Origin of the sequence: Rahnella sp. BIGb0236 (assembly GCF_004364755.1) — a bacterium.
GTDB lineage: Bacteria > Pseudomonadota > Gammaproteobacteria > Enterobacterales > Enterobacteriaceae > Rahnella > Rahnella victoriana.
In genome coordinates this window covers 57,672-115,342 of sequence record NZ_SOAO01000014.1, presented here as the reverse complement: position 1 = coordinate 115,342, position 57,671 = coordinate 57,672, and the positions used below count along the sequence as shown (strand labels likewise).

Below are 57,671 nucleotides of genomic sequence, written 5' to 3'. Positions count from 1 at the left end.
CGCTGACTTCATACACCGCATCAGCAAACAAAAAACCGCGATCAAATACCGACACCTTCGCGTCATGCTCGGCAACAAACTCCCCGTTGAGGTATACCGTTCTGGTCATGTTATTTTTCCTGGCCGACGTTGATTAGGATTTTTATTAGCTGTATTCAATACCAGAAAATAAATTGCGTGAAAACTGAGCGCCGGATGTTGATGCAACGCAGGTTTCGGCGATTCAGGGCGTAAAAAAAGCGCCCGGTTGAGCGCTGTTTCAGGGGAAGACCAAAGATCAGAGTTCGCCTTTTTTCTTTTTGTTGCGGATCACTAACCAGCTGATCAGCGCCATCACGCAGCCGATGAAGATAAACCAGATACCCAGCATCAGTTGCGGAGCCATTTCTCCCGGCGGGGTTTCCGGGCTGCCGACCACTAAACCGTGGATCGCGGCAACAATGCCGATAACCAGTAAAATCAGGCTGTTGCGTAATAAACGGCGGGCTACGGTCATGGGTTGTCTTGGGGTGGCCATCAGAAGCGTCCTTGAGCAATAAAATAAAGATAAGGGCGCATAATAGCGCCCTTCTTTTTTATGTCAAAATCGTCAGTTCACAATCGTGAAGGTCAATCAGCGACGATTACGCACCAGCTGATAGCGGCGGGTGAGATATTCCACCGGCGCGCTCCAGATATGCACCAGACGGCAGAACGGGAACAGCAGGAATAAGGTCATCCCCAGCACCAGATGCACGCGGAAAATAAACGCCACGCCATCAAGATGCGCCGCTGCGCCGCCACGGAAGGTCACCACCGATTGCGCCCAGCCGACCAGTTTCATCATTTCGCTGCCGTCCATATGCTGCGCGGAGAACGGAATGGTGCTCAGCCCCAGCGCACATTGTACCACCAGCAGAATGATGATCATGATGTCACCAAAACTGGAGGTTGCCCGCACGCGTTCGTTGCTCAGACGACGCCACACCAGCATACCGCCGCCGATCAGGGTCATCACGCCGCAGGCACCGCCCGCCCACATTGCCATTTGCTGTTTCACCGGCACCGGCAGGAAGGATTCGTACATCCAGTGCGGCGTCAGCATCCCGAAGGCGTGACCGGCAATGATGCCGAGTATGCCGACGTGGAACAGTGGCGACGCGATGCGCAGCGTTTTTTTCTCCAGTAACTGACTGGAGCCAGCACGCCAGCTGTACTGACCGTAGTCATACCGCAGCCAGCTGCCGACCAGAAATACCGTGCCGCACAGGTACGGATAGATATTAAAGAAGAAGTTGTTGAGGAAGTCGGTCATTTGCGTGGTTCCCCCGCAGGCGTTTCATCAAGGTTCAGATACTGTGGTGCGACCGCACCGGCGAAGCGTTTCTGGTGCGCGGCTTCCTCGCCTGACGCACAGCTTTGCTCGCCGAGGAACGTGATTTGTTCCTCTTCCCAGACCGCATCCAGCGCGGCGGGCGTGTCGTCACGGGCTTCCTGTTTGATCCCTTCGCGCACCGTTTCGGTGGCGATATCACTGCCGGACAGCGCCAGCAGCAGATCGAACAGTTCGGCATACTGGCTGTCGCGTTCCTGCATACGGGCGCTGAGTAACGCCAGTATCGGCGCGATATCACGCAGCCCTTCCCGCGCCTGATTTTCATCACGCGTGGTCAGGTATTCCAGATACAGCGGCAGGTAATCCGGCAGCTCGCGGCTGTCGATTTCCAGCCCGGCGTCGCGGTATTGCCCCATCAGATCCACCATCGCCTGACCACGGTCACGGGATTCACCGTGGACGTGTTCGAACAACAGCAATGACGTCGCACGGCCACGGTCGAACAAACCGGTGTAGGCCGACTGCACATCCAGCAGATCCTGTTTGCAGAAATCGGTGATGTACAGCGCCAGATCAAGGCGCTGCTCCTCAGTCAGTTCCGGGGATTCTGTTACCGCTTCCAGCAGTTCCAGCTTGTGTTCCCACAGTTCGTCGGACGGATAATCCAGCAGCAAACCTATCAGTCGTAAACTGTTCATCAGCTGTTCCTTTCGGTTTTCGCGCCGATGTCGATGGCATCGATGCGTTTACTGTTGAACAGGTTGAATTTGCTGTCGCTGCCATGACAACCGTCACCGAAGCTGAAACCACAGCCTTTGGCTTCCGGGAAGGCTTCACGCGCCTGTTCACGATGGCTTGATGGCACCACGAAACGGTCTTCGTAGTTGGCAATCGCCAGATAACGGTACATTTCTTCCGCCTGCGCCGCAGACAATCCGACCTGTTCCAGCGCGCTGGTGTCCGTGACACCTTCGACCGTTTCAGCACGTTTGAAATGACGCATCGCCAGCATGCGTTTCAGCGCACGCAGCACCGGCGCGGTGTCGCCCGCCGTCAGCAGGTTCGCCAGATATTCCACCGGAATACGCAGGCTTTCGACGTCCGGCAGCACGCCGCTGTGCGGCAACGCACCGGCATCGGCGGCAGACTGAATCGGAGACAGCGGCGGCACGTACCAGACCATCGGCAGCGTGCGGTATTCAGGATGCAGCGGCAGCGCCAGCTTCCATTCAATCGCCATTTTGTAGACCGGCGACTGACGTGCGGCGTCCATTACCGACAGCGGAATGCCGTCTTTTTCGGCCTGCGCGATCACTTCAGGATCGTTCGGATCGAGGAAGATGCTCATCTGGCTTTCGTACAGATCTTTCTCGTTCTCCACTGACGCGGCTTCGGCGATACGGTCGGCGTCATACAACACCACGCCAAGGTAACGGATACGGCCGACGCAGGTTTCGGAACAGACCGTTGGCTGGCCGGCTTCGATGCGCGGATAACAGAAAATACATTTTTCTGATTTGCCGCTTTTCCAGTTGAAGTAGATTTTTTTGTACGGGCAACCGGTCAGGCACATGCGCCAGCCACGACATTTGTCCTGGTCGATCAGCACGATACCGTCTTCGCCACGTTTGTAGATCGCCCCGCTCGGACAGGTCGCCACACACGCCGGATTCAGACAGTGTTCGCACAGACGCGGCAGGTAGGCCATAAAGGTATTTTCGAACTCGCCGTACATTTCTTTCTGCATGTTGGCAAAGTTCTGATCGGCAGAACGTTTGCTGAACTCAGTGCCCAGATCGTCTTCCCAGTTCGGGCCGCCGGTAATTTTCTTCATGCGTTTGCCGGTCAGCAGCGAGCGCGGACGCGCCACCGGCTGATGTTTACCGTCTTTCGCGGTGTGCAGATGCTGATAATCAAAATCAAACGGTTCGTAGTAATCATCGATTTCCGGCATATGCGGGTTGGCGAAGATTTTATGCAGCAGGTTGGCTTTGTTGCCCATACGCGGCTGCAGTTTGCCGTTGATTTTGCGGATCCAGCCGCCCTTCCATTTTTGCTGATTTTCCCAGTCATGCGGATAACCCAGACCCGGTTTGGTTTCCACGTTATTGAACCACGCGTATTCCATCCCTTCGCGGCTGGTCCAGACGTTTTTACAGGTCACGGAACAGGTGTGGCAGCCAATGCATTTGTCGAGATTCAGCACCATGCCGACTTGTGAACGAATTTTCATTTGGCTTTCTCCTGTTGCACGGCGTCCTGCACGTAGTCATTGCCTTCATCGTCTAACCAGTCGATGCGGTTCATTTTGCGCACAATCACGAATTCATCGCGGTTAGAACCGACCGTGCCGTAGTAGTTGAAACCGTATGCCAGCTGCGCATAGCCGCCGATCATATGAGTCGGTTTCGGGCAAACGCGGGTAACGGAGTTGTGGATCCCGCCGCGCTGCTGGCTGATTTCCGAACCCGGAATATTCACGATGCGTTCCTGCGCGTGATACATCATGGTCATCCCCGCCGGTACGCGCTGGCTGACCACCGCACGGGCGCTCAGCGAGCCGTTGGCGTTGAACGCTTCGATCCAGTCGTTATCCTCGATACCCAGTTTTGTCGCATCGTCTTCACTCAGCCAGACAATCGGGCCGCCGCGACCTAAGGTCAGCATCAGCAGGTTGTCGCTGTAGGTGGAGTGAATGCCCCATTTCTGGTGCGGCGTCAGGAAGTTCAGCGCCATTTCCGGGTTACCGTTCGGTTTCGCGTTCAGCAACGGCTGCGCCGCGCGGGTGTCGATTGGCGGACGGTATACCAGCAGGCTTTCACCGAACGCACGCATCCACGCGTGATCCTGATAAATCTGCTGACGGCCGGACAGCGTGCGCCACGGGATCAGCTCATGCACGTTGGTGTAACAGGCGTTGTAAGAAACGTGTTCATCTTCCAGGCCAGACCACGTCGGGCTGGAGATGATTTTGCGCGGCTGCGCCTGAATATCGCGGAAGCGGATTTTCTCGTCTTCTTTATTCAGCGCCAGATGCGTGTGGTCGCGGCCGGTATTCTGGCTCAGCGCCGCCCAGGCTTTCACCGCCACCTGACCGTTGGTTTCCGGTGCCAGCGTCAAGATGACTTCTGCCGCATCAATGGCGGTGTTGATCATCGGCTGGCCTTTCGCCGTACCGTCCGGTTTGGTGTAGTTGAGTTTTTTCAGCAAACCGACTTCGCTGTCGGTATTCCAGCTGATGCCTTTGCCGCCGTTACCGAGTTTTTCCAGCAACGGACCGACTGAGGTGAAACGTTCGTAAGTATTCGGATAATCGCGTTCAACCGCCATCAGATGCGGTGCGGTACGCCCCGGGATCAGCTCGCATTCGCCTTTTTTCCAGTCTTCCACGCCAAACGGCTGTGCCAGTTCAGCGGCGGAATCGTGCTGGATCGGCAAGGTCACCATGTCGGTTTCCACACCCAGATGGCCGACGCAGACACGGGAGAATTCTTTGGCGATGCCTTTGTAGATTTCCCAGTCGCTTTTCGAATCCCAGGCCGGATCAACGGCCGCTGACAGCGGATGAATAAACGGATGCATGTCCGAGGTATTCATGTCGTCTTTTTCGTACCAGGTCGCGGTCGGCAGAACGATGTCGGAATACAGACAGGTGCTGGACATACGGAAATCCAGCGTGACCACCAGATCCAGTTTGCCTTCGCCGCCCTGCGCCTGCCATTCGACTTCTTCCGGCATCACGCCGCCCTGAATGCCTAAATCCTCTCCCTGAATACCGTGTTCGGTACCCAGCAGATATTTCAGCATGTACTCGTGGCCTTTACCGGAAGAACCCAGCAGGTTAGAGCGCCAGACAAACAGGTTACGCGGGAAGTTCTGCGGATTATCCGGCTGTTCAGCGGCGAACCGCACACTGCCGTCTTTCAGGGCAGCGACGGTGAAATCTGCCGGAGAAACACCGGCGGCTTTCGCCTGTTGCGCGATATGCAGCGGGTTCACGTTGAGCTGCGGCGCAGACGGCAGCCAGCCCATACGCTCGGCGCGCACGTTGTAGTCAATCATGCTGCCGGTGAATTTGGATTTATCCGCCAGCGGCGACAACAGTTCCTGCGGTGCGACGGTTTCGTAACGCCACTGGCTGGAATGGTTGTAGAAGAACGAGGTGCTGTTCATCTGGCGCGGCGGACGCTGCCAGTCAAGACCAAAGGCCAGCGGCTGCCAGCCGGTTTGCGGACGCAGTTTTTCCTGCCCGACGTAGTGTGCCCAGCCGCCACCGCTCTGACCCACGCAACCGCAGAAGATCAGCATGTTGATCAGACCCCGGTAGTTCATGTCGAGGTGATACCAGTGGTTCATCCCGGCACCGACGATGATCATCGAACGGCCATGGGTTTTGTTGGCGTTATCGGCAAATTCATGAGCGATACGCACGATGTTCTGCTGAGACACGCCGGTGATTTTTTCGGCCCAGGCTGGCGTATAGGCTTTGATTTCGTCATAGCGTTGCGCGCAGTTTTCATCATTCAGACCGCGCTCAATGCCGTAGTTTGCCAGCGTCAGGTCGTACACGCTGGCGACCAGACCGGTGCTGCCATCCGCCAGTTGCAGGCGTTTGACCGGCAGTTTGTGCATCAGGATTTCATCCAGCGCGACGCTGTTGAAATGCTCGCTGACCGCGCCGCCAAAGTACGGATAACCGACGTTCACCACTTCATCGTGATTATCCAGCAGGCTCAGTTGCAGGCTGACGTCTTTGTGGTCTTTGCCCTCGCGGGATTCCAGATTCCACTGGCCTTTTTCACCCCAGCGGTAACCAATCGAGCCTAACGGCGACACCAGTTCTCCGGTATTTTCGTCAAAGGCGATGGTTTTCCACTGCGGGTTATTTTCCTGACCAAGATTGTCCACCAGATCAGACGCACGCAGCATACGGCCTGCGGCATATGAACCGTCTTCGCGTGGTTCGAGCATCACCAGCATCGGCATGTCGGTATAGCGACGCACGTAATCGGTAAAGTACTGGCTCGGATTATCGATATGGAAGGATTTGAGGATCACATGGCCCATGGCCAGCGCCAGCGCGCTGTCGGTGCCTTGTTTCGGCGCCAGCCACTGATCGCAAATCTTGGCGATTTCGGCGTAATCCGGCGTAATGGCGACGGTTTTGGTGCCTTTGTAACGCACTTCAGTGAAGAAGTGGGCGTCCGGCGTACGGGTCTGCGGAACGTTGGAACCCCAGGCGATAATATAAGAAGAGTTGTACCAGTCAGCCGATTCCGGCACGTCGGTCTGCTCGCCCCAGGTTTGCGGAGAAGCCGGTGGCAAATCGCAATACCAGTCGTAGAAGCTCAGACACACACCGCCGATCAGCGACAGATAACGTGCGCCGGAGGCATAAGACACCATCGACATGGCCGGGATCGGCGAGAAGCCGATAATGCGATCCGGGCCGAAGGTTTTGGCGGTATAGACGTTGGATGCCGCAATCAGCTCATTCACTTCCTGCCAGCTTGAACGCACAAAACCACCGCGACCGCGTGCCGCTTTGTATTCTTTGGCTTTTTCCGGCTGGCTGACAATCGAGCCCCAGGCATCGACCGGATCGCTGTGTTTCAGTTTGGCCTCGCGCCATAACTGGATCAGCTTTTTGCGCATCAGCGGATATTTCAGGCGGTTTGCACTGTAGAGATACCAGGAATAGCTGGCACCCCGCGGGCAGCCGCGCGGCTCGTGGTTCGGCAAATCCGGACGGGTGCGCGGATAATCAGTCTGCTGGGTTTCCCAGGTGACCAGACCGTTTTTGACATAAATCTTCCAGCTACAGGAACCGGTGCAGTTCACACCGTGCGTGGAACGGACCACTTTGTCGTGCTGCCAGCGGCTGCGATAGCCGTCTTCCCAGTCACGATTGGTATTCAGCGTCTGGCCATGGCCGTCAGCGAAGGGTTCAGCTAGCTGTTTGAAATAGCGAAACCGGTCAAGAAACTTGCTCATCCGGGACTCTCCTGTGCAAAGGCTTATTTGCGCTTTGTCATTATGTGAATGGCGGGGAATACAACTTCATTGCTCGTACCCGAAGTAATTGGAATTGCAGCAAGGCAGCAAACGAAGGAATCCCGATGAGCTGACACAAGTCAGTGATTCGGGTGACTGAGTGCTGCTAACGCTGCTGCTATTTCAAGTACAAAGGGGAAATTGGCCTCAGGGTATGCACGCGCGGGACCGCCCTACTTGATTGCGATCAAGGCCGCCTCGTCGTGTATTTATTTACATAACGCCAGATACCCCCAAAGAGGTATCCGCAGGGGAGTCGTCATCTTATTGATTTACAGGATGTAATTTAAAAACAGGCAAGCCCTTTGATGCAGGACGGAAGGATATGGAAAATGAGGGGTATTTCAGAAAGCAGCCGGTTTCCATTGAGCAAACCGGCGATTAATCAGAGGAAGTCTTTGGCTTTGTTCAGCAGCGCCGCTTTGGTGATCACACCCAGTAACCGGCGTGATTCAGCGTTTTCCAGCACCGGCAAACGTTCGAGCGGGGAATGACTGAACATTGCCCACGCCTGCTCATAACTGGCCTGCTGGAAAATGGTGGTGAATTCCTGCTCGATAAACGGGTCGATCGGGCTGTCTGATTTCACGCTGCCATCAATAAGACCGGCAGCCACCACGTTGGTCGGCACCACGCCGAGAAAACGTTCTTCCCGGTCGACCACATAGACATAACGCGTGCGTTGTTTCAGCCCTTCGCTGACCACTTCCGACAGCGAAGCATCGACATACATTTTCGAACAGGGCGAAATCAGCGACGCCACCGTGCTGTATTCAAAGGCATTTTTCGCCGCAAACCGCGCGTTATGCCGCGTCAGTACCGGATAGGTGCCGCCGACTTTCAGCCGTGATGCCACGACGTAAGAAATTGCCGTCGCCAGCATCAGCGGGAACAACAGCGAACTGTTGAGGGTCATTTCGAACGCCATCATGATCGACATCAGCGGCGCATGGCTGGTCGCCGCCAGCAGCGCACTCATGCCGATCGCCGCGTATAAACCGACCGGACCGGGATCGAACCCCAGCCATTGCAGGAAAGTACACACCAGCGCCCCGCCCGCCGCACCAATCAGTAACGAAGGCGTAAACAGCCCGCCGACGGCACCCGAACCGATGGTGATCGCCGTGGCGACAATTTTCAGGATCAGCAGCACCAGCAGTGACGTCTGTAAATTGCCGTTGTTGAGGATTAAATCGATCACTTCAAAACCGTTACCCAGCACCAGCGGCGAAATCATCGCCACCAGCCCGACACCCAGCCCGCCGAGACCAAGACGCAGCGCCGGGTGCGAAATGGGTTTCATCCACTGACGGACTTTATCGATAGACGAAATGAATAATGGCCCGAGGATCCCCGTCGCCACACCGATAATCAGCACGGTTAATATCGCGCCGGGAGACGGACTGAAAGACACCGAAGAATAAAGATATAGCGGCGCGTAATCGGTCAGCGACCGGACGGTCAGCACCGCCACCGATGCGGAGATAAACAGCGGGATCAGTCGCTGAACGGCGGTCACGCCGAAGGCGATTTCCGCCACAAACAGCGCACCGGCAAACGGGGCGTGATACACCGCCGCCAGCCCGCCCGCCGCCGCCATCGCGATAATATCGGACTGATGAACGCCCTTAAACCGCGAAAACCGCCCGAGCAGACTGCCGCTCAGCGCCGAAAGCTGCACCATCGCCCCTTCCCGACCAATTGAACCGCCGCTGGCAATACTGGCCAGCGAGGACAATCCGCGCAACACGGTGCTCACCACCGGAATGCCCGGCAAACGCTGATCGATAACATCGAGGTAATCCGGCATCTTGCCGTATTTGCTTTCGTGGCGCAGCGCCCACAGCAGAATGAAACCGGCAATCACCCCGCCTGTCGTGGTGATCAGCGGCCAGACAATTTTGGGATATTCATTGAAAGCGTTGGTGATGTCACTGCCGTCCGCGAACATCAGGCCGTTGACACCCGAAATCGCGCCGCGAAAAGCAATCGTCACCAGCGCGGCGACAATCCCCGCTGGAATGGCAATCAGCAGGTTAATCAGATCGCTCTTTTGCAGGGATTCAGTATTGAGGGCTTTCAGCGTCATAAGATCTCAGTAATGGAAACGGATTCGCAAAGGCAACAGTATCATTTTTCTAAATAATAAATGCAGTCGTCGTGATGTTCTCCGTTCAGCAGGTAGCCGCCTTTCAGCGTTTCGTGCAGGATGAAACCGTTCTTTTCCAGCAACCGGGCAGAACTGACATTCCCCGCCAGCACAGCGGCTTTAAGCCGGTGAATAACGCCGCTGCTTAATGCGAAATCACATAAGGCTTGCAGCGCTTCACCCGCGTAGCCTTTTCCTTGCGCGTAGGGTGCCAGCGTGTAGCCAATTTCCACTTTCGCCATATCGTCATCTTCGGCACGAAAACCGATATTTCCCTGTGGCTTGCCGGTTTCGCGGTCTCTGATAATGAACTCAGCCTGATGGCGGACGCCGGGAACAAAGCCCTGAAGACGTCGCGCAAATACCGCCCGGTTTTCTTCTTCCGTCATCATCGCTGACATGAATTTCATCAGTGTCTCATCCTGACGAAGCTGGAGAAAAAACGGCCAGTCATCTGACGTCACCGGCGTCAGGGTTAAGCGCGGCGTATTGAGTTCCATCATCAAATCCTTTCTTAAAATCAATGTTATATCGGTTATCACCTGCCCAAAACTCATCCTATTAAGGATTGAATGTAAAATCCAAAAATTTTCACTCTCCGCGCCGGCTGCGGTCAGCGCCATTACTGCGCGCCTTCCCGCATTTTTCTTACCTTTCACTGCCACATAAGCAGATTCTCTGGACAGCACCTCGTAACAACCAATGTCGATATCTGGGAAGTACGCAATAACCCGCGCCTGATGGATGACATCAGCAAAGTCGTCCATCTGAAAGATTTTCTGAAAAAGTCATGAAACAACAGGGGTCGCCTCGTCAATGGCGCGCTCAACATCTGGCTGAACGGTGAAACCCCGGGACCTGTGCCCCGGGGTCATTACCTGAGAACAACGGATGATAAGGCTTCCCTTATTCCTTACTCACCGTATCCAGATACAGCTGGCTGCCTGCCACATTCTGACTTGCGCCTTTCACGTTATCGCGGATTGCCACCAGCAACTTACTTTGCAGCGCCACCACGAACGGCGAGTTTTTCTGCAGTTCGCGCTGTAAATCAGCATACAGCGCCTTGCGTTTGGTTGGATCTGATTCTGCCGCCGCCGCACGGGTTTGCTTACTGATTTCCGGGATCACCCACTGAATACGCTGCGCCAGTGTTTTCGGGCCGTTCGGCACGTTATAGGCAAAGGTGCTGGCGTTCGTGTTTGGATCCAGATAATCCGCGCCCCAGTACGTGAAAATCGACTGGAATTTATGTGCACGCATACGGGTCAGCACGTCGCTTTCGACCAGCGGATGCACCACTAAATTGATATCGGCTTTAGCGAAACTGGCCTGCAATGCCTGCGCGATATCTGAATAAGGCGGCTGGTTAATCACAATCAAATCGATTTTGGTGCCCGGTGCGATGCCGCCTTTGCTGAGAATGGCTTTGGCTTTCGCGACGTCATATTTGAACGGCTGATCATCGATGGCTCCGGCTAATCCGTCGGGCAGGAAAGTCTGATGAATGCCGTACTGGCCTTTTAGCAGATCGGTAGAAATGCCCTGATAATCCACCAGCCAGCGGGCGGCTTCCCAGAGAGCCGGATTGGCCAGCGCCGGTTGGGTGGTGTCGCCGACGTTAAACGCCAGATAGAAGACTTTCGCGGCCGGGAATTGGGCGACGTGCACCCCCTTCTCTTTTTCCAGCGAACTGAACTGGTCTGCCCCTAAATCGTAGGCCACATCCGCATCACCGTTGAGTACCAGCAGACGGCGGGTGGACGGATCGCCGACATTCTTAAACAGCACATTTTCGAGTTTCGCCAGCGGCGTCGCATTCGGGTTACGCTTGAAAATCAACGCTTCATGAGGCACATAGTTACGGACTTCAAATGCGCCGCTGCCCGCCGAGCGCGAACGCAGCCAGCTGTTGCCGAAATCGTTCTGATCGACGTGTTCTTTCAGCAACTTGCTGTCGACAATGCCCGCCACCGGCGCGGATAAAATGCTCAGCACCAGACCGCTGCCGATGTCCGCAGGCCAGCTCAGCTGGACTTTATCATCCGCCAGTTTTTTCAGATTGCCGTCGACGTTTTCCGGCGTCCAGCCCAGTTCACCCAAAATAAACGACGGGCTTTTATTGAGTTTGACCACACGGGTAAAGGAGTAGATGACATCGTCGGCAGTCAGCGGATTGCCGCTGGCAAATTTCTGCCCCGGCTTGAGGGTGAAGATCAGGCTGTGCGCGTCCGGCCCCGGCTGCCAGCTGGCGGCAGCGTCCGGGTCGAGTTGATCAGGATGCTGGCGGTCAGAAACAACAAGCTGCTGATACAGGTTAACCAGATTACCGGAACTGACGGTTTCAAAGCTTTCAGCCGGATCCAGGCTGATAATGCCTTCAAGCGAACCGGCAACGACCAGCGTATCGGCCGGTGTCGCCGCATCCACACGGGTTGCCGCCATCATAAGCAGGAATAACAGGGAAGGAACACGTACTTTCATTGAGGTCGATCTCCACAGGTGAAAAGACAGTTTTTCCGAGTGTAGAGGTGCAGCGGCAAGGCCAGAACAATGAAATAAAGCTTTGTTATTTAATAAATTAGATTAAGGATTTTCCGGCTCCCTCCCCTGCGAAGGGCAGGGTTGGGGTGGGGTATTAAGGCAAAAACTGAAATCCTGGTGACCCTAGATTCAGCGTGGTCTGCTAAACCCCCTCCCCGCCTCCCCCTTCGCAGGGGGAGGAGCTAAAAGCAAAACCTACGAACATCACGGACAGCTCCCTCCCCTGCGAAGGAGCTAAGTCAGCACGTAACCCTTCGCCATATGCACTGCACGATCACACATATGATCGATCACATCGGCATCGTGACTGACCAGTATCATGGTCAGGTCGCTGCTGGCTTTCAGGTCGTTGAGAAGATTGAGAATTTCCGCCTGTACGGACATGTCGAGGGCCGACGTCGGCTCATCGAGCAACAGCAGTTTCGGTTTGAGCAATAACGCGCGGACGATCGCCACGCGCTGACGCTGTCCGCCGGAAAGCTGATGTGGATAGCGGTTCATCAGCGCCGGATCCAGCCCGACCTGACGGAACCCCTCTGCAATCTTCTGTTCGATGTCCTGCTCTTTGAGGATTTTCAGCGGCTCTGCCAGCGTGCGCACCAGCTTGTGTTTCGGATGCAGCGAGGCATACGGATCCTGAAAAACCATCTGCACATCGCGGCGCAGGCTGCCGGTAAAAGGCTTGCCGGGTTTCACCTGATGGTCGAGCAGTGTCAGGCTGCCGTCCCAGTGACCGTTCAGACCCGCCAGCACCCACAGCAGGGACGATTTTCCGCAACCGGACGGCCCGACCAGACCGAAGCATTCGCCTTTGTTGATGGTCAGATTGACGTTGTGCACCACCGTGCGGGTTTCATAGCCCTGACGGTGCGACACACTCAGTTGGTGCAGTTCAGCGACAATGTCACTCATGGCGCGGCTCCTGTGTTAAAGAGGCCAGCAGCGCGCGATCCAGCACCGGCAGACGTTCACCGTGGGTAAATTTACTCGGACGGCACGACCACAGCGTGTGGGTGTACGGATGTGTGGCGTTCGCCAGCTGATCGGCCGGCAGTTCATCCAGCAGTTCGCCTTTGTACATCACCAGCACCCGCTCGCAATAATGTGCGACCTGTTGCAGGTCATGGCTGATCAGGATCAGCCCCATATTGCGCTGCTCAACCAAACGCTCAATCAGCCCCAGCACCTGCTCGCGCATGTCGAAATCCAGTGCTGAAGTCGGTTCATCGGCAATCAGCCATTGCGGATCGTTAATCAGCGCAATCGCCAGCATCACGCGCTGCCCCATCCCGCCGGAAAGCTGGTGCGGATATTGCTGTTGCAGGAAAGCCGGATTCGGCAGGCCGACCGCATTCAGCATGTCGGTCACCTTTTCCTGACGCTCTTTGCGGCCAAGACGGGTGTGCAGACGCAGCGGCTCTTCCACCTGTTTGCCGATTTTTTGCGTCGGATTGAGCGCGTGTTTCGGATCCTGCATCACCATTGATACGCGGTTACCGCGCAGCTGGCTCCATTCGCGCTCTTTAAGCCGGGTCAGATCGTGATCGCCGAGTGTGAGCTGCGAAGCACGCAATTTGCACGGATGCGGTAGCAAGCCCATCAGCGCACGGGCGGTCAGGGATTTTCCGGAACCGGATTCACCGACCAGCGCCACGCGTTCCTGCCCGACGCTGAAGGAGAGGGATTTCACCAGCTCCAGCGGACGCTCGCCCGGCAGATAAATGGTCAGATCGTCTGCGACCAGTTTGTCGTGATGTGAAAAGTCAGTTGCCATGTCGTGGATCCATTTTGTCACGCAGGCCATCGCCCAGCAGGTTGAAAGCCAGGCTGGCGAAAAGGATCGCCCCGCCCGGTGCAGCGGCGACCCACCACTGATCGAAAATAACTTTGCTGCCTTCGGCAACCATCGAGCCCCATTCGGCGGTCGGTGGCTGGATCCCCATACCAAGGAAGCCGAGACCGGCAGAAGCCAGAATGATGCCACCGAGGCTGAGTGCCGCACGCACCACGGCGCTCGGCAGACACAACGGCAGAATATGGCCGAACATCAGACGCAATCCGCCAATGCCCTGCATCCGTGCCGCAGCCAGATAATCACTGCGGCGCAGCGCCAGCGTTTCCGCCCTCGCCTGTCGCGCAAACGGCGGCCAGCTGGTGAAAGCCAGCGCCAGTGCGCCGTTCATCAGGCCGGGGCCGAGAATAGCCACCAGCGCCAGCGCCATCACCAGACTCGGCAACGACATCACAATATCGGTCAGACGCATCACAATGCGCTCGTACCAGCCACCAATGTAACCGGCGCTGATGCCAATCAGCAGGCCAACCGGAATGGTCAGCACCAGGATCAGCGAGACCAGCAGCAGCGTCGGGCGCGCACCGTACACCACGCGCGAAAGCAAATCACGGCCAAAACCGTCAGTGCCCAGCCAGTGGGTGTCGGACGGCGGCAACAGACGCAGTTCGATATGCTGGATGTTCGGATCGAAAGGCGCCAGCCACGGCGCGAGCAGCGCGGTCAGCACCAGAATGGCGACCAGCACCAGCCCGACAGAAAACGCGGTGATGCGCCGGGTCGGTTTCCAGACGGAGGTTTCGGCTTCCGCTTCCACCTGCGTCGGTTGTTCAGGGATCATTTGTGTCATAAAAACTACCGGGTTCGCGGATCGAGCAGGTAAGTAAGCGCGTCAGCCAGCGCATTAAGCAGCACAAAACAGGTGCCGATCAGCAGCGTAGCGCCAAGAATTGCCGGGGTATCCGCGGCGAACAGCGCAGTGGTCAGGTAACGTCCGACGCCCGGCCAGGCAAAGACGGTTTCCGTCAGTACCGCGCCTTCCAGCAGGCTGGCGTAGGAAAGCGTCAGCACGGTGATCAATGTGCCGAGCACATTCGGGAACACGTGGCACAGCAATACCCGCACCCTGCCCGCGCCTTTGGAGCGCGCCAGAATCACATATTCTTTATTCATTTCGCCGAGCATGGATGCCCGCAGCAGGCGCGTGATGCCCGCCATCGACAGCATCGCCAGCACCGTCACCGGTAGCCATAAATGGCTGATGGCGTTGTAGAACATTTCGCGGTCACCAGACAGCCAGGTATCAATCAGCACAAAACCGGTGCGCGGCGTCATGGTGTACATATACAGGTCGTCAAGCCGCCCCGGGCCGCCCGCCCAGTGCAGCACGGCGTAAAACAGCAACAGGCCGAGCAGACTCAGCCAGAAAATCGGCACGGAGTAGCCGAGCAGCGACACCAGCCGCGCGACGTTATCCAGCCAGCTTCCCGGTTTCCACACCGCCAGCAATGCCAGCAGGATGCCGAGCGACCCGCCAAGCAGGATCGCACAGGTTGCCAGTTCGACCGTCGCCGGGAAGGTGCGCATTAAGTCACTGGCGACCGGCTGCGCAGTGATGCGCGAGATCCCCATATCGCCGTGCGCCAGATGATCCAGATAACGGACGAACTGCACCGGCACCGACTGATCCAGCCCTAAATCGCGACGCACCTGCGCATAGGTGGCTTCACTGGCGTGATCGCCCGCCACCTGAAGTGTCGGGTCAATCGGTGCGAGATGGGAAAGTGTAAAGGTGAACGCCAGCAGACCGAGCAATGTCAGCGCCAGCGAAATCACGCCGGTCAGCAAACGGCCTGACCAGCGCCAACCCTGCCGGACGAATCCGGCGGGCGTTGAACTGTCTGTCATTACTTGGTGACCTTGCTGTAGAAGACCATGTCAGGGTTGATGCCCTGCACGTAACCTTTGATGTTGTCGCGAACGGCAATCAGGCTTTTCGCTTGCAGGCCGATCACGAACGGCGAGTTTTTCTGCACTTCCAGTTGCAGCTGACGGTAATCCGCCACGCGTTTAGCCTGATCCGGCTCCGCAATCGCGGCCAGTGTCAGTTTGTTGAGCGCCGGAATGGACCAGTTAGCACGCCATGCCAGCGTTTTGCTGCCGTCTTCCGGGTTGAAGGCAAACGCCGAGGCGTTGGTGTTCGGGTCAAAGTAATCCGGGCCCCATGAAGACATGTAAGCATCGTATTCATGCGCCTTCACTTTGGTGGAAATCTGCGAGCTTAAACCCGGATCAAGTTTCACGGTCACGCCGCCCTGCGCGAAGCTGGCCTGCAATGCCTGCGCGATGTCCAGATACGGCGGCTGGTTAGCCGTGGACAGCGTGAAGCTGACGTTGGTCAGTCCGGCTTTCGCCAGAATCGCTTTAGCCTTGGCCGGATCGTAGGTGTAAGGCGTGTCATTCAGCGCGCCGAGGTAACCTTCAGGCAGGAAAGCCTGATGCACCTGGAACTGATTTTTCATCAGGTCGTGCGCGATGTGGTTGTAATCAAACAGGTAACGCGCGGCTTCCCAGAAGGCCGGATTTCCCAGCGCCGGAGAGGCTTTGGCGTTGAACTGCATGAAGTAAAGGGACGCATACGGCACCGCCAGCGGTTTCACACCTTTCTTGCCTTCGAGCGCCGCCATCTGGTCGGAACCGAGGTTACGCGCCATGTCGGCATCGCCCTGCTCGATCAGCAAACGGCGTGCCGCAGGATCCGGTACGTTTTTGATCAGAATGGTTTTCAGTTTCGGTGCGCCTTCCGGTGAGGTCGGATTGGCGGACAGGATCACCACTTCATGGGGAATGTAGTTACGGATCTGGTACGGACCGGAACCGGCAGAATGGTTGCTCAGCCACTGATGCCCCAAATCGTCAGCGGTGGCATTAGCTTTCACCAGTTTGCTGTCGACAATCGAGGATACCGGCGCAGACAGCAGGCTCAGCACGAATGACGGGCTGACATCGGCGGTCCAGCTGATTTTCACATGCTGGTCATCGACTTTGGTCAGGAATGTATCGACGTTTTTATCGGTCCAGCCCAGCTGCGTCAGAATGAAGGAAGGCTCAAGATTCAGCTTCACCACGCGCGACAGTGAGAAAATCACGTCATCGGCGGTCAGCGGATTGCCGCTGGCAAAAGTGGCTTTCGGCGACAGCGCAAACGTCAGGCTGCGGTTATCTTTACCCGCTTCCCAGGAGGCGGCCAGTGTCGGTTTTAAATCGATCGGATTATTCGGGTCAGACTGCACCAGACGCTGATAAATGTTATTGAAAGCCTGAACCGTGGTCAGTTCGAAGCCCTGCGCCGGGTCAAAACTGGAGGTGTCATCGATGGATTGCGCGATAACCAGGGTATCCGGCGGCGTGGCAGCCTGCACAGAGAAAGTAGCCGCAATAGCCGTGAACAGGACGGACGGTAATAAAGCTTTCATCAAGACAGACTCTCCAGGGTAGCGAAATTGCTATTCAAGTTAGCCCACATAATTCGAGTTGCAGTAACGCGGCAAACGAAGGGATCCCGATGAGCTTACATGAGTAAGTGATTCGGGTGACTGAGCGCAGCCAACGCATCTGCGGCTCGAAGTATGTCGGGTGAGTGAGTGTAAAGTTTCTTCAACCTACCAGAAAGTCTGATAAATACTATCGTTATGCAAATTTTGCATAACGTTATCTGATTGGTTATTAAAGCGTCGGAATGCGGGCTGGCGGGGAATTGTTACTGTACAAATGCGAACGCCTCCCCGGTGAGGAGGAGGCGTAAATCATCAGAAATCGTAGGTGGCGGAAAGTTTAAATTCGCGCGGATCGCCCTGGGTCAGATAACCCCCTGTGGCCGATGCCCAGTATTTCTCGTTGGTGACGTTTTCCAGATTTGCACGCCAGGTCAGGGTGTTCTGCCCTACCGGCATCGCGTAGCGCAGGCCGAGATCCAGACGTGTCCAGCCGTCCACTTTCAGCTTGTTCGCTTCGTCAGCATACTGCGAGCCGGAGCGGATCACTTTACCGGTGGCGGTGACACCGCTGCCACCGGGAATATCCCATTCGCCGCCCACTACCCACTGGTAATCCGGCACGCCAACGGCGTCGTTGCCGTCATAGGCTCCGCCCTGCGTTTTGGTCATTTCCGGGTTCATCCAGGTGATGCTGCTGTTAAGGCGCACGCCGGTGACCGGTTCGCCGAAGACATTCAGCTCAATCCCGCGGTTACGCACTTCGCCATAGTTACCGTAGGTATAACCGTCGCCTGTGGCACGGTACATGCCGATCGGCTTTTTGATCTCATACAGCGCCAGTGAACCGGCAACGCGACCGAAATCCGCTTTAACGCCCACTTCGTTTTGTTTGGAGGTTTCGATACCGGTGACCTGTCCGCCGTTACTGACCACCAGACCGTTGTAAGTCGTACCGGCCGTTTCACCTGCCTGCAACGCTTCAATGTGGTTGGCGTAGAAGGAGTAGTGTTCCCACGGTTTCACCACCAGACCAAACGCCGGAGTAACTTTCATTTCGTCGAACGAGGTGTTTTCAGAGCCGTCGTAGTTGTAGTTTTTGACCACAACATTCTGACGACGCAGACCGGCGATAAATTGCAGACGGTCGTCGAGCACGGACATGGTGTCGGAAAGTGAAACGCCATAGCTACGGGTACGGTTGCGCACCGCAGGATCGCTCATATCGCCGCCGCTGTAGAGATTGGTCAGCGGTTCATCCACATGGGAAGGATCGTAAATATTGGTATTAATGGAAGCCGCGGTCATGGTGTACGCGGTTTTGTATTTACGGTAAAGCGTCGACATGCCGAGGTTGATACTGTGGTTAACAAAACCGGTATCAAATTTGCCGCGTACGCCCGCCTGAGAGGAGAAGCTGTCCGCAAAATAAGGCACGGTCATGCGGCTCATTGTGGCGTTACCGTCGTTGTCCTGCAGGGTCGGCGAGCTGTATTTACCAAATTCATGCGTATGGTTAGCACCGGCGGCGGCATATACCGTCCAGTTGTCGGCCACATCGTATTCGCCTTTCAGCATGCCGAACTCGTTTTCCATATCGGTCGATGCGTATTTCTGACCGTAGTTGCCGGTCGCAGAAGGCACATCAGGAATTTTGCTCGCGTTACCCAGATACACCACCGGACGGCCACCGTGCACCGTCGTTTTGCTCATCCCGAAATCCAGAGATGAACGGAAGCGATCGCCACGGTAGTCAAGGCCGATGGATCCCAGCGTCAGACGGCGTTTTTCATCATCAATCGCCGTTTCACCTTCGCGGTGAACAGCATTGACGCGCACGCCCCACTGGTTGTTGTCACCAAAACGACGCCCCACATCCACCGCGCCGCCGACCTGCGAAGAAGAGGTGTAATCCACGCTCACGCGGTTAATCGGGGTATCGGTGGCACGTTTTGGCTCGATATTGACGTTGCCGCCCACGCCGGTGCCGCCTGGCGGTACACCGTTGAGGAAGGCGCTTGAACCTTTCAGTAATTCAACACGATCAGCGAATTCGGTCGGTAACAGCTGACGCGGCAGCACACCGTACAATCCGCCGTAAGAGATATCGTCGCCGGAAAGCTCAAAGCCGCGCACCACGAACGTTTCTGAATAGTTGCCGTAGCCGTAACCGGTCTGCACCGAGGCGTCATTATTCAGCACGTCGCCCAGCGTACGGGTTTGCTGATCCTGCATCAGTTTGTCGGTGAAGCTCACGACGCTGAACGGCACATTCATCGCGTCCTGTTCACCGAGGATCCCCAGACGTCCGCCGTTGGCGATTTGTCCGTCCAGATACGCCGGTACCGTGTCGTTGCCGCCAGATTTAAAAGTCTGTGGCGCGGCTTCAATGGTGATGGTGTCGCCGGTTTTAGCAGTGGACGCGGTGGTTTGTGGTGTGGGGGTTGCCGCGATGGCCGGTAACGCTAACCCGCTCAGCGCGGCAGAAATCACCACCGGCAAGACTTTACGGGCAAAGGCTGGAGTGTGAAGGATTTCACTTTTGGTGCGCATGGTAATTCCCTGAAAAAGTTCAATCGTGAATGGTAATAATTATCATAACGATTCGAATTATGCTGATTGACAGAGCAAATGCAATCAACTTTTCAGGGATAACGTCAGGGTAAACAGGATGTTAATGCGGATATTTTATAAGGATTAGGAATTTTATTATTGGAAGGGATTCTAATTAATTGAATTCAGAGAAATATCACGCGGGAGGATGAATCAGCAGGCTGCCCGCCAGTGACGCTCAGCCTGAAATAGCGGTTCAGATTTTTTAACTCAGGCCCGGCACATCAAAGCCCGGAGAAACAGAAAGCAGCATTCTCACCTGCTTGACCAGCTCACTCATGCAGTCGTCACGCATGCCGTAGCTGTTCAGCTCTTTTTCCAGCGCAAACAGGTACTGCGCGTTGGTGCCAAGCGGGCCGCTGGCCTGCGCAATCAGAGGCGCAATGACCTGATAATCGGTATCCGCCTCATACTGCGGATGGGACGCATCCATGATAAATACCAGCGCCGTGACTTTGCGGCCATCATCAAGATCCAGTTCGCACCAGGTCGGCCGGTAACAGCCGGTCAGCATTTCGCGCTTCCACAGCAGTTCGAGTTCTTCGAGGAGTTTGTCTTCCGGCAGGCGGAATGCCAGCCCGGTGGTCTGTCCGCCATCGCGCAGCGCCAGCATACGCCCCGGTTGCGCGTGGGTACCGCGCCCGGACGTCAGACGTAAACAGAAAGCACGGTGATAACCATGAAGCGTGGCGGGACGCGCCTCTTCAGAATCAAAAACCGGGTTCCACATCAGTGAACCGTAACCAAAAATCCACACCGGACTGTTATCCGGGCGACGCGCCAGCGTACAACCTAATGAAGCCGCGCGTTGTTCAGGGGTCAGTAGCATCGATTCATCAATGCTGCCGAATGCTGTTTTGCAATCTGCGTTACGCAGGAAATCTCGAGTTAACATTCATTCCCCCTTCGGTACGACGTACTTTTGAACATGCCATGCTGTTAACGCTGTGTTCTCCGTTATCGTGGGTCGTGGTTTTGAGATATATCGGACAATTTTCGCCTCTGCTTGAGGGGGCGCGCAGGTTTATTAAGAAATTTAGTATCACCCTGCTTGCTGAAACCTTATTCGTTTCTTACGTTGCAATCAAGGTTGAGAGGGATCACAAAACGAAAATAAAGTGATTATTTTATGAACATTGTATGAATGTTGACATTTTGAGGGGGATAAGACAAAAAACAGGAAACCAAAGCGTGCGGCGTGAGAAAGATCGGCAGGCCGGGATTTCCCCTCACCTGCCGTCAACATCAGGATTTTTTAGGATGCCACTTGTCATCATCCCCTTTTTTGTACCCATGCTTCACCGCCGCCCAGGCCACTTTGTGGGCGGTTTCTTCACGGGAACTGTCACCCTGACGGTCTTTGGATTTAGCGTATTCATCCCACGCACTGTTGAACGCTTCCTTATAGATGTCCTGCGCATGGGCGGGCAGCACATTGCGGACGGAATCAGGCAACGCTGAGCGATTCTGATAAGGCATAGTGATCTCCTTTTTCATGACGTTCATGATCGTTACATTCTTTATGTGCTGAGTCTGAGCACAACATTAAGTCTAGCTGCTACCCTCAGAGGATCCTGCCAGATTATTCTTGTTATCAGGTACCTGAACGCCCTTTTTCGCCCTGAGATTGTGCGGGTATAGGGGGTATTTACATAAATTGACGCATAGCCGCCATAAACTCATCATGAATGATCAGTGCATTGTTTTTAAATGACTTATTTTCTTAACATGAAAAATTAGCACGCCACTTATCATGGTTTAAAGCAAATTATGCATCATTAAATGATGGCTATGTGGCGATTTTGTTCCTAACCCTGATTTTATTCTGTTAATAGATTAATTTATCTACTATACTTAACGGGTTAGACTTTTATGCTGCTATGCATTTTGCTGACAACTGACAGACAGGCGGTTGTTATTACGTGAGCGTTTATAAGGAGAATAATCATCATGGTGTCTTCACAGGAACATCCAAAAATCAAAACCCGCCATCAGGAATATTCCCTGATTTTTCCCATTGCAGCACTTATCGTTCTCGTCCTCTGGGGCAACAGCAGTAATTTTGGCGCTGTTGTCGGCATCAATTTAATCGCGCTGGTCGGTATCCTCGCCAGCGCGTTCAGCGTAGTCCGTCATGCAGACGTACTGGCACACCGTTTGGGCGAACCCTACGGGTCACTTATTCTCAGCCTTTCCGTGGTAATCCTCGAAGTCAGCCTGATTTCCGCCCTGATGGCGACGGGTGATGCCGCACCGGCGCTGATGCGTGACACATTATTTTCGATCATTATGATTGTGACGGCCGGTCTGGTGGGCGTCGCCCTGCTGCTTGGCGGGCGCAAATTTGCGACGCAGTATGTCAATCTCGGCGGCATCAAACAGTATCTGATGGCGATTTTCCCGCTGGCGGTGATCGTGCTGGTACTGCCTGCCGCATTGCCTGCCGGTAATTTCTCGACGACGCAGGCGCTGTTTGTCGCAATGATTTCAGCCGCCATGTACGGCGTATTCCTGCTGATCCAGACCAAAACCCATCAGAGCCTGTTTATCTACGAGCATGAAGATGAAGGCGAAGAAGACGGCCACGGTAAGCCCTCGTCCAAAAGCAATCTGACACATACCTTGTGGCTGATCGTCCACCTGGTGCTGGTGATCGCGGTGACCAAGTTCAACGCCAATCCGCTGGAAAGCCTGCTGACGGAACTGAACGCGCCTGCACAATTCACCGGCTTCCTGGTCGCGTTACTTATTCTTTCACCGGAAGGTCTGGGCGCCCTGAAAGCAGTACTGAAGAATCAGGTACAGCGTGCGATGAATTTATTCTTCGGCTCCGTGCTGGCGACTATTTCACTGACCGTTCCGGCCGTGACCGTGATCGCCACCCTGACCGGTCAGAACCTGATTTTCAGCCTGGATCCGGCAAACATTGTGGTGATGCTCGCGGTACTGATTTTGTGTCAGATTTCGTTCTCGACCGGCCGTACCAATGTACTGAACGGGACTGCGCATCTGGCGTTGTTCTGCGCGTATATGATGTTAATTATGTTGTAACGCCCTCGCCTTCCCCGTGAGGGGCACAAACAATAAAGGCCGCTCATTTGAGCGGCCTTTTGCATTGTGATGACGGTTTATGAATACGCGTTCAACGTTCTCTGGCACAGCTCGGAACGGACGCAATCCTGCTTATCAAACTTAATGATGCCGACCATCTCGTCTTCTTCGAAGCGGGAAAGTGCATCGCTGAGCCCCGATACTACGCCGCGTGGTAAATCGCACTGGGTAATATCACCGTTAACAATGACCGTCACATTTTCACCGAGACGGGTCAGGAACATTTTCATCTGGCTGGCCGTGACGTTCTGGGCTTCGTCCAGAATCACCACCGCATTTTCGAAAGTGCGTCCGCGCATATAGGCGAATGGCGCAATTTCTACTTTCCCTATTTCCGGTCGTAAGCAATATTGCAGGAATGATGAACCCAGACGACGTAATAAAATGTCGTAGACCGGTCGGAAATAAGGCGCGAACTTCTCAGAAATATCACCGGGCAGGAAACCGAGATCTTCATCGGCTTGCAATACCGGGCGTGTCACAATAATTCTGTCGATTTCTTTGTGAATTAATGCCTCTGCCGCTTTCGCAGCGCTGATAAATGTTTTGCCGCAGCCTGCTTCGCCGGTAGCAAAAATTAACTGCTTATTCTCTATGGCTGATAAGTAATGACCTTGAGCTTCAGTACGCGCTTCGATGACGGACGTATCGCGACTGTCGCGAGCCATGCCGATCGATTCCAAACCGCCCATCTGTACTAATGACGTCACAGATTCTTCCTCACGCTGGCGGTGACTGCGTGAATCATTACGAATAACACGTTTTGCTTCACGACGAGCTTTGATCACTGCTTTCTGTCTTCCCATAGTGGCACCTTACAGTTTGATTCACTTAACGCTAAGGCATAATGCCCGCACGGTTATGTTTCACTCACAAATGAGGTTTTGGTCTCCTTTTAGACCAAGTGAAGCCAATGAATAACGTGAAGAGGAAAAGAAACCAAAAAGATTAACCGGTAATTTTTTGGCTGTTTTCTGTTCACGAGGAGGCATTGCCAATATCGTCAATAATGACAAACCGCTGACCCATATAATGAAATTTCCAGAATAAAAGCCAATGATATTCACATCATTTTCATAAACATTTAAGGGGTCAGTTAAAGAACAGGGTAGAGGTTGTGTGGATGAGAAATGTTGTAAAAAGCGGCAGGGAAATGCTGAAAGTAAAAGTGGATATAACAGAGAGTCGGAGGCCTTATCCTCGTTTGCATTTAAGCGACGACAACGAGTAAATGCGTGAAGCATGTTATTTTCTGTCAACAGCCCAAACAAGGACTTTACCATTCGCGCTCCCCGCAGTGTTATTAACGGCACCTGCCGTACACCTCGTGAAAACTACCGCTTATAAATGTCAGTATAATGACAGCTGAAACATTTGCGTTACCAAAATGTAAAAAAGTTTGTAGCCGTCGTCAACCGGATCGTGAAGATCTTTTTCAGATCCTCTTAAATCGCGCTGAATTTCTCTCAGCTCAGCAGATTGTTTTTCTTTTCATTGATGAAGTAACTGTTAATCCCTTCCGCCAGCGCGCGTGCCATTTTCTCCTGAAAAACAGGCTCGCCCAGCAATTTTTCTTCCTGCTTATTGGTAATAAACGACGTCTCCACCAGCACCGACGGGATGCGTGGCGATTTCAGCACCGCGAAACCGGCCTGCTCCGGATGGGGGCTGTGCATGTGATGCACCCTGATAATATTGGCGGCCAGATGGCGGCCAAAATCCAGACTGCGGTGAATGGTTTCGTGCTGGTCGAGATCAAACAGCGTTTCTTTAAGGTATTGATCATCAGTCTTAAAATCGTTGTCGTACAGCACATCGACACTGTTTTCACTTTGCGATAAATAGCGTGCCATCGCACTGCCCGCGCCGTGTTCTGACAGCGCAAACACTGACGCGCCGGAGACCTGATCATTGGTAAACCCGTCCGCATGTATCGAGATAAACAGATCCGCTTCATGCTGATGCGCCAGACTGACACGGTGATACAACGGGATAAATACGTCATCCTGCCGCGTCAGTACCGCGTGAATGCCGTGTTGCTCGTCAAGCAAGGTTTGCAGCCTTTTGGCGATATGCAGCACCACATGTTTTTCATAAGTGCCTTCATTGCCGATCGCCCCCGGATCCTTACCGCCGTGGCCGGGATCGATCATCACCAGCAGCGGTTTCTCCGCCCGCGGTGTGGTGGTCGTGACGGGCAGCACCTGCGCGGCATTCGCTTCGCGTATCGCCACGTTCAGCACGCCGTTTTCCGTACTGCGCGTAATCTCAGGTTTACCGTCCACCTGCAATACAATGCGCGCCACGTCCGGGCTGAAGTGAGCAATCCTCCCCTCCTTTACCCATGAAAATTTCTGCCGGACCACGGTCAGCGCATGTTCCAGTTCCGGTGGAAATGACACCATCGGCATATCAATCACCACCCGTTCCGGCGCACTGAGCATAAACACCCGGCAACGTTTATCGCCCGCCGGTAGCGCGAGACGGATCTGGCTGGCGTCCGACGTCATGGTGATGCGCACGGCTTTTTGCGCCGCATACAGGCGCGGTGCCGTCAGGGAAAGTCCGATGCCGAAAATCAGTAATTTTCTGCGGGATTGATTGATGCTCATAACAGTCTCAGGCAGGCAAGATGATAAATCAGGACGACGATTTATCATCATGACATTGCTGAGGTTTTTTGGAATGAAGCGGAGTATTAACAGAAAGTGAATTGCGTAACCAGGCGTAAAAAGGATGTCTGGTGTCAGGTTCCCCCTTCGCAGGGGGAGGCGCAGTATCAGGCTTCGATCAAAGATTGTCCGAGATAATGATTTTCGTCTTTATTCCCCGGCAGCGTGAAGAAAAAACCGCCGCCGTTGGGACGGATGTATTCTTCCAGAGCTTCGCCGTTCAGGCGTTTCTGCACGGTCAGGAAGCCTTTCTCCAGATCATGCTGATAGCAGACAAAAATCAGTCCCATTTCCAGTTGCCCGGCATTGGTCACACCCAGCGAATAGCTGTAGCCACGGCGCATCATCAGGCTGTCTTCGGTCTCTTTGGTACGCGGGTTCGCCAGCCGGATATGCGAGTCGAGGTGGATGACTTTACCTTCCGGATCTTTACTGTAATCCGGCACGTCGTGCTCTTTTTCCATCCCCAGCGGCGCGCCGGTAGCCTTGTCGCGCCCGAAGATCGATTGCTGCTCCTGCAACGGCGTACGGTCCCAGGATTCCACCCTGAACGGGATCAGACGGGTGACCTGATAACTGCCGCCGAGCGTCCAGGCCGGTTCGCCCTGACCGTCTGTCACCCAGATGGCTTTATCCATCAGCGGCTTATCTTTGGCATCCGGATTGGCGGTACCGTCTTTGAAGCCCAGCAGATTGATCGGCGTTTCTTTACCCTGACTGCGGGCGGCATGGGAGGAAATAAAGCCGTCACGACGCCAGCGCACGCTGAGTAAATCCGGCGTGTACTTGATGATGTCACGCAGCGCATGCACCACAGTATCGCTGTTGTTGGCGCAGATTTGCAGGGACAGATCGCCGTGACACAGTTTGGCGTCGAGGGAGTCATTCGGAAACCGCGTCATGCGCTGTAATTTCAGCGGCTTATGTGGCGCTAAGCCGAAACGTTCATCGAACAGCGAATCCCCGACAGACAGCGTCATGGTCAGGTTATCCGGGTAGATTTCAGCGCCCATTACGCCGGAATCCATCGGCGGGAATTTCGGATCCATTGATGGCGCGGTGCCGCCTTTCGTGAGAAAAACAAACCGGCTGTCGAGCAGGCGGAACAGGCGTTCCAGCTCGGCTTTGCTGGTCGCCAGCACGTCGAAAGAAACCAGCATCATGGACGCCTGCTGCGGCGTTAAAATGCCTGCCTGATGTTCGCCGTAATAAGGCTGTTTGCCCCAGCGTTCATCGGGGGACACCGTGCCCGGCGTGTACTCTTTTTTTGCTCCGGGTGTTTTCTCAGCTTGCACCGTGGTGGCGCCGCCCAGGGCAAATGCCCCGCCTAACAATCCCACGCCTTTCAACAAGCTGCGGCGGGAAGAGGAAACGTCATCCTGATTATTGTTTTTGTGACTCATTGCTATGCCTCGGTGTGACGCTCCTCCCCCTGCGAAGGGGGAGGCCGGGAGGGGGTATTAATGGCAAAACAGGGGGTTATGCACACTTTGGCCACTGAATTTTACTTTAATACCCCACCCCAACCCTCCCCTTCGCAGGGGAGGGAGCTTAAGATATTAATCCAGACCTAAAACACCGCGCAGTTTAGCCAGATCTTCTGCCAGCGTGGTGATTGGCCCTTTCATTGCGTTACGGTCTGCATCGGACAGTTTTTCGTAATTCTCGTAACCGTCTTTGGTTTTGTATTTATCCAGCAGCGCATCGACGGTTTTAAAGTTGGCGTCGATTTTATCCAGCAGCGGTTTGTCGGCCTTTTCCAGCAACGGACGCAGCAGGTTAACGATTTTCTGTGCGCCATCAAGGTTGGCACGGAAATCCCACAGGTCGGTGCGGCTGTAACGGTCTTCTTCACCGCTGATTTTGCTGGCCGCCACTTCTTCGATAAGCCCTGCTGCGCCGCCAACCACTTTGCTTGGCGGGAAAGTCAGGTCAGTGATGCGTTTTTGCAGATCAACCGTGTCGGTATACAACTTGTCAGCAAACGGTCCGGCGCCTTTAGTGGTTTTATCCGCGAAGAGGATTTTCTCCAGACGGTGGAAACCGGTGAAGTTAGGATCTTCGGCTTTTTTCTCGAAATCATCTTCACGGGCATCGATGCTGCCGTCCAGATCAGAGAACAGTTCGGCGATCGGTTCGATGCGCTCGTAGTAAACACGGGTTGAGGCATACAGCGCCTGAGCTTTCGCCAGATCGCCCTGCTTCACCGCGTCGGTAAAGGCTTTGGTGTGGGCAACCAGTTCAGCCACCTGCTGCGTGACATACACTTTGTATTCCGCAATCGGGCCGACCAGCGCCATGGCGTCAGGCTTACCGGAGGCTTGCGCGCCTTCTGCCGTCACGGTCAGTTTACCTTTTGGATTGCTCAGCAGGCCGCAGGTCATGTCGTATTCGCCCGGCTCAAGGTTAGCCGTCATTTTCTGCGTGAAGCCCGGCGCCACGTTTTCACGTTCTTCCACCACCATCACGCCTTTCAGAATTTCCCATTCCAGGTTTTTCTGGCTGTTGTTATGGATAACAAACTGAGTTTTACCGGCGGGTACGGTCAGCGCCATCGGTTCACATTGTTTGTCGTTAACGGCAATTTTAACCTGACGAACATCGGCAGCCAGCACGTGGGTGCTCAGCGCAAAGGCCGGCAGGGACAACAGTGCGATCTGTAAAGCTTTACGGCGAAAATGTGGCATGTACAACTCCGTGGCTAACGCAAAGTGATGAAAAGTTTATGAAATCAACGTGGTGTTTTTTGCCCGGCAGAGGCCGGAGCGGCGACAGGATTTTTGCCCTGTGGCATAAAGAACAGAAACAGCGCAGGGATCAGATACAGGAAATACACGGCGACTTCACTGACGGTCGGCGCTTCCTGATAGCCAAACATGCCTTCCAGCAAGGTGCCAAATAATGAGTGCGTGGATAACGTGCCGCTGAGATCAAAGGCGATGTCCTGCATCTGATTCCACAAACCGGCTTCGTGGAAAGCCCGGATCGCGCCAGCGGCCAGACCGGCGGCGACAAACAAAATAAACAGGCTGGTCCATTTGAAAAATTTCGCCAGATGCAGTTTCACGCCGCCGTAATAAATCAGGAAACCGAGCACAATGGCGGCAGCCAGTCCCAGCAGCGCGCCGATCGGTGCTTCGATACCCACATCCTGCTGGAATGCGGCGAGCAGGAAAAACACCGATTCCAGCCCTTCACGCGCGACGGCAAAAAACACCATGGCGACCAGCGCCCAGCCCTGCCCGCGGCCGGAATTCAGCGCATTATCAATCGCGCCTTCCAGATACACTTTGATGGAGCGCGACACTTTGCGCATCCAGAACACCATATACGTAAGAATGCACACGGCGACCACGGCCACGATGCCTTCGAACAGCTCCTGCTGTTTTTGCGGAAACTCGCCGGTGGTGGCATTGATAAAAAGACCGAGCGCCAGACAAAGTGCGGCGGCGATGAAAACGCCAATCCAGACCACACCGAGCCACTGCCCGCGTTGCGTCCGTTTGAGATAGCTGGCAATCAGGCTGACGATCAGTGCAGCTTCCAGCCCTTCGCGAAACATAATGAGAAACGGAACGAACATGTTGGAACTCCCGGCCCCGAATTCTGGCGAATCACAGAATCTGTAAGCTCTCTGTAAAGAAAAGTAAAAAGAAACGATAGTGATTATCATTCTTAGAAAAAGAAATACAAGAGGGAACAGATCGATTTTTGAAGGGTTGATGGCAAATGCGCAGGAAAAATCAGGATGGAAGTGTTCTCTGAAACAAAATGCTGAAAACCGGGGTCAGGACGACCCCGATCTTCGTCACCTCAAAACTGAGGAGTGGTTAAATAGTATTATATTCCGCTTCGGCCGCCGTGAAGCGTTCTTCCACTGCGGCGGAAGGCTGACGGCCCATCAGGCTGACAATCCAGATCGCCAGTGAGGCGAAGATAAAGCCGGGGATGATTTCGTAGAGATCAAACCAGGCGAAATTCTTCCAGACAATCACCGTCACTGCGCCCACCAGCATGCCTGCCAGCGCGCCGTTACGCGTCATGCGTTTCCACATGACGGAAATCAGGATCACCGGCCCGAATGCCGCACCGAAACCGGCCCAGGCATAGCTGACCAGACCGAGTACGCGGTTTTCCGGGTTCGCCGCCAGCGCAATGGCCACCAGAGCGACCACCAGTACCATCAGACGACCAATCCACACCAGCTCGCGCTGGCTAGCGCCTTTGCGCAGGAAGGCTTTATACAAATCTTCGGTAATGGCGCTTGAACATACCAGCAGCTGACAGCTCAGGGTGCTCATCACCGCCGCCAGAATCGCCGACAGCAAGATACCGGCAATCCACGGGTTGAACAGAATTTTTGCCAGCTCGATGAACACACGCTCACCGTTTTGCGTCACGTTGCCCGCTTCACCCGGATTATTGCTGAAGTAAGCAATACCGAAGAAACCGACCGCAATGGTGCCCGCCAGACACAAAATCATCCAGGTCATGCTGATACGGCGTGCGCTGCGGATGGTGTGATGGGAGTCGGCCGCCATGAAACGCGCCAGAATATGTGGCTGGCCGAAGTAGCCCAGTCCCCAGCCCAGCAGTGACAGAATCGCCACCAGATTCATGCCTTTGAACATGTCCGTGTATTCAGGGTTTTTCGCGTGGATCACCATCATCGAGGTATCAATACCGCCGACCGCGAGAATAACGATCACCGGCGTCAGGATCAGCGCGAAAATCATCAGGGTTGCCTGCACGGTGTCGGTCCAGCTGACCGCCAGAAAACCGCCGATGAAGGTATAGATGATGGTTGCCGCCGCGCCTGCCCACAGCGCCGTCTGGTAAGTCATGCCGAAGGTGCTTTCAAACAGACGGGCACCGGCCACAATGCCGGAAGCACAATAAATGGTGAAAAATACCAAAATTACAATCGCCGAAATAATGCGCAGCATTTTGCTGGAATCTTCAAAGCGGTGGGTAAAGTAATCCGGCAAAGTCAGCGCGTTGTTGTTGGCTTCGGTGTGCACACGTAACCGCCCCGCCACCAGTTTCCAGTTCAGGTATGCGCCGATGGTCAGGCCGATGGCGATCCAGCTTTCAGAAATCCCGGAAAGGAAAATCGCCCCCGGTAAACCCATCAGCAACCAGCCGCTCATGTCAGAGGCACCGGCCGAAAGTGCCGTCACCACACTGCCTAAACTGCGTCCACCCAGAATATAATCATCAAAGTTTTTGGTTCGTAAATACGCGATGAGACCAATCAAAATCATCCCGAAAATATAAACACAAAACGTCACCAGCATCGGTGTGTTCATTGTCATTCCAGTCTCCACTTTCTTCTTATTTGCGATGTTGTCCGGCACCTGTCTGTCCTGACGCCTTGTTCCTGAGAAAAGCGTGCAAAATCATGCCGGGGCGAGATGATGGCTGAAACCCGCTAAGGTTGCAGCAAGACTCTCCATATTTTTTACGTCGTTACAGTCTTTGTGTGGTTTTTATTCAAAATTACTGTCGGGCCGGATACTGGTTTAGCCTCCTCCACTTTTCAAGATTTTTAACATTTCAAATACACAAAATTCACCCTCCATCACAGTTATTCTGAATGCCGGTTGTACTTTGCAGTGACAAAGGTTGCACCCGATACCGCCTTTGAAATTTCACTTACCGTTCATGCAGGCAAGATCCATGCCGTTATTTTATTGTTAAAAATGCCAGACAAATCACAACAGGCATACTTCCTGCATTAACGGGGTTGCACAAGGTTGCAACATAGAAGATATTGCTCAGCATAAAGATAATGAATTCACCTGAACCTTTTCATATGGAGTGGTTGCGCATGGGTATGACAACGATGGGCGTGAAGCTGGACGAAGGCACACGCGACAGGCTTAAAGAAGCGGCACATAAGATTGACCGTACGCCGCACTGGCTGATCAAGCAGGCGATTTTTTCCTATCTGGAACGTCTGGAAAATGGCGACGCGTTACCTGAGATCCCCGCGCTGAACGGCGCGGCGTCTGAGGGTGCCGATGAGTTGACCGCCCATGCGGTTCAGGACGTCCATCAGCCGTTCCTTGATTTCGCCGAGCAGATCCAGCCGCAGTCCGTCAGCCGTTCCGCCATCACCGCCGCCTATCGTCGCCCTGAGCCTGAAGCGGTGTCCATGCTGCTTGAACAGGCCCGTTTACCTGCACCGCTCAATGAGGCTGCGCTGAAACTGGCGGCAGATATCGCCACGAAGCTGAGGAACCAAAAGAGTGCAAACGGACGCGCCGGCATGGTGCAAAGTCTGTTGCAGGAATTCTCGCTGTCTTCTCAGGAAGGCGTGGCGCTGATGTGTCTGGCCGAAGCATTGCTGCGTATTCCCGACAAACCTACGCGCGATGCCTTAATCCGCGACAAAATCAGCAACGGTAACTGGCACTCGCACCTCGGGCGCAGTCCGTCTCTGTTTGTCAACGCTGCCACCTGGGGCCTGCTGTTCACCGGTAAACTGGTGGCCACCCATAACGAAGCCAGCCTGTCGAAATCCCTGAACCGCATTATCGGGAAAAGCGGTGAGCCGCTGATCCGCAAAGGCGTGGACATGGCGATGCGCCTCATGGGCGAACAGTTCGTGACCGGTGAAACCATCGCCGAAGCGCTGGCGAATGCGCGCAAACATGAAGAAAAAGGCTTCCGCTATTCCTACGATATGCTGGGCGAAGCGGCGCTGACCGAAAAAGATGCGCAGGCCTATTTGCAGTCTTACCAGCAGGCGATCAATGCCATCGGTAAAGCTTCCAACGGTCGCGGCATTTATGAAGGTCCCGGAATTTCCATCAAACTTTCTGCCCTGCATCCGCGCTACAGCCGTGCGCAATACGAACGTGTGATGGAAGAGTTGTATCCGCGCCTGCTGTCGCTGACCTTGCTGGCACGCAGCTACGATATCGGCATTAACATTGACGCAGAAGAAGCGGATCGTCTGGAAATCTCCCTCGATTTGCTGGAAAAACTGTGTTTCGAGCCGGAACTGGCGGGCTGGAACGGCATCGGTTTCGTGATTCAGGCATATCAGAAACGCTGCCCGATGGTGATTGATTACCTGACGAATCTGGCGCAACGCAGCCGCCGCCGCCTGATGATCCGTCTGGTGAAAGGAGCGTACTGGGACAGCGAAATCAAGCGCGCGCAAATGGACGGTCTGGAAGATTATCCGGTCTACACCCGCAAGGTGTACACCGACGTGTCCTATCTGGCGTGTGCCCGTAAACTGCTGGCGGTGCCGAACCTGATTTATCCGCAGTTCGCCACCCATAATGCCCACACCGTGGCGGCGATTTATCAGCTGGCGGGTAACAACTATTATCCGGGACAGTATGAGTTCCAGTGCCTGCACGGGATGGGTGAACCGCTGTACGAACAGGTCGTGGGGAAAATTTCCGACGGCAAACAGAACCGTCCCTGCCGTATTTATGCCCCGGTCGGCACGCACGAAACGCTGCTGGCGTATCTGGTGCGCCGCCTGCTGGAAAACGGCGCGAACACGTCCTTCGTCAACCGTATCGCCGATGCCACCTTGCCGATTGACGAACTGGTTGCCGATCCGGTGCTGGCCGTCGAGGCGCTGGCTGCCAGCGAAGGACAGGTCGGATTACCGCATCCGCGTATCGCCCTGCCGCGTAATTTGTATGGCGACAAACGGGTGAACTCTGCGGGTCTGGATATGTCCAGCGAACACCGTCTGGCTTCCCTGTCCAGCGCCCTGCTGCAAAGCGCCAGCCATCCGGTAAAAGCGCAGCCGATGATTGATGCGCAAACCGATGACGGCGAATTCCTGCCGGTAATCAACCCGTCTGAAAATACCGATATCGTCGGTTATGTGCGTGAAGCGACCGAAGCCGAAATCAGCCGTGCGCTGGATGCCTCCACTGCCGCAGGCGCGATCTGGTTTGCGACACCTCCCGAAGAACGCGCCGCCATCCTGCAACGCGCTGCAGAACTGATGGAAGCGCAGTTGCAAAACCTGCTCGGCGTGCTGGTGCGTGAGGCCGGAAAAACCTTTAATAACGCCATCGCCGAAGTGCGTGAAGCGGTGGATTTCCTGCATTACTACGCCGGTCAGATCCGCGAAGATTTCGCCAACGACACGCACCGTCCGCTGGGGCCGGTGGTGTGTATCAGCCCGTGGAACTTCCCGCTGGCGATCTTTACCGGTCAGATTGCTGCCGCACTGGCCGCCGGTAACAGCGTGCTGGCCAAACCGGCAGAACAGACGCCGCTGATCGCCGCATTAGCCGTCGGCATTCTGCATGAAGCGGGCGTACCGGCAGGCGTATTGCAGCTGTTGCCGGGTCAGGGTGAAACCGTCGGCTCGCAGCTGGTGAATGACGAACGTGTGCGCGGCGTGCTGTTTACCGGTTCAACCGATGTTGCAGGCATTCTGCAACGCAACATCGCCGGTCGTCTGGATCCGCAGGGGCGTCCGACGCCGCTTGTCGCCGAAACCGGCGGCCTGAATGCCATGATTGTGGATTCCTCCGCGCTGACCGAACAGGTGGTGATGGATGTGGTGGCCTCGGCCTTTGACAGCGCCGGTCAGCGTTGCTCTGCCCTGCGCGTGTTGTGCATTCAGGACGACGTCGCCGACCACACGCTGCAAATGCTGCGCGGTGCGATGGCGGAATGCCGCATGGGTAATCCGGAGCGTTTGTGTACCGATATCGGGCCGGTGATCGACGCCGACGCCAAAGCCGGTATCGAAAAACACATCGATGCGATGCGCACCAAAGGCCGCACCGTGTATCAGGCCACGCAGGAATTCACTGCCGACCAGCAGGAATGGAGCCGTGGCACCTTCGTGAAACCGACACTGATCGAGCTGGAAAGCTTTGATGAGATGAAGAAAGAAATCTTCGGCCCGGTGCTGCACGTGGTGCGCTATGCCCGTCAGGATCTGGATACGCTGATCGGTCAGATTAATGCCGCCGGGTATGGTCTGACGCTGGGTATTCATACCCGCATCGACGAAACCATCCACCGCGTCACCCAGCAGGCACACGTCGGCAATATGTACGTGAACCGCAATATGGTCGGCGCGGTGGTGGGTGTGCAACCGTTCGGCGGCGAAGGCTTATCAGGCACCGGTCCGAAAGCCGGCGGCCCGCTGTATCTGTATCGCCTGCTGAGCAGCCGTCCGCAGGACGCCGTGCAGCAAACCCTTTTGCGTCAGGACAGAGAGCTGCCGCTGGACGTGTCTGTCCGCGAAGCCTTACTGGCACCGCACCGCGCATTGCAGCAATGGGCCGCCGAACAAAAACATCGTGAGGAGTTAGTCGCAGTTTGCGAACGCTTTGCGCAGACCAGCCAGGGCGGCACGTTACGCACCCTGCCGGGGCCAACCGGTGAACGCAACACTTACGCGCTGTTACCGCGCGAACGTGTGCTGGCACTGGCCGATAATCAGGAAGATGCCCTGACTCAGCTCGCCGCCGTCACCGCCACCGGTTGCCGTATTCTGTGGCCGGAAGCGCCGTTGCAGCGTGACCTGTTCAACCTGTTACCCAAAGCGGTGCAGGCGCGGGTTGATTTCGCCAAAGACTGGCAGAACGATGCGCAGGTATTCGATGCAGTGATTTATCACGGTGATGCCGATCAGTTGCGCGAGCTTTGCCAGACCATCGCACAGCGACCGGGCGCCATTATTTCCGTACAGGGCTTTGCGCGCGGCGAGGATAATATCCTGCTGGAACGCCTGCTGCACGAACGTTCACTGAGTGTGAACACGGCTGCCGCAGGTGGGAATGCGAGTCTGATGACGATCGGGTAAAGGTGCTTTGCTCCACCCCTGCGAAAGGGAACTGTCCGTGGCATTCTTAGGTTTTGCTTTTTGCTCCTCCCCCTGCGAAGGGGGAGGTTGGGAGGGGGTTTTAAGGGCTGACACCCGGTAAAAGCATACTTCAACTTATTAAGTTTGCATTAATACCCCACCCCAACCCTCCCCTTCGCAGGGGAGGGAGCAGCACGTGACGTTCTTAAGTTTTGCTTTTTGCTCCACCCCTGCGAAGGGGAGCTGTCCGTGACGTTCTTAGGTTTTGCTTTTTGCTCCTCCCCCTGCGAAGGGGGAGGTTGGGAGGGGGTTTTAAGGGCTGACACCTGGTCAAAGCATACTTCAACTTACTGTTTTTGCATTAATACCCCACCCCAACCCTCCCCTTCGCAGGGGAGGGAGCGGCCCGTGACGTTCTTAAGTTTTGCTTTTTGCTCCCCCCCTGCGAAGGGGAGCTGTCCGTGACGTTCTTAGGTTTTGCTTTTTTCTCCTCCCCCTGCGAAGGGGGAGGTTGGGAGGGGGTTTTAAGGGCTGACACCTGGTCAAAGCATACTTCAACTTACTGATTTTGCATTAATACCCCACCCCAACCCTTCCCTTCGCAGGGGAGGGAGCAGCCCGGATTGCTTGCGGATTTTTTTGTTTCCATTCGCAGAAAGGGACAGAAATCAATGCGCTAAAAACTTCTCCAGAAACTGTTTCGTCCTCGCATGTTGCGGATTTGAAAACAGCTCTTTCGCCGGTCCCTGCTCGACAATTTTGCCCTGATCCATAAAGATCGCGCGATCTGCCACGTCACGGGCGAAACTCATTTCGTGGGTCACAATCACCATCGTGCGGTGCTCAAGTGCCAGTGCGCGGATAGTGTTGAGCACTTCGCCGACCAGTTCGGGATCCAGCGCGGACGTGGGTTCGTCAAACAAAATCACTTCAGGGTTCATTGCCAGTGCGCGGGCGATGGCGACACGCTGTTGCTGACCGCCGGAAAGACGGCGCGGATAGGCGTTTTCTTTGCCATTTAATCCGACCTTTTCCAGTAACTGACGCGCCGTGGCGATGGCCTTTTCTTTCGGCTCGCCCTTCACAATCACCGGCCCTTCAATGATATTTTCCAGCACGGAACGGTGCGGGAACAGGTTGAAGTTCTGGAAAACGAAACCCACCTGCTTGCGCAGTTCGCGGACGTTGTTCTTCTGCTTGCTGATCGGTTTGCTGGCGTCAATTTCGATGTTGCCGACTTTGATGGTGCCGCCGTCCGGCTCTTCCAGCAGGTTGATGCTGCGCAGTAAGGTGGTTTTACCCGAGCCGCTCGGCCCAATGATCGCCACCACTTCGCCGGAATTGACCTGCAAATCTATACCGTGCAGCACCGTCTGTCCGTGGAATTTTTTTGTCAGTTGCTTAACGTCAATGGTACTCATGAAGGCTCCTGATCCTGACGGTTAACGCGGTCTTCCAGACGGTTTTGCAGGAAGGATAAAACGGTCGCCAGCACCCAGTAGATAATAGAGGCCGCGAGATACATGGTGAACACTTCCAGCGTACGCGATGTCACAAGCTGTGCCTGACGGAACAGTTCCGGCACCTGAATGGTGGCCGCCAGCGAGGTATCTTTCACCAGCCCGATGAAACTGTTACCCAGCGGAGGCAGCGCGGTGCGGGCTGCCTGCGGTAAAATCACGCGACGCAGGGTCTGCCACGGGTTCATGCCGATACTGGCGGCGGCTTCCCACTGCCCTTTTTCGATGGACGAAATCGCCGCACGCAGGGTTTCAGAGGTGTAGGCCGCGGTGTTCAGCGAAAGACCAATCATCGCTGCGGGGATAGGATCCAGCTCGATGCCAAACTGTGGCAAACCGTAGTAGATCATAAACAGCTGGGCGATCAGCGGCGTGCCACGGAAAACGGAGACGTAAAAACGCGATATCCATGACAGCGGCCAGAAATGCGAAAGGCGCATCAGCGCCAGCACGAAGCCCAGGATCAGACCGAACACCATCCCGCCCAGACTGAGCTGGAGCGTAAACAGTGTCCCTTTCAATAAAAATGGTGCTGAATCCAGCACCAGTTGAATACTTTCTTGCATCTAAGACCTTTAGATTTTCTGGATCTTTAAGATATTCACATATGCTCTAAATAAATGAACTTGCATCAAGGCAGCAAGTGCGCGAGTCCCGATGGGCTTACACAGGTAAGTGATTCGGGCGAGCAAGCGCAGATAACGCCGGGGCAAGTTCAGTTATGACGAGCATTATTTTGTGACGTCAGCACCAAACCACTTTTCAGAGATTTTGGCGAGCGAGCCATCTTTCTGCATTTCAGCAATCGCTTTGTTGATCGCGGCCAGCAGTTCCGGGTTGTCTTTACGAATTGCCACGCCAGATTCCAGACGGGAGAACGGTGCACCCGCCACGGCTAAGGTATCACCGGTTTTCTTCACCAGATCCAGCGCCGCCAGACGGTCAACCAGAATCGCGTTGATACGGCCTACGCGCAGATCCTGATATTTAGTCGGGTCATCATCATAAGTACGGATGTCGACGCCCTGCACGTTTTCACGCAGCCATTGCTCGTAATTACTGCCCAGACCCACACCGACTTTTTTGCCTTTCAGATCTTCAGGTTTGGTGATGGTGCCTTCCTGACCTTTTTTGGTCAGCGCCTGAATACCGGAAACGGTGTACGGGGTGGAGAAATCGTATTTTTTCGCACGCTCAGGGGAGATGGTCACCTGATTGATCACCACATCAATGCGTTTGGATTCCAGCGACGCCAGCATGCCGTCCCATTTGGTCGGTTGCAGTTTCGCTTTCACGCCCATGTGCTGCGCCAGCGCATCAGCGAATTCCACTTCGAAACCGGTCAGCTTGCCGTCTTCACCCTGGAAACTGAACGGAGGATACGTCCCTTCCAGCCCGACGATCAGCGTGCCGCGATCTTTAACTTTTTTCAGTAACCCTTCATCAGCAAACGTATTGCTGACCATGCCTGCCGTCAGCGTGACCGCAACAGCACCCAGAAGTAAACGACGACGCAGTGTAGAAAACCCCATATTCACCTCAGTTATTGTTAGTTATAGAACGTTATATCCCCTACGAATTTGCGCACAGTAGCACCCGCCGCGCCAGTTATCAGGAATATAATTCTATAATCTTAGCTCAAAAAAGCATAAGCATAGTGTGAGCCATTAAACGTGCGGATGATACGCAAACAGTGCCGGGGCACCGCCAGTATGAATGAACAGGATCGGGCCTTCATCCGGGAATAATCCGCGTTCGATGCCATCCAGCAACCCCGCCATCGCCTTGCCGGTGTACACCGGATCCAGCAACATCGCTTCCTGTTCCGCCAGCAGTTTCACCGCCGCCATGCCCGCGTCATTCGGTTCACCGTAGCGCGGCGCAAAATAGTCATCCCATAAAATCACCGGCGGCACTTTCTCATCGAGCTGGAGTGCGCTGGCCACTTCTTTCGCAATGGCCTCCACTTTCGGACGCTGATCGCCTGCGCTGCGTGACACTGTCACGCCGATCAGTTGCGTGTCCGGCATTAAGTGACGTAAGGCGACCGCCAGACCGGCGTGAGTACCGGCACTGCCCGATGCCACCACCACGGCGCTGAAATCGACAAAACTGGCGGAAGATTGCTCGGCAATTTCCAGCGCGCACTGCACGTAACCCAGTGCGCCCAGGGCATTGGAGCCGCCCACCGGCACCACGTACGGACGAAAGCCCTGAGCTTCCAGACGTTCGGCCTGCTCTGCCAGCTGCGCCATCGGATCATGCAGGGCATCGCACATCACCACGTCCACATTGAATAAATCCAGCAGCAGGCGGTTACCGTTGGTCAGGTAATTAGCCTCGGTGGTGCCGATCGGGTTTTCCAGCAGCGCCACACATTTCAGGCCCAGTTTGGCCGCCACGGCAGCGGTCTGGCGAACATGGTTTGACTGGATAGCGCCCGCCGTCACCAGCGTATCGGCCCCTTCTGCCAGCGCGGCAGCGGCGAGATATTCCAGCTTGCGCAGCTTGTTGCCGCCCATCGCCAGCGGCGTGATGTCGTCGCGTTTGATGTAGATATCCCGTCCGACGGTTTCCGAAAGACGGTGCAGTTTTTCTAATGGCGTGGCGCTGCCTAATAAATCGAGACGATCAAAGGCTTCCAGCCGGGTTTTAAGCAAAGAAATTTTAGCAGGCACAATGTTCCCCTGACGCACAGCACAGGGCCGTACGAAGTCGTTATCGTTAAAGTAGGTATAATTTCAGAGACGGGTTATTAAGTAAGTATATAAAGAATTTATAGAAACTGCGGAGAGATTCAAGACAAAAAACAGGCCCCCGGAGGAGCCTGTTTGCGTTTTGTGTGTCAGTCTGTAAGAGCGCCGCTTACGCGGATTTCTGCCAGGCCAGATACTGATCGTATTTGCGCAGGGCAATACGGTAGTTATCGTGGCCCGCCACCGGCAAATCACTGATGATCCGCTGGTGGATACTGTCCCCTGAAAGCTTATCCAGAGGATAGTTATTGGCAGAGAGAATTTCATCCAGACGGCGGAGGCGGACAACGTACTCGCGCACCGTGCTGTGATTCATTTCCGTCTGCTCAAACAGGTATTGCTTAAACGCCATGATGTCAAAATATGACGAATGGCTGTTACAGCTTATCTCACTGCAAAAACGACACAGTGCGGTCAGTTCCTGCGACAGGTTGTGCCACACGTCATCATCAATAGGCTGATCCATCTTGGCGATGGCCTCTTTATTGATGATTTGCCCGCGAAACACCAGTGCCATCCTGTCGAGTTCTTTCGCACACTGTGAGCAATGAGTCTGACTGTGTTTAAAATCTTTAAGATAACGGCTTAAAGGCCTTGTTTTGATTCCCGCTGGCATAAATTTATTCCTGATAAGGGATATAAAATGTATAACCGGCCAGGAAAAAGCGGATCAGTGGTCGTTTGCCAGGCGTGTTCGCAAACGCTTAATCGCCTGACTGTGGAGCTGGCTTACACGGGATTCCCCGACGTCCAGCACCGCCCCGATCTCTTTTAAATTCAACTCTTCCTGGTAGTAAAGCGTAAGTACCATCTTTTCCCGTTCTGGTAACGCATCGATAGCTTCCATCACCCGGTGGCGCAGATTGCCCTCCAACAGATGATGTAACGGGTTGGCCTCTTCGTGCCCTTCCATCAATGCCTCGGCAGTATCGCCGTGCTCTTCGCGCCATTCGTCATAAGAAAACAACTGGCTGCTGTTCGTATCCATTAATATCTGCCGGTATTCCTCGATGGGAATATCCAGCGCCTGCGCCACCTCTCCTTCACTCGGCGGTCGCCCTAATTTCTGTTCTGCGTTATGCATCGCCTGGGACACTTCACGCGCATTGCGTCTGACGCTGCGCGGCACCCAGTCGCGGCTACGCAACTCATCAAGCATTGCGCCACGAATGCGCTGAACGGCATAGGTCGTAAACGCCGTCCCCTGCATCGCATCAAAACGCTCAACCGCATTTAACAGGCCGATCCCGCCCGCTTGCAGTAGATCATCAAGCTCTACGCTGGCGGGAAGCCGCACCTGCAAACGCAGGGCTTCATGGCGCACGAGCGGAACATAGCGCTGCCACAAAGAATTTTTGTCTATCACGCCGTCGGCGGTATACAGATCGCTCACTGTCGTAACCTGGCAAATTGAGGGTCAGTATCATTTTGCCAGCGTTAAGCCCTGTTCAATCGGCTGAATAAGGCCAGAAAAGCGCGGTTATTTTGATTATGTCTCGCACATTCTGTTCCGGGACACCTGCGGACAGCGCGAAAACGATTGCCCAAAAAACCATCACAACATAAAGATTATCCTAAATTATACCAGCGAATGCGTTTCATTAATTGCAGAGAAAGGTAAATTTTGGTTAAAAAAAACCCCGCCGGAGCGGGGTTTGAGCTGTATGTCACCTGATTGCTTATATTGTCGGCAAAGACAATTATTGCAGCAGGGACAGAACAGACTGAGGAACCTGGTTTGCTTTCGCCAATACTGAAGTACCCGCCTGCTGCAGGATCTGTGCTTTAGACATTGCGGAAACTTCAGTGGCGTAGTCAGCATCCTGAATACGGCTCTGTGCAGAAGACAGGTTAGTGGTGGTGTTCGCCAGGTTGGTGATGGCAGAATCGAAACGGTTCTGAACCGCACCCAGTGAAGAACGGAAGGTGTCAACTTTAGCGATAGCGGCATCCAGTGCAGCCAGTGGATCTGCAGTTGCAGTACCGGTGCTGGTGGTATCGGTGGTCAGTTTGCCTTCAGAATTAACATATACTTCAGCGCCAACTTTAGGAGCATATTTACCTGTACCTGTACCAGACGCTACTGTTACCTGACCATTGTTAGGGTCAATTGCATACTTAGTGTCATAAGAAGCAACTGTGGTTAAGTCACCATCTGAATCAGTGTAAGTTGCTGAAGCGCCAGTAATTGCGTTGTTATCTGCTGTTTTTGCAGACGCAGTGCCATCGCCCGCAGCAAAGGTGGCTTTGTAAGTCTGAACACCAGAGTTATAAGTCACTGTTGCTACTGAATCACCATTTGCTGCTACTGTGGCAGCTTGTTTAGCTGAAGTTACTTGTCCCAATACTGATTCTTTGCTTGCCGTAGCAGTAAATGATACGCCTGCAGCTGCATCTTGAAGAGCTGTATTACTATTCGTGGCGTCTGTAGCCAGATCTGCAGCGCTTGCAGCTTTAAAATTATAGGTAACACTATTCATGGTGATAGAAGCAGTATTGTCTGCGCCGATTGACTTTCCATCAGCAGCTAAACTAAACAGATCACCGATCTTAGCGGCAGTCGCACCACCAGCGTTATTGGTAGTCAAGTTACCATCTGTTGTCAGATATGCAGCTTGGCCTCCAATTGTCAGTGCACCATTTGCATCAACGGTAAAATTAACATCTCCGGATGCTGCTTTGTATACACCTGTTGAGGTTTTACCTGCTGCAGGGACAAGACTCTCGCCTAAAGTTTTAGCAGTAGCGGAAGTGTTATTGCTGGCATTGGTATAACTAAAGTTACCAGCCGTAGCATCATATGTATAAGTAGTAGTTGTTTTAGCCGCCGCAGCACCATAAGAATCAATGCTTACTGTATCGCCAGTTTTCAACTGTTCTACAGCCTGAGATGCAGTTAATGCATTGTTAGTCGTCGTAACGGTGTTTGTGGAAGTATCCATTTTGGCAGCTGTCAAATCACTGATTGTGGCTGCTTTGTTAGAAATAGTACCTGAACCATTAACGTTGAAGCCGTTCAGACCCAGAGTCGTAGAGTCGATTTTCTGCAGGTCGATAGAGATAGTCTGGCCATCGTTCGCGCCAACCTGAATTTTCATGGTCTGGTTAGAGGCCAGTACGTTCACGCCGTTGAACTGAGTCTGACCCGATACACGGTCGATTTCAGACAGACGGGAAGTGATTTCGTCCTGGATTGAGCTCAGGTCAGATGCTGAGTTGGTGCCGTTAGCAGCCTGAACAGACAGCTCACGGATACGTTGTAAGTTGTTGTTGATTTCGCTCAGTGAACCTTCAGTGGTCTGCGCAACAGAGATACCGTCGTTGGCGTTACGTGAAGCCTGAGTCAGGCCATTGATGTTAGAAGTGAAACGGTTAGCAATCGCCTGACCAGCAGCGTCGTCTTTTGCGCTGTTGATACGCAGACCGGAGGACAGACGCTCGATAGCGGTGCTCAGCGCGGACTGGGATTTGTTCATGTTGTTCTGAGTCATCAGAGACAGCGTGTTGGTATTGATAACTTGAGCCATGAGTGTATTCCTTCAAATCTGGTTAAGGGTTCGGGCTTATTGCCCACGGCGTTCATCACCGTCCAAACTTGTATCGGCGCTACACTGACAACCTTTAGAATTATTTCTCAAAAAACTCTGATTTCTTACTTTGAGAATTACCCTTCCTTATACCTTCTATTCACGCCATTACTTTTTGTTGCATTCCATTAAACTTTTTCTCCGTCGTGCCGATAGGGCTTAAAGACTCTTATACAACACAAGTAAAGGATACATATGGCCACTGTCTCTTCATTAGGTATCGGCTCAGGCTTGGACCTGTCCACATTGCTGGATAACCTGACCACCGCAGAAAAGGCGCGTCTTACGCCAATCACCACAGCTCAGACAAAGTACAGTGCCCAGTTAACGGCTTACGGCACAATGCAAAGCGCACTACAGACCTTTGCAGATGCTGCAACTGCATTAGGTTCGGCCAAGACTTATGGAACTACAACAGCGACATCCAGCAATACCACTGCATTGAGTGCAACCACCACCACCGGTGCTGCCGCAGGTAAATATACTATTTCGGTCGGTCAGCTTGCTGCTTCTCAGTCTCTGATCTCTGCTTCACAAACAAGTAACACTACAGCGCTTGGCAGTACTACTTCTGATAACTCCAGGACTCTGACCATTAGTCAGGGCGACGGAAGTAAACCACTTAGCATCAGCCTTACTGACAGCCAGACATCTTTGACCGGCGTACGAGACGCAATAAATAAAGCGGGCGGAGGCGTCACTGCCAGTATCGTAAAAGTCTCTGACAGCAGCTATAAGCTGGTGCTAAGCGCTAACAATACCGGTACAGATTCAAAGATGACTTTAAGTGTTACGGGTGATGACCAGCTGAATAATATTATTGGTTATGACTCTTCCAATGACACAGGTGCAATGACCGAAAACACTCCTGCAGCTAACGCGCAGTTAACGTTTAATGGGATATCTTTGGAGCGCCAAAGTAATACCATAAGTGATATACAAGACGGTATTACTCTGAATCTGGCCAGCACTACCACCGCTGATGCAACACTGACCATCGCGAAAGATACCAGCACAGCATCGACGGCAATAACCACTTTTGTTAATGCATATAATTCCTTGCAAGATACGTTCAGTAACTTGACGAAGTACACTGCGACTACTGTCAATTCGGATGCTCAAGATACTTCGAATGGTGTTCTGTTGGGCGACAGCACATTGCGTTCAATTCAAACACAATTGAAATCGGCAATTGGCGTTTCCAGTGGTTCTAGCTCTGTCAACACTCTGGCAAGTATTGGGATAACCAGCGATCCGACAACCGGCAAGCTGGTTATAGACAGCACAAAATTGAGTACTGCACTCACCAGCTCTACCAGTGCTGTCCAAACTATGATGGTAGGCGATGGAAAAACAACTGGCATCATGACCAACATCAGTAATCTCAATGCCAATTTCCTGAATGCAAACACCGGCACGATTGCTAATGCTTCAACTTCTGTAAATAACACCCTTAAACAACTGACCAAGCAATACAACTCGGTTAATGACAGCATCAACGACACCATCGCCCGTTACAAAACGCAATTCACTGCGCTTGATGTCTCGATTCAGAAGCTCAACAGCACCGCGACTTATCTGACGCAGCAGTTCGAAGCCATGTCCTCATCAAGTTCAAGCTCGTAAGGAAACAGATTATGTATAACGCTAAAGGAACTCAGGCCTACGCTCAGGTAGGCCTCGAAAGTGGCGTAATGAGCGCCACACCTTATCAGCTGGTGACGATGTTATTCGACGGGGCGCGCAGCGCCCTGATCCGTGCACGCATCTTTATGCAACAAGACAGCATTGCCGAAAAAGGCAAATCACTGTCTATGGCGATCAACATTATCGACAGCGGATTAAAAGCCGGATTAAGTCGCGAGAAAGGCGATCCTGAATTAGTGGATAACCTCGAGGCGCTTTATTCCTATATGGTCCGTCGTTTGTTGCATGCCAATTTACACAACGATCAGGAGGCCATCACTGAGGTGCTGGCCTTGCTTGAAAACATCGCCGATGCCTGGCGGCAAATCGGCCCAAACTACCACCCGTCGCAGGACCAAAATAATGGATCAACATCAGTTTCTGGTTAATGAATATCAACTGATCCTGTCTTTAAGCGAGCAGATGTTGCGGCTGGCGAAAGAAGAAAAATGGGATGAGCTGGTTGAGCTCGAAGTCAGTTACGTAAAAGCAGTAGAAGCTACCACCCGTTTACCGATGTCAGAACAGACATCGATAATGATTCAGAATGATGTCCGCCGCTATTTGCGTATTATTCTGGAGAATGAGAACACCATTAAAACGTTATTACAGACGCGGATGAATAAACTCACCGAGCTGATTGGTCAGTCGTCCCGACAACAACAAGTGAATACGACTTACGGAAAAATTGACCTCCGTTCGATTGCCTTTGGTGATCGCCAATAATTATTAAGACTCTGTTTGTTAGACTTTTTTTCAATATTTCTTGTGCATATATAAGGTTTCAGGGGCAGAGAGCATCTGGCTACCAGGGCTGGTTCTCTCTGTCTTCTTCCGTGACTTACGCGTATTATCAGGCAACCTGTTTGTAATAGCATAAGCGGGAAATTTTATATCAGGCAGCAAACAACACGTTGCAGTCGTCTTTTTCGGGCATCATCAACATGGTTCGTAAAATAAAAGTGACGCCAGGGATAGGAACCATTTCACTGCTTATTCAGCATAGTGAACTTTTTATTCATGATGTTTATATCGATAAGCCACAATTGGTTCTCGTTCAGAATGGAAGCCTTTCAATTACTTTCCAGGAACAGCAGGTCACCCTGCAGGCTGGCGAAATGCTCGTGCTTAATAGCGGACAAACGCTGAGCCTGACGCACCATTTGTCTGAAAACGGCCCTTTCAGTTGCGCCATCATGGCCTGGGATCACCAGTTGCTGAGCGACGCCGGGCTGCATGCCACCGGCTTTAGCCCGCCGCTGATCACCGTTGATAACTTTCAGGTCATCCCGCATATTCCCGGCGCATTTAAGCAAAGTTTTACCGATACCCACAGCGCCATCCTCTGGCATCACGGCCTGCCCGCGCCCATTACCCGCCATCGCATGCTTGAACAATTACTCTGGTTATCCCAGCTTGGCGTGCGCTATTCCCTGCAGCACAGCGAGAGCGTCACCCAGCGCGTGCGTGAATTATTAATCAATAATTTGCATAAATCTTTTACCGCCGCAGAAGTCGCCGAACAGCTGATGATGAATGAAGTGATGCTGCGCAGACGGCTGGCGTCCGAGGATTGTGTGCTGCGAAACCTGATGATTGACGTGCGGATGACCCATGCCCTGCGGTTATTGCAATGCACCGATCTGGCGATTTCACATATCGCGCATCAGGTGGGTTATGAAAGTGGCTCACGTTTTGCCGAGCGTTTCCGGAAACGTTTTGGATTCGCCCCGACCGCCATCCGCGGGCATTTGCGCCCGCTTTCTGCGCCGGCAACCAGCACAAGCGATGAAATATAACAATTCCCGCCGAAATGCCACAATACAAAACCTTGAGTAACATCACACAATAATTGATTACCAGATGTTAACGGAATATCATACGCGCCAAAGAATATTCTGATGGTCAGGGGTTGGTTGTGCACGTTTGGTGGGAAGTGATTAAGACGATTTATTGGGGTGGGCTGGGCATCGCCGCGCTGGTTACCCTGTTAGTGAGCCGCGATACGATTAAAATAAGACTGTTAACCTCCGGCATTATCGGATTTACCTGGCCGATGAGCCTGCCCGTTGTTCTGCTTTTCTCGCTTTTCTGATCAACACTGCCCTTTCCGGGCATAAAAAAACCCGGCGATTACCGGGTTTTGCGGTCGGGCTGTGCTTATTTGCGCGTCTGCACCCAGAAGCCGTGGATCAGGCCAGGCAGATAGCCACAAAGTGTCAGAATAATATTCAGTAAAAATGCGCCACCGAAACCGTTGCCGATCAGTACGCCTAATGGTGGTACCAGAATGGTAATCAATACTCTCCAGAATCCCATCGTCATTCTCCCTTTGGTTATCATTGTGTTAATGATAGTACGGCGCAACGACGGCGGACATCAGATGAACCTTAATTGATCAGTTCCAGCATCACCTCAACGTCACGCCGGGCTTTTTCCAGTATTTCAATATCGCCGCTGCGGTATTCGGCGTCCGTCAGCTGGTGGATCTGACGCATCTGCCATCTCACCTGATTCTTCTGTTCTTCCGTCATACTGCGGCACATCACGATGATAAAATTGCGCAGCATCATCTGTTGCATGGCAGTTTCTTCGGCGTGCTTGTTGACCGACATAACCAAATCTATAACATGTTTTTCTGCCATTGCGGATCCCTGTTGGGGTAAGAGCGTCAGTAAAGCCAGACTAGCACGGGCTGACGGGCGTTAAAGCCGACAATTGACGAGAGTAAAGCCGCTATTTCTGCGTCTAGAATGTGAACGGACACGACCACTATGCCTTCCAGCCCTGCCCCAAATTCTATCGATACCGTTTTTCAGCGTCTGGCCGCGTCACCCTTTCGCCAGCGTTTTCATCTCGGCGCAAAAGAATATGCCTATTGTCAGGATAAAGGGCCGGATGCGGTGACTCAGCATGCCGCTGATTTTATTGCCGCCCGCCTCGCCCCGGCTGAACCAGCAAATGACGGCAAACAGACGCCGATGCGCGGCCATCCGGTGTTTATCGCCCAGCACGCGACCGCCACCTGTTGCCGTGGCTGTCTGGAAAAATGGCACAAGATTGCGGCGCACACCGCCATGACACAGGTGCAGCAGGACTACGTGGCAGAAGTGATTTTGCACTGGCTGCATCAGGAAATGCAGCGCCCGGCACCGGCGGCTAAAGTGCGAAAACCTAAGAAAAAAACCGGTACAGAACCGGATGACGCACAACAGCTCAATCTGTTATAAGACGCACATCACAGTCGCCAAAAAATAAAGAGTGACAGTTATCACAAATTTTCCGAATATACATACCCAGAACCGATCGTACTCTATAATTTTAGAGAAATAAGAATTTTGCCATGGGCATCATTCAGCCCGGCCTTTGTTGTCTTTCTTTTGCAGTCTTTCGAATGTGCTTTCCAGGTGAAACGAGTTTTACACTTGTTGTCAGGAACATTGCCCGTATTGGGAAAAGGAGGATGCATGTCTGAGTATCATTATTTACTGGTAGGTGGAAGTCGCAACGGACAACGGCATGTTGATCAGCAACATCAGTTTTCGTTGTGCTTTTGGGAAGAGGCAGCACAGAACGCAGAACGCGAGTTTTATGGTAAGCGTAACGAACGTTACAAAGTGAATCCGGAAAAAGGCGCAGACGGTAACTGGTATCTCGTGGGCTATTGTGGGAATTGTTCCAAAATAAAAGCCGACGAACTGACCACCCAGGCGCTGACGAAACATGTTAAACCCCTGATGTAACCAGATGGTGTTTCAAAGCCATTTAACCCCGCCCTTGTTGCGGGGTTTTTGCTTTCTGTCACCGGCAAATGGTTCAGGCGGCCATGCCCTGAATATTGCGGGCGAAGAACGCCACCGTTCCCCCTATCGTGAAATGCGCCTCGTGATGGCCCAGTCTTCCCAGCGGCGCGATGCGCACGATTTCCCCTTCAAACTCGCCGTCCTGGATCCGGGTGATGGCCACATCCAGCTGGTAACTGGCCGGATGCACACCCACCGGAAACGTCAGCAATTTGACACGGTCGCCGACCTGAAAGCGGGTGAGCAACGGCAGAGGTGCCTGTTCGAACAGATCCTGATCCATATGTGACTCCTTGTTTTCCAGTGAGATTCATTAGAGGATAGAATAAGTTGTCGCGTCCTGCCGCATACCGGCGTGAAGCACTTCTCTCTTTACGCATTATTTTTCAAAAACAGATTAACGAGGACCCGCCGTGAAAAAATTAACGCCACAACAGTGCATCATCCTGACCGGATTTACCGGCATTCTGCATGGTGAATTTGAGTGGTTTCACGAGGATTTAGAAAAGCGGCTGGGCCGTGAAGTCCAGACCTCAGAGCTGGGGTACCCGGAATTTATGCAAGCGTGTCGCGATCTGTATGAAGAAGACTTCAACAGCCTGATGCCGGACTAAACAAGAAGGCCGGGCAAACACCCCGTGTTTACCCGGCCCGATGCGCAAGCCATTTACATTGATACGCAGAGCATCAGGGTTTCACAATGCCACGGATAAAATGCTCGTTCACCCTGATCACATTTCCCGTTTCCACATTAATGACCTGATATTGCACTGGTTTAACCTCATCCAGTACAGCGATAACTTCGAACAAACCTGGTGTAAAAGTAAGCGTGACAAAAACGCCAACAGGATAGACTGCCATAATTTTATCCTTTCAATCATGATCTTATAATTAACTTCCTTTACCTCATTCACGATCCTAACTTTTTCATTAATCACGGTAAGTGACTTCATTGTATCCTTCACCACTTTGAATGAATGTTAAAGAAAAGAAAGAGGGATAACGTATAAATTGCTGCAACAAGGTAAAATTCAGACAACTCTGACAGACGTTCGGCGAACATAATTAATTTTTACACTCTTCTTACCTCTGCAAGGCTTTCCGGGGCTTCCGTCACGCCGCAATGCCTTGTTTTCGGCCCAATTTCGGTTAAGAATACATGTCCATTTTGTTGCATTGAGAGCCCACGCTGTGAGTGCCCAGATTTTTGAAACCGATGCCACCCACCCGCATTTAACCCGACTTATTGCAGAGCTGGATGCTTATCAATACCCTCTTTATCCGCCGGAATCGTTTCAGGGGATTAATATCACTGAACTGGATGAAGGGGAGATCACCTGTTTTATGGCAAGGGTGGATGACGACTGGGCCGGTTGCGCCTGTCTGTATATTACCCGGCAGGGAATAGCTGAAATGAAACGGGTTTACGTGAACCCGGTGTTTCGCGGGCAAGGTATCGCATCCCTGCTGATCGAGGCAATGGAAAAGAAACTGAAAGCCTTAGGACACAACGAGCTGTTTCTGGAAACCGGCGTTTTTCAGGAAAAAGCCATCACGCTGTACGAAAAGCTGGGCTATTCCCGCACGCAGGCGTTCGGTGATTACCAGCAGTCGCCGGATCCCCTGAGTGTCTATATGATGAAATCGGTGAAATAATCGAAGAAAAGCGCCGTGAGGCGTGAGGCGGATATCTCCATAACGCTGCCCTGTGACAGGGTTATGGAGATGCAAAAAGCCGTTACATCAGTACGTTACTTTTTGTAGCAGAGAGGTCATTCGACGGAATAACCCATTTTTTCAGTGTGATCATAAAGAACTCTTTCCCCTTGGTGATTTTCGCACCCCGGTCACCACACTCCAGCGCAAGCTTAAAAAACTCATCACTGTTAATACTAAAAGCCAGTTCTACTTTTTTTACCATACCGGAATTCAGCAGGTCTTCGGCTTCGTGCAAGGATTTGGCCTGAATGACTGACATACATACCTCGTGATAACGGACGGAAGTTGTCTTTGCCCGAACAGGTTATTTCACTTTTGTTTCGATATTATGACAGTCTCGTGAAGCTTAGGAATATTGCCATCAGTGCGCGCAAAAATTCCTCAAACCGTGCAGAGGATCACACTTACGTCAGACGGAAATACGGATCCGGCATCGGCGTATCCGGCAGGTGTGTCTGGTTGTTCATCTCGCGCAGATTGATTTCGATATTGGTGCACATGGCATCCATGGGCAGATGGTTATTGGCATAACCGAACGGCATTTCCAGTTCTTCCGCCAGCGTATCAAGTGACAGAAAACTATAGGAAATAAAGCCGGACACCAGCAGGGTCATGTAATGCAAATCCACCACCAGCGCAAACGGCAGCAGGCTGCAAAACAGGTATACCGTGCGGTGCAGCAACAGCCCGTAGGCAAACGGGATCGGCATACTGACAATGCGCTCGCAACCGCCCACCACCTGCGAAAGCTGCAATAACGTCGTGTCCATATGGGTATAAACAATATCCGACAACTCCCCCGTCCGGCGTTTTTCCGCCAGCCATTGTGACAGCCGCAACTGCACCATGTTGGTCGGTGCGCGGCGCGAAAGAATATCTTCCGCATCTTCGCCCAGCAGACGCTCCAGATCCGGACGCGGATCGCTGTGGCGCAACTGATGTTTAAGGCTGTAACAAAACGCCAGCAGTAAGGTCGTGACCCGCTGTGCTTCGCCCGGACACACGGCCATCACCTGACTTTGCAAGGTGCGGCAGGCAATCAGCAACCCGCCCCACAACTGCCGCGCTTCGGTGTAGCGCGAATAGGCCACACTGTTACGAAAGCCAAGGAAGATCGCGATAGACACACCGAGCAGGCTGAAAGGCGCGAGCGTCAGCTTAACGCCCAGCGTCTCATACCAGGGCAGGCTGAGAATGGCGGCAAGCGACATCAGTAAATTGAGGCTAAGACGGAACAGAATGCTGGGCAGGACAGAGCCATGCCAGGCGAACAAACGCAAGAACCAGTGACGTGGAGGACGGATTATCATTTTGTGCAGGTGCTTTATGCAGGTGAAGCGATTTTTTTTGCGATTCTGGCAAATAAACCTGCACATGCAAAGGACAATTTTGTGACACCGGTAACATTTATTCTCATAACTACTTGTGTCCGGAATCTATACGGACTGGCATCCTTACAATTTAAGCATTCATTTTGTGCAAATCGAAAGTCCGCATCTTCAAATGCAATTTGAAACTATAATTTACAACTTATGTTGTTACGAATGTTTTTATTTTATGTGATTGTTTTGCCAAAAATATGTTAAAGTACTTTTAGTAACCTGATAAGAAACCACTTTAAGAACATTGAATCTCAATAACTTTTTTTTTGGCAAAGTTTAATAATGAATAAGATTACGCATCTTGAAGGATTACGAGGGCTATGCTGTTTTATTGTCATTTTTGATCATTGTGTTACTGCTTTCTATGGGGGTTTACGATTCACAGGTGATTCCGGATTCATCGGGAATCTCAAACAGTTCTTAGCATGGTCTCCCTTAAATTTGATTTATAGCGGCATACCTTCTGTATATATTTTCTTTATCCTGAGTGGCTTTGTTTTATCGAATAAATATAACATTCATAAAAACACCAGTATATTAGTTTCATCGTCATTAAAAAGGTACCCGCGGCTAATAGCCCCTATTTTCTTTTCAATGCTTATAATGTTTTTTATTTATGAAATATCTGATACATTTTTTAACACTCATTACCCAATGACCTTTTTGGATGTTTTTTACCAGTCATTCGTTTATGTCCCTTTCGGTGGGGGGAAACTCGAAAATGGCGCATTATGGACAATTACTTACGAGTTATATGGTTCATTTTTAGTATTTGGGTTGCTTGCTGTTTTTGGAAATTATAAATATAAATACTTTGTATACCTGTTGGTGTTTATAATGACCTTTAAAACTTATTATTGCATTTTCATCTTTGGAATGACAATTAATTCACTTATGCATGATGACATACAATTCAAATTCAAAGACAAAAAAATAGCCATTTTAACAATCATTTTTTCTTTATTCTTGATTTCTTTCCCTTACCCCAGAGAGGGCGTTGATGTCGGTGGTGTCTATAATTACCTGTGGGTCTTATCTGATCATCATGAGAATTATCAGTTTGTTGTAAAAATCGGTAGTATATTGTTATTCCTTGGCCTATTTAGCATCCCAGGCGTTAATAGCTTTTTTGATACCGCACCCCTCCAATTTATGGGTAAAATCTCATTTTCAGTATACATATTACACGTGCCATTCCTGGTTCTTGTTTTAAACTTTAAACACTTCTTTGATATTTCACTGATAAGGCTGATAATACTTTCCTCCTTTGTATATTTACTTACAATAATTACGGCAATATTTTTCGAAAAATTCATTGACGAAAAATCAGTAAAATATACAAACATATTAGCTAAAAGGATATCGTAGCCAAAATATCCTTTTTTTGGAATGGCAATGGTAAAGGAAACAACTGGAAAATTAATGTGTTGCCCCCCCCTTAAAGAACTCTCCACACCGGAGATGTTCTTTAAGGGGGTTTATGAGATTGTTTTATTTTCTTACAGGTTAATACATTCCCGCTACTACTGTTAGTACGGTTTCATTCCACCGGTCAATAATAGTTTAAATATTAACTTCCTGTACCATTAAGTACTCACTATAATATTTCAAGAAGGCATGACGCTAACAACTTCCAATATCTCATCTCATTCTTAGCCAAATGTCCGAACATGGTCATTCGTGGCAATTTACTCCACCGCGCTATTGAGGTTCGTGAATAACGCGTACTTACCAGACTCACTCCACCATGAGTCTCTCCACTTACTCCACTTTCAACCCGATTTACTGCATGCTTAAAAGTCATCCGATAAGCTACTGATTATACATACAGTACAGCTATAAGGTTTTCGACTAATGAAGTTCGAAATGACAGAAAAATCTCATAGTTCTATCTTGATAAGAATGAAAAACAGCCCGACGAACTGCATGCTAACCACTGAGCGTTTTGATTATTGAAGATCATGATTTTATTGATTATTCTTCACCATAGTTTACCATGACCCTCCCCCTTCACTGTCAGGTTTGAAGATGATGGTTTATAAGTGAAGGCTTTTCTTCTGAGGTATATTGTTATTCTGGGCATTATGTTAGATACATAGCTTATGTCTTTCTATAAAACATGTGAGTGTTACACTTTGAGCACGTTAAACTGACTGATTCTGATCACGGTGATAAAAATGACGATTGAAACATTTGACATAGGATACTACGACGAAGACAGCCTAAAAAACTTTGGGTTTAAATCGCTTGGGCACAACGTGAGAATTGCTAAGAACTGCAACATAGTCGGTATCGCTAATATATCGATTGGTGATAATGTAAGAATTGACGGATTCTCTACTATTATTGCTGCCGGAGACGGCTATCTCAATATTGGCTCGTATGTCCACATCGGTGGCTACAGTGCAATATTCGCTGGATGCGGCGTTGAAATGAGGGATTTCTCTGGTATATCTCAGGGTGTTAAGATTTACTCAAAAAGTGATGATTATTCTGGGAAAACATTGACAAACCCCACTGTGCCTTCTGAATTCACTGGTGTCGTTAAGGGGCCTGTTATTCTGGAAAGGCATGTAATTGTGGGTTCGCAGTCCATCATAATGCCAGGAGTAACGTTATCTGAAGGCACAGCTGTAGGTGCAAATTCGCTTGTTACCAAAGACACAGAGTCATGGTGTATCATGTTTGGCTCACCAGCAAAAAAAATCAAAAATAGAAAAAAAACATTGCTGGAACTTGAAAGTAAGCTCCACACCATGAATGAATAAGGAATGGGCCTGTTGGCCCATTTATTAGAACGCCACATGACAATAAACGTACAACACTCGTTCCTGTTATGTTCATTCCAGATGTAACTGATCTCCATTTTGTAGCAGATACACAGTGTAATGACTATCCCCCTTCTCTCTATCCACTCACTATTTGAACTTATAACTAATTCCGTACATTTTCATTGGTGTGTGTATGAGATAATTACTCAAATTACACTCATCAGTGGCATTTCTCAGATACATGCCTGAAATTTTACAATCCAACACGCTTTTATGTATTACGACATACTTGTCAACTTAGTTTCTTCGACTACATAAATTGTAGGAAACATATTTATTTAATTCACTTGCCGTGGAATTATATGTGCATTCACCAGGAGGAACTAGAGCTTAAATTATATTAATGAAACACCATGAATATCTCAAATGCTTGCCATTACGATTATACACCCCGCTTGTTAAACCTGCAGTTCCGTGGAATGGTGCTCCGCTTATAATTTTGTTCAATGCAGTGATACTGCATCGCTTGTTGTAACAAATATCAAAGGTTTTTCGGTACTTGCATACGTTCTTAATGAGTAGTCTCAGGACTGCGTTACGGCGGGCGGGGTTCAAAAACGGGAAAGCATAATTGTCACGTCATACATATATATGCTGCTCACTCCTCTCCGGAGCAAACCCAAACTTCATAGCAAGTCAAATGGGGCATACATCCGCACAGAGGGTTTACTCAGTTTATGGAGCCTGGATGAACAACAATATCGGTGAACAGATTGCGATGCTCAATCAGAAATGAGGAGACTTTGCCCCATCCATGCCCCACAAGAAAACAGGATAGTCTTTTTATCCAATGTAATGATGTAGTTACACAGCCTACACCGACATATTCATCACATCCTGATACGCCGTCACCAGCTTGTTGCGGACCTGCACGCCGAGTTGCAGTGAAATTGAGGATTTTTGCAGATCGACCATCACATCGTTCAGGCTGACGCCGGGAACGCCCATCTCCAGTTTTTCAGATTCCAGTTTCGCGTTGTTTTGCGTCTCACTGATCTTGCCTAATGCCGCTTTTAATTCGCTGGCAAAACCGGCTTCAGAGGCGGTATCGGTCTTGGGTGCAGCGCCAGCCTGGATGGCGGTGGCCTGCATCTGCTGTAAAACGCTCTCAATGCCTTGAATTGACATGCTTTCTCCGTATTTCGGGGTGTCGGTTAACAAAGGGCTTCTTTCATGGAATGACACCCTATCACATCAGTTTTTTCCTAAACGCGGTAATTGAACCTAAAAACCATGGCTTATCGGGCCATTAACTTTGCGTTAAGCGGCAAATAATGGCTCACCTAGAAAATAGGCCTGCCTGTATGGAGGACTGAAAAATGTCACGCTTCAACGATTGCGCACTTGGGAGTCTGTTTTGTTAAGAGACAACATGAACACCACCATTCAACAGCTAAATAGGGATCTTGTATGAGTTCCGCAATAGCCGGCGCAGAAAGCCCTCGAAGCGGTTTTACTGCGTTGCTTAATCGCCTGCGCGCCAACCCAAAAATTCCTATCGCCATCGCCGCTGCGGCCGCCGTGGCTATTGTTGTTGTCATGATGCTGTGGGCGAAGCAGCCTACCTATAAGGTGTTGTTTAGCAACCTCGGTGACCAGGATGGCGGTGCCATCGTCACGCAGCTTACCCAGATGAACATCCCTTATCAGTTTTCTGATAACGGCGGTGCTTTACTGATCCCGGCGGATAAAGTCTATGAAACCCGTCTGAAGCTGGCGGCGGCCGGTTTGCCGAAAGGTGGCGCGGTCGGCTTTGAGCTGATGGATCAGGAAAAATTCGGCATCAGCCAGTTCAGCGAGCAGATTAACTATCAGCGCGCGCTGGAAGGCGAACTTTCCCGCACCATCGAAACGCTGGGACCGGTGTCCAGCGCCCGTGTGCATTTAGCCATTCCAAAACCTTCTTTATTTGTCCGCGAACAGAAAAATCCTTCCGCGTCTGTGACCCTGAATCTGCAACCGGGTCGCGCGCTGGATGACGGTCAGATCAACGCCATCGTTTATATGGTGTCGAGCAGCGTATCCGGCTTACCGCCCGCTAACGTGACCGTGGTCGATCAGAGCGGACATCTGCTGACCCAGTCTGATAACAATGGCCGTGACCTTAACGCGTCTCAGCTGAAATACGCCAACGAAGTGGAAGGCCGTCTGCAACGCCGTATCGAATCCATTCTGCAACCGGTAGTGGGTAACGGGAACGTTCACGCCCAAATCACCGCGCAGATTGATTACGCCAGCCGCGAACAGACCGATGAGAACTACCAGCCAAACGGTTCGCCGGATAAAGCCGCGGTGCGTTCCCGTCAGCTGAGCACCAGCGATCAGATTGGCGGTTCAGCCGTCGGCGGTGTTCCGGGTGCGCTGAGCAACCAGCCGGCGCCGGCCGCGACGGCACCGGTGACCAATCCGCCAGCCGCCAATAATGCGAATAACGCCAACGGTGCGCAGAACCAGGCCGGTAACACCGCACAGAACAGCGCCACCAGCGCGAATTCAAACGTGCCGTCCAACCGCCGCCGTGATGAAACCACCAACTATGAAGTTGACCGTACGATCACCCATACCCAGCACAGTGCGGGCGCGGTACAGCGTCTGTCTGCGGCGGTGGTGGTTAACTATCAGGTCGGGACTGACGGTAAAGCCAAGCCGCTGACCGATGAGCAGTTGAAGAAAATTGATGATCTGGTACGCGAAGCGATGGGCTTCTCACAGGAACGTGGCGATACGCTGAACGTGGTGAATACACCGTTCAACGACGCGGCTGAAGATTCCGGTGAACTGCCATTCTGGAAACAACAGGCGTTCTTCGATCAGTTACTCAATGCAGGTCGCTGGTTA

At 52.5% G+C, this 57,671-nt stretch carries 52 protein-coding genes and 1 pseudogene (2 of these 53 cut by a window edge); 15 read left to right on the top strand and 38 right to left on the bottom strand.

The genetic code is table 11. The features are described from left to right. From EDF78_RS21775 to chaB, 17 genes are all read right to left on the bottom strand, one after another. Nucleotides 1-109, bottom strand: partial view of a D-amino-acid transaminase gene (locus EDF78_RS21775; protein WP_133823884.1) — the beginning only. It extends 803 nt beyond the left edge of the window; only the first 109 of its 912 coding nucleotides appear in the window; it begins with the start codon at nt 107-109; its stop codon lies beyond the left edge, outside the window. Between the two features lie 168 nt (nt 110-277). Beyond that, a complete protein-coding gene (locus EDF78_RS21770) occupies nt 278-517 on the bottom strand; it encodes a hypothetical protein (RefSeq protein WP_095922189.1) in 240 nt (79 codons plus the stop codon). Between the two features lie 96 nt (nt 518-613). Further along, nucleotides 614-1,294 (bottom strand): respiratory nitrate reductase subunit gamma, encoded by a 681-nt coding sequence (gene narI / locus EDF78_RS21765; protein WP_095922190.1) that lies wholly within the window; start codon nt 1,292-1,294, stop codon nt 614-616. Next, a complete protein-coding gene (narJ, locus tag EDF78_RS21760) occupies nt 1,291-2,013 on the bottom strand; it encodes a nitrate reductase molybdenum cofactor assembly chaperone (RefSeq protein WP_133823883.1) in 723 nt (240 codons plus the stop codon). The genes narI and narJ overlap by 4 nt, the downstream gene beginning before the upstream one ends. Then, the gene (narH, locus tag EDF78_RS21755; protein ID WP_119824969.1) at nt 2,013-3,548 is read right to left on the bottom strand and encodes a nitrate reductase subunit beta; all 1,536 of its coding nucleotides are present in this window, start codon (nt 3,546-3,548) and stop codon (nt 2,013-2,015) included. The genes narJ and narH overlap by 1 nt, the downstream gene beginning before the upstream one ends. Continuing rightward, complete coding sequence (locus EDF78_RS21750; protein WP_095922193.1) at nt 3,545-7,309, bottom strand: nitrate reductase subunit alpha; 3,765 nt, start codon at nt 7,307-7,309, stop codon at nt 3,545-3,547. Before EDF78_RS21750 ends, narH begins: the two co-directional genes overlap by 4 nt. Before the next feature lie 445 nt (nt 7,310-7,754). Beyond that, complete coding sequence (locus EDF78_RS21745; RefSeq protein WP_095922194.1) at nt 7,755-9,458, bottom strand: chloride channel protein; 1,704 nt, start codon at nt 9,456-9,458, stop codon at nt 7,755-7,757. 41 nt (nt 9,459-9,499) lie between these two features. Further along, nucleotides 9,500-10,021, bottom strand: a complete 522-nt coding sequence (locus tag EDF78_RS21740) for a GNAT family N-acetyltransferase (protein WP_165497993.1) — start codon at nt 10,019-10,021, stop codon at nt 9,500-9,502. A gap of 403 nt (nt 10,022-10,424) precedes the next feature. Further along, on the bottom strand, nt 10,425-12,002 hold the full coding sequence (locus EDF78_RS21730) for an ABC transporter substrate-binding protein (protein ID WP_133823882.1): 1,578 nt from the start codon (nt 12,000-12,002) through the stop codon (nt 10,425-10,427). 294 nt (nt 12,003-12,296) lie between these two features. After that, nucleotides 12,297-12,974 carry an ATP-binding cassette domain-containing protein gene (locus EDF78_RS21725; RefSeq protein WP_095922197.1) on the bottom strand — a complete coding sequence of 226 codons (678 nt, stop codon included), beginning with the start codon at nt 12,972-12,974 and terminating at the stop codon, nt 12,297-12,299. Then, nucleotides 12,967-13,836, bottom strand: a complete 870-nt coding sequence (locus tag EDF78_RS21720) for an ABC transporter ATP-binding protein (protein ID WP_095922198.1) — start codon at nt 13,834-13,836, stop codon at nt 12,967-12,969. The genes EDF78_RS21725 and EDF78_RS21720 overlap by 8 nt, the downstream gene beginning before the upstream one ends. Next, the gene (locus tag EDF78_RS21715; RefSeq protein WP_095922199.1) at nt 13,826-14,704 is read right to left on the bottom strand and encodes an ABC transporter permease; all 879 of its coding nucleotides are present in this window, start codon (nt 14,702-14,704) and stop codon (nt 13,826-13,828) included. The genes EDF78_RS21720 and EDF78_RS21715 overlap by 11 nt, the downstream gene beginning before the upstream one ends. A 5-nt stretch (nt 14,705-14,709) precedes the next feature. Continuing rightward, nucleotides 14,710-15,762 carry an ABC transporter permease gene (locus EDF78_RS21710; protein ID WP_133823881.1) on the bottom strand — a complete coding sequence of 351 codons (1,053 nt, stop codon included), beginning with the start codon at nt 15,760-15,762 and terminating at the stop codon, nt 14,710-14,712. Continuing rightward, nucleotides 15,762-17,330 carry an ABC transporter substrate-binding protein gene (locus EDF78_RS21705; protein WP_119824980.1) on the bottom strand — a complete coding sequence of 523 codons (1,569 nt, stop codon included), beginning with the start codon at nt 17,328-17,330 and terminating at the stop codon, nt 15,762-15,764. The genes EDF78_RS21710 and EDF78_RS21705 overlap by 1 nt, the downstream gene beginning before the upstream one ends. A gap of 333 nt (nt 17,331-17,663) precedes the next feature. After that, entirely contained in the window at nt 17,664-19,901 is a 2,238-nt protein-coding gene (locus tag EDF78_RS21700; protein ID WP_133823880.1) for a TonB-dependent siderophore receptor, read from the bottom strand. A gap of 265 nt (nt 19,902-20,166) precedes the next feature. Then, nucleotides 20,167-20,856: a gamma-glutamylcyclotransferase gene (locus EDF78_RS21695; protein WP_095922203.1), complete on the bottom strand. Its 690-nt coding sequence runs from the start codon at nt 20,854-20,856 to the stop codon at nt 20,167-20,169. Between the two features lie 350 nt (nt 20,857-21,206). After that, the gene (chaB, locus tag EDF78_RS21690) at nt 21,207-21,440 is read right to left on the bottom strand and encodes a putative cation transport regulator ChaB (RefSeq protein WP_095922204.1); all 234 of its coding nucleotides are present in this window, start codon (nt 21,438-21,440) and stop codon (nt 21,207-21,209) included. A 471-nt stretch (nt 21,441-21,911) separates the two neighbouring features. Between chaB and chaA the strand changes: the two genes are divergently transcribed. Next, nucleotides 21,912-23,012: a sodium-potassium/proton antiporter ChaA gene (chaA, locus tag EDF78_RS21685; RefSeq protein WP_095922205.1), complete on the top strand. Its 1,101-nt coding sequence runs from the start codon at nt 21,912-21,914 to the stop codon at nt 23,010-23,012. Between the two features lie 77 nt (nt 23,013-23,089). Here the strand turns inward: chaA and phoH are convergent, their stop codons facing one another. The 7 genes from phoH to putP all read right to left on the bottom strand — a co-directional run bounded on the left by phoH (nt 23,090) and on the right by putP (nt 31,059). Beyond that, nucleotides 23,090-23,878, bottom strand: coding sequence for a phosphate starvation-inducible protein PhoH (phoH, locus tag EDF78_RS21680; RefSeq protein ID WP_095922206.1), 789 nt, complete (start codon nt 23,876-23,878; stop codon nt 23,090-23,092). 60 nt (nt 23,879-23,938) lie between these two features. Continuing rightward, entirely contained in the window at nt 23,939-24,355 is a 417-nt protein-coding gene (locus EDF78_RS21675) for a hypothetical protein (RefSeq protein WP_095922207.1), read from the bottom strand. A 183-nt stretch (nt 24,356-24,538) separates the two neighbouring features. Then, complete coding sequence (locus EDF78_RS21670; RefSeq protein WP_095922208.1) at nt 24,539-25,684, bottom strand: N-acetylmuramoyl-L-alanine amidase; 1,146 nt, start codon at nt 25,682-25,684, stop codon at nt 24,539-24,541. Nucleotides 25,685-25,851: 167 nt separating this feature from the next. Continuing rightward, the gene (efeB, locus tag EDF78_RS21665) at nt 25,852-27,147 is read right to left on the bottom strand and encodes an iron uptake transporter deferrochelatase/peroxidase subunit (RefSeq protein WP_095922209.1); all 1,296 of its coding nucleotides are present in this window, start codon (nt 27,145-27,147) and stop codon (nt 25,852-25,854) included. Nucleotides 27,148-27,303: 156 nt separating this feature from the next. Then, the gene (gene efeO / locus EDF78_RS21660; protein ID WP_269812092.1) at nt 27,304-28,437 is read right to left on the bottom strand and encodes an iron uptake system protein EfeO; all 1,134 of its coding nucleotides are present in this window, start codon (nt 28,435-28,437) and stop codon (nt 27,304-27,306) included. Between the two features lie 38 nt (nt 28,438-28,475). Then, on the bottom strand, nt 28,476-29,327 hold the full coding sequence (gene efeU, locus EDF78_RS21655; protein WP_133823878.1) for an iron uptake transporter permease EfeU: 852 nt from the start codon (nt 29,325-29,327) through the stop codon (nt 28,476-28,478). Between the two features lie 247 nt (nt 29,328-29,574). Continuing rightward, nucleotides 29,575-31,059, bottom strand: coding sequence for a sodium/proline symporter PutP (putP, locus tag EDF78_RS21650; protein WP_095922212.1), 1,485 nt, complete (start codon nt 31,057-31,059; stop codon nt 29,575-29,577). Between the two features lie 515 nt (nt 31,060-31,574). Between putP and putA the strand changes: the two genes are divergently transcribed. Beyond that, nucleotides 31,575-35,549, top strand: a complete 3,975-nt coding sequence (putA, locus tag EDF78_RS21645) for a trifunctional transcriptional regulator/proline dehydrogenase/L-glutamate gamma-semialdehyde dehydrogenase (protein WP_133823877.1) — start codon at nt 31,575-31,577, stop codon at nt 35,547-35,549. A gap of 668 nt (nt 35,550-36,217) precedes the next feature. On the opposite strand, the gene tcyN is transcribed toward putA, so the two are convergent. The 7 genes from tcyN to EDF78_RS21610 all read right to left on the bottom strand — a co-directional run bounded on the left by tcyN (nt 36,218) and on the right by EDF78_RS21610 (nt 43,352). Continuing rightward, nucleotides 36,218-36,970 (bottom strand): L-cystine ABC transporter ATP-binding protein TcyN, encoded by a 753-nt coding sequence (gene tcyN / locus EDF78_RS21640; protein WP_015697534.1) that lies wholly within the window; start codon nt 36,968-36,970, stop codon nt 36,218-36,220. Beyond that, nucleotides 36,967-37,635: a cystine ABC transporter permease gene (gene tcyL, locus EDF78_RS21635; RefSeq protein WP_095922215.1), complete on the bottom strand. Its 669-nt coding sequence runs from the start codon at nt 37,633-37,635 to the stop codon at nt 36,967-36,969. The genes tcyN and tcyL overlap by 4 nt, the downstream gene beginning before the upstream one ends. A gap of 165 nt (nt 37,636-37,800) precedes the next feature. Next, a complete protein-coding gene (gene tcyJ, locus EDF78_RS21630; RefSeq protein ID WP_095922216.1) occupies nt 37,801-38,601 on the bottom strand; it encodes a cystine ABC transporter substrate-binding protein in 801 nt (266 codons plus the stop codon). 135 nt (nt 38,602-38,736) lie between these two features. Further along, nucleotides 38,737-39,729: a D-cysteine desulfhydrase gene (locus tag EDF78_RS21625; protein WP_205948403.1), complete on the bottom strand. Its 993-nt coding sequence runs from the start codon at nt 39,727-39,729 to the stop codon at nt 38,737-38,739. A gap of 205 nt (nt 39,730-39,934) precedes the next feature. Continuing rightward, the gene (gene fliZ, locus EDF78_RS21620; protein ID WP_095922218.1) at nt 39,935-40,441 is read right to left on the bottom strand and encodes a flagella biosynthesis regulatory protein FliZ; all 507 of its coding nucleotides are present in this window, start codon (nt 40,439-40,441) and stop codon (nt 39,935-39,937) included. Between the two features lie 54 nt (nt 40,442-40,495). Further along, complete coding sequence (locus tag EDF78_RS21615; RefSeq protein ID WP_095922219.1) at nt 40,496-41,218, bottom strand: RNA polymerase sigma factor FliA; 723 nt, start codon at nt 41,216-41,218, stop codon at nt 40,496-40,498. Nucleotides 41,219-41,525: 307 nt separating this feature from the next. Beyond that, nucleotides 41,526-43,352: a FliC/FljB family flagellin gene (locus tag EDF78_RS21610; protein WP_095922220.1), complete on the bottom strand. Its 1,827-nt coding sequence runs from the start codon at nt 43,350-43,352 to the stop codon at nt 41,526-41,528. 255 nt (nt 43,353-43,607) lie between these two features. Here EDF78_RS21610 and fliD point away from each other — a divergent pair, with 255 nt between their 5' ends. The 5 genes from fliD to EDF78_RS21585 all read left to right on the top strand — a co-directional run bounded on the left by fliD (nt 43,608) and on the right by EDF78_RS21585 (nt 47,193). After that, on the top strand, nt 43,608-45,038 hold the full coding sequence (gene fliD, locus EDF78_RS21605; protein ID WP_133823876.1) for a flagellar filament capping protein FliD: 1,431 nt from the start codon (nt 43,608-43,610) through the stop codon (nt 45,036-45,038). An 11-nt stretch (nt 45,039-45,049) separates the two neighbouring features. After that, on the top strand, nt 45,050-45,487 hold the full coding sequence (fliS, locus tag EDF78_RS21600) for a flagellar export chaperone FliS (RefSeq protein WP_095922222.1): 438 nt from the start codon (nt 45,050-45,052) through the stop codon (nt 45,485-45,487). Further along, nucleotides 45,462-45,824, top strand: coding sequence for a flagella biosynthesis regulatory protein FliT (gene fliT / locus EDF78_RS21595; RefSeq protein ID WP_095922223.1), 363 nt, complete (start codon nt 45,462-45,464; stop codon nt 45,822-45,824). Before fliS ends, fliT begins: the two co-directional genes overlap by 26 nt. 392 nt (nt 45,825-46,216) lie before the next feature. Next, complete coding sequence (locus tag EDF78_RS21590; protein ID WP_233432852.1) at nt 46,217-46,897, top strand: AraC family transcriptional regulator; 681 nt, start codon at nt 46,217-46,219, stop codon at nt 46,895-46,897. A gap of 119 nt (nt 46,898-47,016) precedes the next feature. Then, nucleotides 47,017-47,193, top strand: a complete 177-nt coding sequence (locus EDF78_RS21585; RefSeq protein WP_095922224.1) for a GhoT/OrtT family toxin — start codon at nt 47,017-47,019, stop codon at nt 47,191-47,193. Nucleotides 47,194-47,258: 65 nt separating this feature from the next. Here the strand turns inward: EDF78_RS21585 and EDF78_RS21580 are convergent, their stop codons facing one another. Both EDF78_RS21580 and EDF78_RS21575 read right to left on the bottom strand, forming a co-directional pair. After that, a complete protein-coding gene (locus EDF78_RS21580) occupies nt 47,259-47,417 on the bottom strand; it encodes a YqaE/Pmp3 family membrane protein (RefSeq protein ID WP_015690040.1) in 159 nt (52 codons plus the stop codon). A gap of 71 nt (nt 47,418-47,488) precedes the next feature. Continuing rightward, nucleotides 47,489-47,743, bottom strand: coding sequence for a hypothetical protein (locus EDF78_RS21575; protein WP_095922225.1), 255 nt, complete (start codon nt 47,741-47,743; stop codon nt 47,489-47,491). 129 nt (nt 47,744-47,872) lie between these two features. Here EDF78_RS21575 and EDF78_RS21570 point away from each other — a divergent pair, with 129 nt between their 5' ends. Next, nucleotides 47,873-48,328 (top strand): DUF4186 domain-containing protein, encoded by a 456-nt coding sequence (locus EDF78_RS21570; protein WP_095922226.1) that lies wholly within the window; start codon nt 47,873-47,875, stop codon nt 48,326-48,328. Nucleotides 48,329-48,565: 237 nt separating this feature from the next. Further along, entirely contained in the window at nt 48,566-48,841 is a 276-nt protein-coding gene (locus EDF78_RS21565) for a hypothetical protein (RefSeq protein ID WP_095922227.1), read from the top strand. A 73-nt stretch (nt 48,842-48,914) separates the two neighbouring features. On the opposite strand, the gene EDF78_RS21560 is transcribed toward EDF78_RS21565, so the two are convergent. Next, nucleotides 48,915-49,184, bottom strand: a complete 270-nt coding sequence (locus EDF78_RS21560; protein ID WP_095922228.1) for a hypothetical protein — start codon at nt 49,182-49,184, stop codon at nt 48,915-48,917. Nucleotides 49,185-49,314: 130 nt separating this feature from the next. On the opposite strand from EDF78_RS21560, the gene EDF78_RS21555 reads away from it, so the two are divergent. Further along, nucleotides 49,315-49,515: a hypothetical protein gene (locus tag EDF78_RS21555; protein WP_095922229.1), complete on the top strand. Its 201-nt coding sequence runs from the start codon at nt 49,315-49,317 to the stop codon at nt 49,513-49,515. A gap of 73 nt (nt 49,516-49,588) precedes the next feature. On the opposite strand, the gene EDF78_RS25625 is transcribed toward EDF78_RS21555, so the two are convergent. After that, nucleotides 49,589-49,762, bottom strand: a complete 174-nt coding sequence (locus EDF78_RS25625; protein ID WP_162928640.1) for a hypothetical protein — start codon at nt 49,760-49,762, stop codon at nt 49,589-49,591. Nucleotides 49,763-50,092: 330 nt separating this feature from the next. Here EDF78_RS25625 and EDF78_RS21550 point away from each other — a divergent pair, with 330 nt between their 5' ends. Continuing rightward, the gene (locus tag EDF78_RS21550; RefSeq protein ID WP_095922230.1) at nt 50,093-50,557 is read left to right on the top strand and encodes a GNAT family N-acetyltransferase; all 465 of its coding nucleotides are present in this window, start codon (nt 50,093-50,095) and stop codon (nt 50,555-50,557) included. An 82-nt stretch (nt 50,558-50,639) separates the two neighbouring features. Here the strand turns inward: EDF78_RS21550 and EDF78_RS21545 are convergent, their stop codons facing one another. Both EDF78_RS21545 and EDF78_RS21540 read right to left on the bottom strand, forming a co-directional pair. Beyond that, nucleotides 50,640-50,879, bottom strand: coding sequence for a hypothetical protein (locus EDF78_RS21545; RefSeq protein WP_095922231.1), 240 nt, complete (start codon nt 50,877-50,879; stop codon nt 50,640-50,642). 145 nt (nt 50,880-51,024) lie between these two features. Continuing rightward, nucleotides 51,025-51,930 carry a bestrophin family ion channel gene (locus tag EDF78_RS21540; protein WP_095922232.1) on the bottom strand — a complete coding sequence of 302 codons (906 nt, stop codon included), beginning with the start codon at nt 51,928-51,930 and terminating at the stop codon, nt 51,025-51,027. Nucleotides 51,931-52,284: 354 nt separating this feature from the next. Here EDF78_RS21540 and EDF78_RS21530 point away from each other — a divergent pair, with 354 nt between their 5' ends. From EDF78_RS21530 to EDF78_RS25860, 3 genes and pseudogenes are all read left to right on the top strand, one after another. Further along, nucleotides 52,285-53,370 (top strand): acyltransferase, encoded by a 1,086-nt coding sequence (locus EDF78_RS21530; RefSeq protein ID WP_133823874.1) that lies wholly within the window; start codon nt 52,285-52,287, stop codon nt 53,368-53,370. Nucleotides 53,371-54,185: 815 nt separating this feature from the next. Further along, nucleotides 54,186-54,770 carry an acyltransferase gene (locus tag EDF78_RS21525; RefSeq protein WP_133823896.1) on the top strand — a complete coding sequence of 195 codons (585 nt, stop codon included), beginning with the start codon at nt 54,186-54,188 and terminating at the stop codon, nt 54,768-54,770. A 592-nt stretch (nt 54,771-55,362) separates the two neighbouring features. Then, nucleotides 55,363-55,569: pseudogene (locus EDF78_RS25860) on the top strand (integrase); the annotation flags it as partial. Between the two features lie 77 nt (nt 55,570-55,646). Here the strand turns inward: EDF78_RS25860 and fliE are convergent. Beyond that, a complete protein-coding gene (gene fliE / locus EDF78_RS21520) occupies nt 55,647-55,961 on the bottom strand; it encodes a flagellar hook-basal body complex protein FliE (RefSeq protein ID WP_095922233.1) in 315 nt (104 codons plus the stop codon). 282 nt (nt 55,962-56,243) lie between these two features. Between fliE and fliF the strand changes: the two genes are divergently transcribed. Beyond that, a protein-coding gene (fliF, locus tag EDF78_RS21515; RefSeq protein WP_133823873.1) for a flagellar basal-body MS-ring/collar protein FliF crosses the window boundary here: on the top strand, nt 56,244-57,671 show its 5' portion. 291 nt of this gene lie beyond the right edge of the window; only the first 1,428 of its 1,719 coding nucleotides appear in the window; it begins with the start codon at nt 56,244-56,246; its stop codon lies beyond the right edge, outside the window.

Bases quoted from the DNA above. Each gene is read 5' to 3' on its own strand.
- fliZ (WP_095922218.1), bottom strand. From the start codon at position 40,441: ATGCCAGCGGGAATCAAAACAAGGCCTTTAAGCCGTTATCTTAAAGAT.
- EDF78_RS21705 (WP_119824980.1), bottom strand. From the start codon at position 17,330: ATGAAAGCTTTATTACCGTCCGTCCTGTTCACGGCTATTGCGGCTACT.
- fliS (WP_095922222.1), top strand. From the start codon at position 45,050: ATGTATAACGCTAAAGGAACTCAGGCCTACGCTCAGGTAGGCCTCGAA.
- putA (WP_133823877.1), top strand. From the start codon at position 31,575: ATGGGTATGACAACGATGGGCGTGAAGCTGGACGAAGGCACACGCGAC.
- EDF78_RS21545 (WP_095922231.1), bottom strand. From the start codon at position 50,879: ATGTCAGTCATTCAGGCCAAATCCTTGCACGAAGCCGAAGACCTGCTG.
- EDF78_RS21745 (WP_095922194.1), bottom strand. From the start codon at position 9,458: ATGACGCTGAAAGCCCTCAATACTGAATCCCTGCAAAAGAGCGATCTG.
- EDF78_RS21730 (WP_133823882.1), bottom strand. From the start codon at position 12,002: ATGAAAGTACGTGTTCCTTCCCTGTTATTCCTGCTTATGATGGCGGCA.
- tcyL (WP_095922215.1), bottom strand. From the start codon at position 37,635: ATGCAAGAAAGTATTCAACTGGTGCTGGATTCAGCACCATTTTTATTG.
- EDF78_RS21565 (WP_095922227.1), top strand. From the start codon at position 48,566: ATGTCTGAGTATCATTATTTACTGGTAGGTGGAAGTCGCAACGGACAA.
- chaB (WP_095922204.1), bottom strand. From the start codon at position 21,440: ATGCCTTATCAGAATCGCTCAGCGTTGCCTGATTCCGTCCGCAATGTG.
- EDF78_RS21580 (WP_015690040.1), bottom strand. From the start codon at position 47,417: ATGGGATTCTGGAGAGTATTGATTACCATTCTGGTACCACCATTAGGC.
- efeU (WP_133823878.1), bottom strand. From the start codon at position 29,327: ATGTTCGTTCCGTTTCTCATTATGTTTCGCGAAGGGCTGGAAGCTGCA.
- EDF78_RS21670 (WP_095922208.1), bottom strand. From the start codon at position 25,684: ATGAGCATCAATCAATCCCGCAGAAAATTACTGATTTTCGGCATCGGA.
- EDF78_RS21720 (WP_095922198.1), bottom strand. From the start codon at position 13,836: ATGGCAACTGACTTTTCACATCACGACAAACTGGTCGCAGACGATCTG.
- EDF78_RS21770 (WP_095922189.1), bottom strand. From the start codon at position 517: ATGGCCACCCCAAGACAACCCATGACCGTAGCCCGCCGTTTATTACGC.
- narI (WP_095922190.1), bottom strand. From the start codon at position 1,294: ATGACCGACTTCCTCAACAACTTCTTCTTTAATATCTATCCGTACCTG.
- EDF78_RS21610 (WP_095922220.1), bottom strand. From the start codon at position 43,352: ATGGCTCAAGTTATCAATACCAACACGCTGTCTCTGATGACTCAGAAC.
- fliD (WP_133823876.1), top strand. From the start codon at position 43,608: ATGGCCACTGTCTCTTCATTAGGTATCGGCTCAGGCTTGGACCTGTCC.
- fliT (WP_095922223.1), top strand. From the start codon at position 45,462: ATGGATCAACATCAGTTTCTGGTTAATGAATATCAACTGATCCTGTCT.
- EDF78_RS21740 (WP_165497993.1), bottom strand. From the start codon at position 10,021: ATGATGGAACTCAATACGCCGCGCTTAACCCTGACGCCGGTGACGTCA.
- EDF78_RS21575 (WP_095922225.1), bottom strand. From the start codon at position 47,743: ATGGCAGAAAAACATGTTATAGATTTGGTTATGTCGGTCAACAAGCAC.
- EDF78_RS21715 (WP_095922199.1), bottom strand. From the start codon at position 14,704: ATGACACAAATGATCCCTGAACAACCGACGCAGGTGGAAGCGGAAGCC.
- EDF78_RS25625 (WP_162928640.1), bottom strand. From the start codon at position 49,762: ATGGCAGTCTATCCTGTTGGCGTTTTTGTCACGCTTACTTTTACACCA.
- tcyN (WP_015697534.1), bottom strand. From the start codon at position 36,970: ATGAGTACCATTGACGTTAAGCAACTGACAAAAAAATTCCACGGACAG.
- EDF78_RS21725 (WP_095922197.1), bottom strand. From the start codon at position 12,974: ATGAGTGACATTGTCGCTGAACTGCACCAACTGAGTGTGTCGCACCGT.
- EDF78_RS21700 (WP_133823880.1), bottom strand. From the start codon at position 19,901: ATGCGCACCAAAAGTGAAATCCTTCACACTCCAGCCTTTGCCCGTAAA.
- EDF78_RS21540 (WP_095922232.1), bottom strand. From the start codon at position 51,930: ATGATAATCCGTCCTCCACGTCACTGGTTCTTGCGTTTGTTCGCCTGG.
- tcyJ (WP_095922216.1), bottom strand. From the start codon at position 38,601: ATGGGGTTTTCTACACTGCGTCGTCGTTTACTTCTGGGTGCTGTTGCG.
- EDF78_RS21530 (WP_133823874.1), top strand. From the start codon at position 52,285: ATGAATAAGATTACGCATCTTGAAGGATTACGAGGGCTATGCTGTTTT.
- narH (WP_119824969.1), bottom strand. From the start codon at position 3,548: ATGAAAATTCGTTCACAAGTCGGCATGGTGCTGAATCTCGACAAATGC.
- narJ (WP_133823883.1), bottom strand. From the start codon at position 2,013: ATGAACAGTTTACGACTGATAGGTTTGCTGCTGGATTATCCGTCCGAC.
- EDF78_RS21695 (WP_095922203.1), bottom strand. From the start codon at position 20,856: ATGTTAACTCGAGATTTCCTGCGTAACGCAGATTGCAAAACAGCATTC.
- EDF78_RS21750 (WP_095922193.1), bottom strand. From the start codon at position 7,309: ATGAGCAAGTTTCTTGACCGGTTTCGCTATTTCAAACAGCTAGCTGAA.
- EDF78_RS21710 (WP_133823881.1), bottom strand. From the start codon at position 15,762: ATGACAGACAGTTCAACGCCCGCCGGATTCGTCCGGCAGGGTTGGCGC.
- efeB (WP_095922209.1), bottom strand. From the start codon at position 27,147: ATGAGTCACAAAAACAATAATCAGGATGACGTTTCCTCTTCCCGCCGC.
- chaA (WP_095922205.1), top strand. From the start codon at position 21,912: ATGGTGTCTTCACAGGAACATCCAAAAATCAAAACCCGCCATCAGGAA.
- EDF78_RS21570 (WP_095922226.1), top strand. From the start codon at position 47,873: ATGCCTTCCAGCCCTGCCCCAAATTCTATCGATACCGTTTTTCAGCGT.
- EDF78_RS21560 (WP_095922228.1), bottom strand. From the start codon at position 49,184: ATGGATCAGGATCTGTTCGAACAGGCACCTCTGCCGTTGCTCACCCGC.
- fliE (WP_095922233.1), bottom strand. From the start codon at position 55,961: ATGTCAATTCAAGGCATTGAGAGCGTTTTACAGCAGATGCAGGCCACC.
- putP (WP_095922212.1), bottom strand. From the start codon at position 31,059: ATGACAATGAACACACCGATGCTGGTGACGTTTTGTGTTTATATTTTC.
- EDF78_RS21590 (WP_233432852.1), top strand. From the start codon at position 46,217: ATGCTCGTGCTTAATAGCGGACAAACGCTGAGCCTGACGCACCATTTG.
- EDF78_RS21675 (WP_095922207.1), bottom strand. From the start codon at position 24,355: ATGGTAAAGTCCTTGTTTGGGCTGTTGACAGAAAATAACATGCTTCAC.
- phoH (WP_095922206.1), bottom strand. From the start codon at position 23,878: ATGGGAAGACAGAAAGCAGTGATCAAAGCTCGTCGTGAAGCAAAACGT.